Here is a 57,671-nt window from a genome sequence, read left to right as displayed (position 1 = left end):
GCGTTAGATTTACTCATAAAGAATTCGTAAAAAAAGCCCGTGTTAACGACGGGCGAAGTATCAAAGGTATCAACATTACTTAGTGCTGGAGGGTAGTCAGACCATCCTCTAAAAAGAGTAGCCGAAGCTCAAATATTCACCATGCATCAGGCGAAAAAAAACCCGCGACAGGCGGGCAATAACATCAGTTTAACATTTGAACTTGATTAGGTAGAACGAAGCTAAATATATCGTAATAGTTATCATTCAATCAATAGGATAACCCCCCATAAATGGCCGTGTTCGCTCAATGGGGTGTGTTCGCCGTAAAAAAGCCCTCGCGAACGAAGGCCAGTGCATCATCACTAAAATTTAGCATCGGAACAGGAGTTTTACTCCTTATTAAACAATGGCTCATAAAATATATTTGGCTTAAGTAATTTTTTTCCGTAATCAAATAAGCCCGTTGTATCGGCGAGGTTACGTAAGGTTAGGAATAACTCATCGTCTTGCCCACTCTTTTGTGTCATCTGTTCATAGTTATGATGAAAATCGGATGAAGTTTAGGTGTTGTATAAAATTCGAACAAAAACTCCTGTTAACATAACAATACTTTTTTTGGTTAGCCGGGGTTGCTATGCAAGGTGTTGATTTAGCCTTTAAAGAGGCATGCAGGATGATTGGCGAATGCTATCTTATGCTTGCAGAAGGGGATGAGGGCGTAAGTCGATGCCGAGTTACAGCATGGCTTGAGCGAGTCCAGGAAGAGGCCATAGATGAAACCGGCGAACCAAATGTTTCGCTTCAAACGGCTATAGAACGTCTAAAAGGCTGGTAAATTTCAGTTGAAAAAAAACCGGCTTGCGACCGGCCTGCATTTGCAAAGACATCATTACTGATTGGCGCCAGATTTTTAGTGTTGTCTTGAGACTATCCCTATCTGACGAGATAGCTACGAAAATTTAACTGATTTATGTCTTTGGATGCATCCTCTTTGAAGATGATCGTGGCATTACACAAAAAGCCGGCTCGCTGGCCGGGCTGCATTTGCAAAGTACATAGGAACACGTTAGTGCAAAATAACTTAACGCTAACATTAGGGTAGGCCACTAAGGTCAGATTGATACCTAAAACAGGATTAAGTTTGAGTTATGCGTGACTAAACGGTGAATTAAAAAAAAGAGCCCGCTGTCTAGGCGGGCTTTCGTAAGGGTAGAATGCTATTTGTCTTGGCAGACCTGCTAATCTCTTGTCAGCTGAAGTAATAATAGTTTGAAGAGTGCCGATTGCCAGATAACGAGCACAAAAAACCGTCTCGGTGGCCTGGTTATCGTAAATAGGCTTTATATAGCATGATGTCGGAAAGAAATTATTCTGTTAAAAAGTGAAATTATTTAACAATGAAAGTCCACATCTCTTTGACATCTACCGACTCAGACCATCTAATCAGCCCCCAACATATCCTACAGCTATGATAAGGGCTGCTATGCAAGAAACCCTACTGGCACGGATTATCTGATCACGGTCTTTCCTATAGATAGCAACAACGAGTGTAGGTAATGACCAAATGATTAGAACTAATCCAATTATTAAGTAAACAGACATTCACCCTCCATTTGTCGCTCACCCACCAGGCATCGCAGCCCCGCTAGCAAAAAACCACACCATGAATCCAACCGCACCGATTAGCACGATAATGGGGGGAATAAATTTCAGATTCATCAAGATATCTCAGTTAAGTTTTGCTGGTCATAGACTCGGATAGGTGCCATCCATAACCCATGCAAGAACGATAATAATGACAATTATGCACAGCAATGAAGGGATCATTAGGTACTTCATCATATGCACCTTGTATAGCATCGGAGCGAAGAACGTTCCGGTTTTAAAATAATTATGGAGTTCATCATAGACTGAATGGATAACAGCGCAAATACTGGGGATATATCGAGTAAAGCCAGGGGCGATAAAACTGATAACTGCTTTATTTAATGCAACAAAAGTGGGCTTTGATTACATTTCATGCACAAGATTTTTCAACAGGCGAAAAAAACCACAGCTGGGGGGATTTGAACCCCCAAATGGTCCCAGTTATGACACACGGATAAGCATTAACAGTTCTAAAAAACCTTTCCCCAAAACTAATTTTAAATATATGAAGTTTAAGGGATTTATTTAGTCTTCAAAACATTAGAATTACTCTTAAAAATCCCGATTATCTATATGATTTTAATAAGTTATATGGGTAATTCTCTGTGCTGCCGTACAGGCAGCTTAGAAATTCATTTGCTGCTTCAGTAATTTCAGATTCCTGTGCGCCGCCGCGCAGGCAGCTTAGAAACCGCATCATAACTGACTGAGACTAGTGATATTGTCCAATGCCCTCCAGCCATCGCTTGTTCACCCCACCAAATCCCTTTCACTAAATTCTTTCCGCCAGCGTGTCGGTGTGGTGTTAAGCCGTTGCCGGAAGTGGTGGCGCAGCGTTTCGGGGGAGCCGAAACCGGCTTGTTCTGCGACGCGGTCAACGCTCATCTTCCCGCTTTCAAGCAATGCGCAGGCTTTTTCCAGCCGGACGGTCAGCATCCATTCGCCCGGCGTGGTGCCGGTTGCATCATGAAAACGGCGCAAAAATGTCCGGCGGCTCATTCCGACCTGAACGGCAAGTTGCTCAATAACCATCGGCGTATTGAGATGGCTTCGTAAATCATCGAGCAGCGGCGCGAGCGTTTTTGCCTGCCGCAGCGGCACCGGTTGCTGAATTAGTTGCGCCTGATTTCCTTCACGCATCGGCGGTGTCACCATCCGGCGGGCGGTGCGGTTGGCGACTTCTATCCCGTAATCACGACGGATCAGATGCAGACATAAATCGACACCTGCCGCGCCGCCCGCTGACGTGATAATGCTGCCTTCATCGACGTAAATCATGCCGTGCTCGACCTGCACTTTGGGGAATTTCTGCGCCAGAATATCGGTGCTGTTCCAGTGCGCGGTGGCGCGTTTTCCGTCGAGCAAACCGGCAGCGCCAAGCACAAAACTGCCTGCGCAAATCGACACAATTCGCGTGCCGTTGCTGTGTGCTTTTTGCAATGCGGCGATAAGCCGGGCAGACGCCGGTTCATGGACGCTGCGCCAGCCGGGGATCACAATCGTGCCCGCGCCTTCGAGCAGTTCCAGCCCGCCATCCACCACTAAACGGACGCCGCCCTGCGCGCCAAATGTGCCTTCCTCAACTGAGGCCACGGACAACTCGTACAGCGGTTCGCCGGTCAGCTCATCGGCACGGCCAAACGCCTCGACCGCAATGCCAAATTCAAACGTACATAAACACTCGTAAGCCAGCAAAACCAGCCGCCGGTTTTGCGGTGCAGAAACGCGGGTTGCTTCGATTTTTTGCATAACAGGTCACCGTCAGTTTGGCATGATCTTGACGATACATGGCATCCCTGCTGATTTCCACTGCGCCGCCAATCTTCCATGCTGAACGCCTCTCAACGTTTGCAGGATTTACGCATGAAAAACACATTGGCACTGATGGCTGTGTGCCTCGCAGCCCTGATGTCAGGGCTGGAAATCTCCAGCGTACCGGTGATATCGCCGGTTCTTGAAGCACAACTGCACGCCAGTTTCCGCGAGCTTCAGTGGATCATGAACGCGTACACGCTGGCTTGTACAACCGTGCTGATGGCGACCGGCACGCTGGCCGACCGTTTTGGACGTAAACGCGTTTTCATCATCAGCATTGCCGCGTTCGGGCTGACGTCGCTGATGTGCGGATTATCCGGCAGCGCAGCGTGGCTGATTGCCGGACGTTTCCTTCAGGGGCTGAGCGGCGGTGCGATGCTGACGTGTCTCATCGCTATCCTTTCGACGCAATTTCCGCAGGGTAAAGCGCGCAGTCAGGCGTTCGCCGCGTGGGGAATTACCTTCGGTTTCGGGCTGGGTTTCGGGCCGATTATCGGCGCGCTTCTGGTGGCGTGGCTAAGCTGGCAGTGGGTATTTCTGGTGCACTGTTTTATCGCGGTGATCACGTTGATTCTGGCGCTGAATAATGTGGTGGAATCCCGCGACGGGCAGGTCAAAAAACTCGATCTCGTTGGTTTGCTGACGCTGTCGGTGACCGTCATGGGCGCAACGTACCTGATTACGCAGGGCAGCAGCCTGGGCTGGGGAAGCACGCTGGCGCGCAGCATTATTGCGGTAACGGCGCTGAGTGCGGCGCTGTTTGTCTGGACGGAGAAACGCCACCCGCACCCGATGTTTGATTTTTCGGTGTTCCGCATCCGGCCGTTTTCCGGCGCGCTGATGGGTTCAGTGGGCATGAACTTCAGCTTCTGGCCGCTGATGATTTATCTGCCGGTTTACTACCAGATCGGGCTGGGTTACAGCAGTGTGGCGACAGGACTGGCGCTTCTTGCGTACACATTACCGACTTTGCTGATGCCGCCGCTGGGCGAAAAACTGACCGCCCGGTTTGGCGCGGCGCGCCTGATCCCGCTGGGTTTATTCACTATCGGCGCTGGGTTTATGCTGATGAATCTCGCTGTCGTCACCCACACCAGCCTGCTGCCAGGCGCACTGATTGCCGGTGCCGCGCTGGGTCTGACCAATACGCCGGTGACCAACACGACAACCGGTTCCGTCCCCGGCGACCGCGCAGGAATGGCGTCGGGCATTGATATCAGCGCGCGGCTTATCACGCTGGCAATCAACATCGCACTGATGGGGAGCCTGCTTGTCGCGGGCATCGCCACCAGCCTGAAAGCATTGCTTCCCGCCACAGAGAATTTACCGGCAATCGCCGAACGCATCGCCGGTGGCACAGATGTTTCGCTTGCTGGCGGCATAGCAGCGCAGGCACTGACAGAAGGTTTTTCCGGCGTCCTGCTGTACGGCGCAACCGGCGTCTGGGTACTGGCGCTGGCAAGCTATTTACTGTTTAACGTGAGGAGGCGGCGTAAAACCGTATCTTGCGAGCCGTACTGACTTTTAAAATCAGCGCTGCATTTCTTGCAGCGCGCTTTGCGTAGTGCCTTCCATTTGCTTGAAAAATAATCATTTAACCGATGCATCTTTTAGTCAGATAGGGTGTTATCCGCCCGTAATTCGGGGCCTCACGGATATCAGCGTGGTGCAAAATGAGAGTTTGATTAAGTACGACAACTGGCGTACATTGAGGCCACATGAGTTTCAGAGAGATCAAAGGGAAAGTGATCGAGTGTTTAAAGAATGGAAATATTGAATTTGAGGCAAGGCGTGAAATTCATCTCAAGAATTTGTTAAGTACGGGTGATATCTCGCCCTTTGAGGTGGCGGCGTTAATCGGCAGGGCATCCGGGGATAACCATCAGGTTCGTCCCTATCATTTCGACAGCAGCATTGATGTCCACATTATCACCGTCATGAGTGCCGGAGTTCACTGGTACATCAAATGGTATTTCACAGACCCAACCAGCGTTTTTATCAGCGTTCATCATTAAGGAAAATTATGATTATTTATAAAGTCGGGGATGAGAAAAAGGCCGTGTGCGGCGTTTGTGAGGCGTTACGCATGGTGAGCTATCAGTTGCGTGATGTGCCGTTTGATGACGGCAGCGGGATCGTCAAAAATATCATCGCGGGCGTGTGTAAAACCTGCGGCAACGTTGCGGTGATCCCTTTTCAGTCCGTGCCTGCCATTAAAAAACAGCTTCAGGGGCAACGCAAAGCGGTGGAAAGCCGTGTGCCTGCGCACATGATTGACCTGTTAAATCTGGCGAGCGCAGAGTTAGGTGCAACGCCTGACTTTGTGCCTTTGCTGCTGAAATATTATATTCATCAGCTAGCCTCAAACCCTGAGGCTGCTGTGCGTCTGGTGACGTTGCTGACATCAGAACTGGCGACCGGTCTGGCCAATAAACGTCTTTCGCTGAAGGGGCGTGAAATTGGTAATGATATTGAAAAACTTAAAGGCCTTTCCCAAATCGACAACACCACCGAATTACTGAAAGGCGTGGTGCTGATGATTCACAACGATCTTCTGGTCGAGCCTGATGCGCAGCGTATTGCACTTTTAAAGAGTTTTGTCGCCACGGTTGCCTGATTCCATTACCCCCGCAAAAAATCTGACCCCGATCACATAAAGTTCCCTCCCTTTCTGCCGATAACCATTCCAGATATTTCCCATTTAAAAAGGAACAACATGTTCAACCGTATGAAAGTGGTCACGGGTATCGTGATCTTACTGGTGGTCTTCGGTGCTTTACAGTTGGTATCCGGCGGCCTGTTCTTTAAATCCTTAAAGGCAGACAAAGACAATTTCACCACTTCGCAGCAGATCCGTTTACAACAGGCAGAATTCAACGCCAGCTGGATTTACCTGCTGCAAACCCGCAACACGCTTAACCGTGCGGGTGTCCGTTTCATGCTTGACGCTAACCAGATGGGCAGCGGTGCGACGGTAAAAGAACTGATTGATACCGCGACGAAAGATCTGCAAATCGCCGATCAACATTTTGCCAACTATCAAAAAATTCCTGCGGATGCCAGCCAGAACCCGCAATACGCGGCAGACGCTAAAAAACAATATCAGATTCTGCATGATGCGCTTTCTGAACTGACCGAACTGATTGGTCTGGGCCGCATCAATGATTTCTTCGAACAACCGACGCAGCAGTATCAGGATAACTTCGAAAAAGCCTTCGTCACGTATATCGATCAGAACGATCGTCTGTACAACGACGCCGTACAAATCAGCGAAAACTCCTTCACCCACGCCATGTGGATGCTGGGCGGCGTGCTGGTCGTGCTGGTTATTTTCATGGTTCTGGCCTGGTTCGGCGTGCAGCGAATTCTGGTCCATCCGCTGAAAAATATCGTCATTACCATCCGCAAAATTGCAACCGGTGACCTGACGCACGAAATAGTCGTGAAAAGCCGTAATGAAATCGGCCAGCTTGCCGATAGTCTCAAGTACATGCAGGACGAACTGATTCGAACCGTATCCGGCGTGCGTCACGGTGCAGATGCTATTTACAGCGGGGCGAGTGAAATCTCTGCGGGTAACAGCGATTTGTCTTCGCGTACTGAGCAGCAGGCGTCCGCGCTGGAAGAAACCGCAGCCAGCATGGAACAGCTGACCGCGACGGTGAAACAGAACGCCGAAAACGCCCGTCAGGCCAGCCAGCTGGCACTGAGCGCGTCGGAAACCGCACAGAAGGGCGGGAAAGTGGTGGCAAACGTGGTCGATACCATGAATGACATCGCCAGCAGCTCGAAGAAAATCACCGACATTACCGGTGTGATCGACGGCATTGCGTTCCAGACCAACATTCTGGCACTGAACGCCGCAGTAGAAGCCGCCCGTGCAGGCGAACAGGGTCGCGGTTTTGCGGTGGTGGCGGGTGAAGTTCGTACGCTGGCACAGCGCAGCGCGCAGGCAGCAAAAGAAATTAAAGGGCTGATTGATGATTCTGTCAGCCGTATTAATACCGGTTCAGTACTGGCAGAAAGTGCCGGTGAAACCATGCACGACATGGTGAATGCCGTGACGCGTGTGACCGACATTATGGGCGAAATCACCTCGGCTTCTGATGAACAGAGCCGCGGGATTGAGCAGGTTGCACAAGCCATTACTGAAATGGATCGGGTGACGCAGCAGAACGCCTCACTGGTTGAAGAATCCGCGTCCGCTTCGGCGGCCCTGGAAGAGCAGGCGAGCCTGCTGACGCAATCTGTGGCGGTGTTTACGCTGAGTCAGACCGCAAATAACAGCGTGCGCCAGAAGCCGGGCACTTCGGCAAGACTGCCTTTGTTGACTCCGAACCTTTCAGGTTCTAAAGCCGGTTCAGGTGGAGCGCAAAGTACAGATTTAGCCGAAAACTGGGAAACTTTCTGAGTCACGTACATCGCATAATTATATAAGAAAGAGGGTGACGGTCAGGGCTGTCACCCAACGAGGTTATCCATGTTTAAGCACATCCGTGTGTCCACCTGCATGTTTTTGTTGTTGTTAGTGTTTTTCGTTATGCAACTGGTCAGTAGCGGCTTATCGCTGCAAGCTGCTCACACGGATAAATTGAATTTTGAGCAGATATCCAGCACCGCTGAACAGCGTGATGCGTTAAGCCAGACCTGGTCATATTTGCTGCAAACCCGTAACACCCTGAACCGCGCGGCGACGCGTCTGGCGCTGAAACAGCCTCAGGAAACCGTCACGCAACTGATGGGCGATGCGAAAACCAGCCTGAAAAGTGCTGAAGATGCCTATGCCGTTTTCCTGGCGCTGCCGCGCAGAACCGAAAAAGCCGTTGAACTGACCACCGTCAATAAGGCGGGTTATGAAGCGCTGCACGGAATGTTGCAGGTTCTGATTGAGTCGTTATCGCGCGGCGACATGGATGCCTTCCTCGCCAGCCCGACCCAGAAGTATCAGGATCTGTTCCAGAAAGAAGTGAGTAATTACAACGCTTACATCGGAGGCCGCTTCCAGCAAGCCAAAGAGCAAACCACCGACTCTTATCAGAGCGTGATGATCAATACGACTATCGTGACCGTGCTGCTGCTGGTTCTGACGGCGCTGGCGCTGGTCGTGACCCGTCGCATCCTGTTCACGCCGCTGACCATCATGCGCGGCCACTTTGACCGTATCGGTGCCGGTGATATCTCCGCGCCCATCACGGTAGAAGGGCGCTACGAAATTAAAGTGATGCTCGAGAGCCTGCAGCAGATGCAGCAATCTCTGGCAGAAACTGTCCGTACCGTGCGTCACGGCGCTGACACCATGTTCTCCGGCCTGAAAGGTATCTCTACAGGAAACACCGATTTGTCTTCACGCACTGAGCAACAGGCTTCGGCGCTGGAAGAAACTGCCGCCAGCATGGAAGAGCTGACCGCGACCGTCAAACAGAACGCCGAGAACGCCCGCCAGGCGACTCAGCTGGCGCGTGATGCGTCAAATACCGCAGAAAAAGGCGGCGAGCTGACCGGCAACGTGGTGAAAACCATGAATGATATCGCCGGGAGTTCGAAGAAAATCAGCGCAATCACCAGCGTGATTGACGGCATTGCCTTCCAGACCAACATTCTGGCGCTGAACGCTGCAGTAGAAGCGGCGCGTGCCGGTGAGCAAGGGCGCGGATTTGCGGTCGTGGCCGGTGAAGTGCGCAGCCTGGCGCAACGCAGTGCACAGGCGGCGAAAGAAATTAAGGCGCTGATTGATGAATCGGTCAGCCGCGTTAGTCAGGGTTCCGTACTGGTGGAATCCGCCGGTAACACGATGGATGACATCGTGCGCGCCGTGACCCGCGTCACCGACATCATGGGAGAAATCGCCTCCGCATCAGACGAACAAAGTCGTGGTATCGAACAGGTGTCGATTGCCGTGACCCAAATGGATCAGGTGACTCAGCAGAACGCCGCGCTGGTACAGCAGGCCGCTGCCTCAACGCATGCGCTGGAAATTGAATCTGAAAACCTGACCCGTGCAGTATCGGTGTTTCGCCTTGCGTCCACAGGGGGCGTCTCACAACGCCGAACTGGCCAGACGCAGGCCATAACACCACGCCAGGTGGCCCAACCCGCGTTACTTCCGGCAACCGCGCAAGCGGGGACGGCGGATAACTGGGAAACCTTCTGACAGGTCAATCTGAATGAAGCGTCAAATGGGTTTCCGTACAACCACCTGTCTATTAATGGAGCTGCACCATGAATCAACCAGGCTCGCCAATGAGTACTGATAACTCTTCGATCATGGCACAGATGATCCAGCGGTTACCGCTGTCAGATACACATTTTCGCCGGATCAGTGAGCTGATTTATCAGCGTGCGGGAATTGTACTGGCGGACCATAAACGCGAAATGGTCTACAACCGCCTGGTCCGGCGGTTGCGGATCCTCGGGCTTAACGATTTCAGCAGTTATATGGCCTTGCTGGAAAGTGACAGTAACAGCGCGGAGTGGCAGGCGTTTATCAATGCGCTGACCACCAACCTGACGGCGTTTTTTCGTGAGGCGCACCACTTCCCGATTCTGGCCGAGCATGCCCGTTCACGGCCTAATAATTACAGCGTGTGGAGTACGGCGGCATCGACCGGTGAAGAGCCGTACTCCATCGCCATGACGCTCAGCGAAGCGCTGGGGCCGAAGATGGCAAACTGCCGTATTCAGGCCAGCGATATCGACACGCAGGTGCTTGAGAAAGCCACGGCGGGCGTTTACCGGCTGGAAGAGTTGCGCACGCTCAGCCCGCAGCAGTTACAGAAGTTTTTCCTCAAAGGCACCGGCCCGCACAGTGGTCTGGTCCGGGCGCGCCCCGAGCTGGCGCAAATGGTCGCTTTTCAGCAACTTAATCTGCTGGCAAGCCAATGGCAGTTGAACGGGCCGTTTGATGCAATTTTCTGCCGTAATGTGATGATTTATTTCGATAAAGAAACACAGGAGAAAATTTTACGCCGATTTGTTCCGTTACTTAAACCGGGTGGCCTGATGTTTGCCGGACACTCCGAAAACTTCAGCCAAATCAGCCGGGAATTTTATTTGCGCGGCCAGACGGTTTACGGCCTCGCCAAGGAGAGGTAATGAATAAAATCAGAGTGTTGAGCGTCGATGACTCGGCGTTAATGCGTCAGCTGATGACAGAAATTATCAACAGCCATCCGGATATGGAAATGGTGGCGACCGCGCCGGACCCGCTGGTGGCGCGCGATCTCATCAAGAAATTTAATCCGGATGTTCTGACGCTGGATGTCGAAATGCCGCGCATGGACGGTCTGGATTTTCTGGAAAAGCTGATGCGACTGCGTCCGATGCCGGTGGTGATGGTGTCGTCGCTGACCGGTAAAGGATCAGAAATCACGCTGCGCGCGCTGGAACTGGGGGCGATTGATTTTGTCACCAAACCGCAACTGGGTATTCGCGAAGGGATGCTGGCGTACAGCGAAATGATTGCCGATAAAATCCGGACGGCGTCAAAAGCGCGTCTGAACAAAAACGTCAACATCGAGCAGCCGCGTATTCTCAGCCATACGCCGCTTCTGAGCAGTGAAAAGCTGATTGCCATCGGGTCATCTACCGGCGGCACCGAAGCGATTCGTCACGTGTTGCAACCGCTGCCGCCGACCTGTCCGGCGCTGATGATTACGCAACATATGCCGCCGGGGTTTACCCGCTCTTTTGCCGACCGTCTGAACAAACTGTGTCAGATCACCGTGAAAGAGGCCGAAGACGGCGAACGTGTTCTGCCAGGTCATGCGTACATCGCGCCGGGCGACAGACATATGGAACTGGCGCGCAGTGGCGCTAACTATCAGGTTAAGTTGAACGACGGCCCGGCGGTCAACCGCCATCGTCCGTCGGTCGACGTGTTATTCCGTTCGGTGGCGCAGTATGCCGGACGCAATGCCGTTGGGGTGATCCTGACGGGTATGGGCAATGACGGGGCCGCCGGCATGCTGGAGATGCACCGCGCAGGGGCTTACACCCTTGCACAAAACGAAGCCAGCTGTGTGGTTTTCGGTATGCCTCGTGAGGCTATCGCGACCGGTGGCGTAAACGAAGTGGTGGATCTTAGTCAAATCAGTCAGCGGATGCTGGCACAAATATCAGCCGGTCAGGCATTACGTATTTAATTTTTCAGCCTCACGGCTCAGTACCAAACCTTAGGAGTAGATAAAACATGGCCGATCCAAATCTGAGATTTCTGGTAGTTGACGATTTCTCTACCATGCGTCGTATCGTTCGCAACCTGCTGAAAGAGCTGGGCTTCAACAACGTTGAAGAAGCGGAAGACGGTGTCGATGCACTCAACAAACTGCGTGCCGGTGGTTTTGACTTCGTGGTATCCGACTGGAACATGCCAAACATGGACGGTCTGGATCTGCTGAAAACCATCCGCGCTGACGGCGCATTAGCCAAACTGCCGGTGCTGATGGTGACGGCAGAAGCGAAGAAAGAAAACATTGTGGCAGCCGCACAGGCCGGTGCCAGTGGTTATGTGGTGAAACCTTTCACTGCGGCCACGCTGGAAGAAAAACTGGGCAAAATTTTCGAAAAACTGGGCATGTAGGAGCTGATTTATGGCAGAGATACCAATGCCCGCAAATGATGCGGCAACCGCGGGCGAGATTATCGCCCGCATTGGGCAACTGACCCGTATGTTGCGTGACAGTATGCGTGAACTTGGCCTGGATCAGGCCATTGCTCAGGCCGCTGAAGCCATTCCGGATGCGCGCGATCGTCTGGATTACGTCGTCACCATGACCGCTCAGGCCGCTGAACGCGCCCTGAACAGCGTCGAGGCCGCACAGCCACGTCAGAACAAACTTGAGTCTGGCGCGAAAAAACTGGATAAGCGCTGGGATGAATGGTTTGAGAATCCGATTGAACTGTCGGATGCGCGTGAACTGGTCACGGATACCCGCAGTTACCTGAAAGAAGTCCCTGAGCACACCAGTTTTACCAATGCTCAGCTGATGGAAATCATGATGGCACAGGACTTCCAGGATCTGACCGGTCAGGTGATTAAGCGCATGATGATCGTGGTTCAGGAAATTGAAAATCAGCTGCTGATGGTGCTGATGGAAAACATTCCTGAGCAACAGGTTAAAGCCAAGCGTGAAAACGACAGTCTGCTTAACGGCCCGCAACTCGACGCTAATGGCGTCGGTGTTGTTGCTTCGCAAGAACAGGTCGATGACCTGCTGGATTCGTTAGGTTTCTGATGCGTGGGTATGTGCACTCCGAACACCTCTCCGTGGCGCACTGAGGGGTGTTTTCTTATGGTAAATTTATTCATCTGCTGAATAACCCCCTCTTTATATCGTTTTTCCATCCATCAGACCTGGCCGTCTTTGTCATGCTATCCCTGCGTCATTGAAGTTGCAGCGACGTTAGCGATACCCGGTCACACGAATCACTGGTTATGCCAGCACATCGGGATCCCCTCACTGACTGCTTTGCTGCAACGCCACTGCCTATGAGATTTTTGCAATAAATTGTGCTCGTTGCTTTTTGCGCCGGGTAAATGCAGACAGGAAACACCGGTGGCTGAAGACAGCGATCTCGAAAAAACAGAAGCCCCCACATCCCACAGGCTGGAAAAAGCCCGTGAAGAAGGGCAAATCCCGCGTTCGCGCGAACTGACCTCGATGCTGATGCTCGGGGGCGGTTTCACGCTGCTGTGGGTTTCCGGCGAATCCATAGCGCGCCAGTTGGGCGTGATGATTTCGCAGGGATTGAAATTTGACCACGGCATGGTCAGCGATGACCGCCAGATTTTGCAACAAATAGCCTCCCTGCTTAGCCGTGCGGTCTGGGCGTTAATGCCGGTGATCGGTGGTCTGATCCTGATTGCGCTGGCCGCGCCGTTGTTGCTGGGCGGGCTGATGTTCAGCGGAAAGTCTTTTGCACCGAAATTCAGCCGTATGGATCCGATTGCCGGATTTAAGCGTTTATTCTCCGGGCAGGTGCTGGCGGAACTGCTCAAGGCTATTTTGAAAGCGCTGCTGGTGGGCTCCGTGGCCGGGCTGTATATCTGGCACAAATGGCCGGACATGATGCGGCTGATGGCGCAGCCCACCATACCTGCGCTCGGTGAAGCGCTGAATATGGTGGCGTTCTGTGCGCTGATGGTTGTTCTCGGCTTAACGCCGATGGTGGCGTTTGACGTGTTCTGGCAAATCTGGAGCAACCTGAAAAAACTGCGCATGAGTAAGCAGGATATCCGTGACGAACATAAAAGCCAGGAAGGCGATCCGCATGTTAAAGGCCGTATCCGCCAGCAACAGCGCGCGATGGCCAGACGCCGCATGATGACCGACGTGCCCAAAGCCGACGTGATTGTGACCAACCCGACGCACTACGCCGTCGCGTTGCAGTACAGCGAAAACAAAATGAGTGCACCAAAAGTGCTGGCGAAAGGGGCAGGCGACGTGGCGCTGCGCATCAGAGCGCTGGGTGCCGAACACAAAATTCCGATGCTGGAAGCGCCGCCTCTGGCGCGTGCGCTCTACCGGCACAGTGAAATTGGTCAGCAAATCCCGACCGCGCTTTACGCTGCGGTTGCCGAAGTTCTGGCCTGGGTTTATCAGCTCAAACGCTGGAAGCGCGAAGGCGGACTGATCCCGAAAAAACCTCAACATTTACCAGTGCCTGACGGTCTGGATTTTGCAGGAGAAAGTGATACCCATGGCTAATCTGGCCGCGATGCTGCGTTTACCCGCCAACTTTAAGTCCGGACAATGGCAGGTTCTGGCAGGCCCAATCCTCATCCTGATGATCCTGTCGATGATGGTGCTGCCTCTGCCGCCGTTCCTTCTCGACTTGTTGTTCACGTTCAACATTGCGCTGTCTATCATGGTGTTGCTGGTGGCGATGTTCACCCAGCGGACGCTGGATTTTGCGGCTTTCCCGACCATTCTGTTGTTCTCAACCTTACTGCGCCTGTCGCTCAACGTAGCGTCCACCCGTGTGATCTTGTTAGAAGGTCACACCGGCGGCGCGGCGGCGGGGCGGGTTATCGAAGCATTCGGCCACTTCCTGGTGGGCGGCAACTTCGCCATCGGTATCGTGGTGTTTATCATCCTGGTGCTGATTAACTTCATGGTTATCACCAAAGGTGCCGGACGTATCGCCGAAGTGGGCGCGCGTTTTGTGCTCGACGGGATGCCAGGTAAACAGATGGCGATCGACGCCGACCTCAACGCCGGTCTGATTGGCGAAGATGAAGCGAAAAAACGCCGCAGCGACGTCACGCAGGAAGCCGACTTCTACGGTTCGATGGACGGTGCGAGTAAGTTCGTGCGCGGTGACGCCGTTGCGGGTCTGATGATCATGATCATTAACGTGGTTGGCGGCCTGCTGGTTGGCGTGTTGCAACACGGGATGGATCTCGGTCATGCCGCCGAAAGCTACACCTTGCTGACCATCGGTGACGGTCTGGTCGCGCAGATCCCGGCGCTGGTTATCTCGACCGCCGCCGGTGTGATCGTGACCCGCGTCGGCACCAATCAGGACGTCGGCGAGCAGATGGTCACCCAGCTGTTCCGCAATCCGCGCGTAATGATGCTGAGTGCCGGTGTCCTGGGGCTTCTCGGTATGGTGCCGGGCATGCCAAATCTGGTGTTCCTGCTGTTTACCAGTGCTTTACTGGCGCTGGCGTGGTGGACGCGCGGTCAGGAGCTGAAAGCGCCGCAGGCAAAAGAAGCGGTCCCGTCGGCAGCCGACAGCGGTAAACAGTTGGTGGAAGCCAGCTGGTCAGACGTTCAGCTTGAAGATCCGCTGGGGATGGAAGTGGGGTACCGCCTGATCCCGATGGTAGATTTTGCACAAAACGGCGAACTGCTGGGACGTATCCGCAGTATCCGTAAGAAATTCGCGCAGGAAATGGGGTATCTGCCGCCTGTGATCCACATCCGCGACAACCTCGAATTACCGCCTGCCGGTTACCGCATCCTGATGAAAGGGGTCGAAATCGGTACGGGTACCGCGCATCCGGGGCGCTGGATGGCGATCAATCCGGGCAACGCCATCGGCGAACTGCCGGGTGAAGCAACGGTCGATCCGGCGTTCGGGCTGGCGGCGGTGTGGATTGAACCGGCGATGCGCGAACAGGCGCAGATCCAGGGCTTCACCGTTGTGGAAGCCAGTACGGTAGTGGCGACGCACCTGAATCATCTGATCAGTCAACATGCGCAAGAACTGTTTGGCCGTCAGGAAACGCAGGAACTGATGGAACGCGTGACCAAGGAAATGCCGAAGCTGACCGAAGACTTCATTCCGGGCGTGATTTCACTGACCAACATGCACAAGGTGCTGCAAAATCTGTTATCCGAACGTGTGTCGATTCGCGACATGCGCACGATTGTCGAAACGCTGGCGGAATATGCACCGAACCAGTCCGACCCGAACGAACTGACGGCCGTGGTGCGCGTCGCACTGGGCAGGGCGATTACCCAGCAATGGTTCCCGGGTAACGGCGAAGTGCAGGTTATCGGGCTGGATACGGCGCTCGAACGCCTGCTGTTACAGGCACTGCAAAGCGGCGGCGGCTTAGAGCCGGGGCTGGCCGACCGTCTGTTAACGCAATCAGAAGCCGCGTTACAGCGCCAGGATATGCTCAGCGCGCCGCCGGTCCTGCTGGTGAATCACGCGCTGCGCCCGCTGCTGTCACGTTTCCTGCGTCGCTCGCTGCCGCAAATTGTGGTGATGTCGAACCTCGAAATGACCGACAGCCGCCAGATCCGCATGACCGCGACCATTGGCGGTGAATAAGATGCTTCGCGCCGCGCTGCTCGTCCTGAGTCTGATAAGTCTGCCTGCGGTTGCGGCATCAGGTTCCTGGTCGGACACCCAGCGCGGCGTGACGCTGCAAAACCGTGGCGTGATGATGTCGTCACCGCCGCTGGCTGCTGCGAATTCTTCGCCGGTCAGGCAGAAGGGTTCTGCGACGATCACCACGGTAAGCTGGAAATATGAATTGCTCGGCGCAAGACCGGCGGGGTTACAGGTTCAGTTATGTAATTCCGTCAATCACTGCGTGGGGCTGGATGCGGACAGCGGTGTAACGACATCTTTTTATGGCCAGGCGGCCATCTCGCCGATGCGGTTTGTGTATTTTGTTGCCGGAAATGGGGCGATGAACACGCCGTTACGGGTGATTGGGAATCAGGTCATTGTGAATTACCGGTGAGCCACCGGGGGCTTGACCGGGCTTTTAACGGAGGATCGAGAAAGTTTCGGTTTTTCAATAACTGTGATCACTTAACTTCCTGCGCCGAAACCGACCAAAAGAGGGAAGTGCTTTCCCTCTTTTGGATTTCTCCCCGCTTTTTCAACACGCGCTACCGCTCGCTGGCACTGTTTCAGCAACTTCTGCGAGTGCCGCAAAATCTCGCCGCTGCGCGGTTCCTTCCAGTCGGATTACAAACCGCGCGAAAAGATTCGCGGTTTTCCACCTCTTCTTTCAGCGTGATTTTTGAAAGCGGCCACTGACTATGTAATTCGGGAGATCAATGCTGGCAGATTTCGAAGGCGGTAAGTAAGGAAACAGAATGTTGTTGAATTTAGATAAGCCATTGGCCGCTTTCAGAAAGCTTGCCGAGCGAAGTGTTTCGAGACCAAAGGCTCGAGACCGAGTGAGGGAACCGCGCAGCGGCAGGTTTTCGCGGCAATAACGGTGGCATCTGAAACAGTGCCAGCCAGCGGCAGCGCGCAGTAAAAAGACGCGGAGATTCAAAAGAGGGCTCGTCTTAGCCCTCTTTTGTCGGTTTGTTCGCGGGGAGTTATGTGATCACAGTTATTGAAAAACCGAAACTTTCTCGATCATCTGCCCGCCCTTACGGCGAGTGAAAAACCGTGCCCGTTTCGGTCTAAACGGAAATCTTCCTGACGGTTTGCCCGGATACCGTTTCCTGCCCGTTCGGCCCGTAGAATTTCTGCGTCTGGCTGGCGTTGAGAATAGCCAAAGCCTCGGTGTTGTAGGCGATTTGTTTGCCGAGCAACAACCCGTTATGACGATTTATCTGACTCAACTTGGTGGTCAGTTGCACCACCTCTTTCCACATCGCGGCGATTTCCGGCTGACGGGAGTAGGGGGCAGATTGTTTCAGGCGTTCATCATGCTGACGACGCTGTTTATCAAGATAGTCTACCGTAGCGAGCAATGAGCTCTTTTGCTCGGTGATATGCTGCAGGGCCGCTCCGTTCACGCGGCCTGAGCACAGTATCGTTTGTTCGTGATTAATCACTTGATCCAGCGCCTGCAACGTTTCAACCAAGGTAGTCATGGACTTGATAAAATTCTTCATCGGGCCTTATTACCTTCCCACTTTTTTTGTCACTAAGCCGGGTCTGCGGCTTAAAGACCTTTGAGATAATCCTGCGTGTCCTTCAACAGAGCATCGGCAATTTTGCCGGTATCCATGGTCAGTTTGCCATCACGGATAGCCTGTTTCAGTTCGTCGACACGTGCCGTGTTGATGTCCTGCGCACTTGACTGAGTCAGAGACGATTGCGCTGAGCTCAGGGTCACCGCCGTACCGCTGGTGGTGGTGCCAGAAACAGTGTCTTCTTTGCGCGTATTCTGAACGGATGCTTCAGAAGGGTCGCGCTGCTGGATCGAAGTTAAAGGTGAAACACCTTGAGTACGATCGATAGCCATATAAATATTCTCCGGTAAGGGTATTCAGGGCCTTTAATGTGACGCAAACCCCAAAAATGCCGTCGTGGGACGACTCTGATACGTTTGTTATCGACATGTGGCGAAATAACTTTAGCCTTAATTGCAGTTTTTTCTACAAATACGGTTGCAATTCAACCTAAATAGTCACTGTCACAGACCCATCTGAGCCTACTGTCCCGTTCACAATCACACCTGACGGCATTCTTATCCGCACGGATTCATTTGCTGCGGCGTTATTCATCGCCTTACCGGCGCTGGAAACGTTAAAACCACTGCCTGTTGCCTGTACCTGCACGTCCTGCCCCGCATGTACCATCCACGGGCGGCGCAGCATCGATAACGTCAACGGCTGGCCGATGCTGATATTGCGCAACGTCACGCCGTTAATGGCCTGCGTACTGTCAAGAATCGCTCTCGGGGGCAGCAGATCCAGACGGCCTTTTTTGGCTTCCAGATCCGTTTGCGCCAGATGCGCGCCCGCAGCCACATTTTTCGCCGCAACCCAGTAAGTTCCGCTCACCTGGACCTTGGTCTGCACATAACTTTTCTGACCGTTACAGTTCACCGCCACCGAAACATTACCCCAGGTGCGGCTGTTGGACGAAAGCATAAATTGTGGCGACAAACACTGCGGCTGTCGCGCGGCGGGCGTTGTCACCACCACCTTCACCTGCATTCCGCTGCCGGCATATTGCTGACCGAAGAACTGCTGGAGCTGCGAGGTCAGTAGTGTATCGCTATTGGCCGACGCAGGCACGCTTTTGGCCGGTGCATTTTGCGCAAAGCTTGTCCCGCCGGATGTCATACCCAGGAGAATACAACACAGCGTAATGCGTAAATGTCGGAGTTCCAGCCTGTTCATACGCGATTTACCTTTGTGGCCGGTGTGTCGGCGAAAAGTCTACTGGAGAGAAGTTTACCCCCACTTTGCAATTCCTAAAGGGACAAATAGCGGACGATTTTGCGCTTATTCAGACGATAGGTTGTTGACACCCGCATTTATGCTGTCGACTCCAAAATCTCACTTTGCGGAGGGCGCATGCTCGACAAATTGAACGCCGCACTACAGTTCCAACAGGAAGCGCTCAACCTGCGCGCCCAGCGGCAAGAAATTCTTTCAGCCAATATCGCCAACGCCGACACCCCCGGGTATCAGGCGCGCGATATCGATTTCGCCAGTCAGTTGCAGAAAGTGATGGAGCAGGGCCGCGCCAGTGAAAGCGGCATGTCTTTGTCACTAACGTCGGATCGCCACATTGCGGCGTCGAACGTTTCACCCGCCGACATGGATTTGATGTACCGGATCCCGGATCAACCGTCGGCAGACGGTAACACCGTCGATATGGATCGTGAACGTACCAATTTTGCGGATAACAGCGTGCGCTATCAGACCGATTTGACCGTCCTCGGCGGCCAAATTAAAGGGATGATGTCGGTGCTGCAAGGATAAAACCTATGTCGATGCTCGGTATTTTTGATATCGCCGGTTCTGCGCTTGCCGCGCAGTCTCAGCGTCTGAACGTCAGCGCCAGTAACATGGCCAACGCCGACAGTGTGACCGGCCCCGATGGTCAGCCTTATAAAGCTAAACAGGTCGTGTTTCAGGTGAATGCAGCGCCGGGGCAGGAAACCGGCGGCGTGAAAGTGGCGCAGATCGTGGATGATCCCGCGCCGGTGCGCATGGTGTACGAGCCCGGTAATCCGATGGCGGATGCGAAAGGCTATGTGCAAATGCCAAACGTAGATGTGGTCAGCGAAATGGTGAACACCATCTCCGCTTCCCGCAGTTATCAGGCCAACGTCGAGGTGCTCAACACCACTAAGTCGTTGATGATGAAAACTCTCACTCTGGGGCAATAGCGGAGCGACTTATGTCAATTACAACGTCGATTAACGACACCACTGATAACACGACGATCACCAGCACCGGTTCCAGCACGTCGACGACCGGCACCAGTTCGGCCGATGATTTATCCAGTAGTTTCCTGACCCTGCTGGTGGCTCAGCTGAAAAACCAGGACCCAACCAATCCCATGGACAACAGCCAGCTCACCAGCCAGCTGGCACAAATCAGCACCGTCAGCGGGATTGAAAAACTCAATACCACACTCGGCGGCATCTCCGGGCAAATCTCCAGCGGCACTTCCGTCCAGGCCAGTTCTCTGATTGGTCACGGCGTGATGGTTTCCGGTAGCGCGATCCTGGTCGGGAAAGACACTGACGGCACCGTCAGCACGACGCCATTTGGTTTTGAGCTGGAAACAGCAGCCAGTAACGTCACCGCCTCCGTGAGTGATTCCACCGGTAAAGTGGTGAAAACCATCAGCCTGGGCGCCCAGACTGCCGGCGTTCACAGCTATACCTGGGACGGCACACAGGACGATGGCACCGCCGCCGCCGATGGCAGCTATACCTTCAGCATCAATGCCCTGAACAACAGTCAGCAAATGGTGGCAACACCGCTGAACTATGCGCTGGTCAATGGTGTCACCAAAGATTCATCCGGGAATACCGCGTTGGATCTGGGCGTGCGCGGAACCGCAACCGTCGATTCTGTCCGCCAGATTTTGTAAGAGAGTCACTCAGACCGCTCCCTCCCCTTTGCCGGGGGAGGAGCGAAAACACTACACACAGTAAAATGGAGCTAACATGAGCTTTTCCCAAGCAGTCAGCGGCCTGAGCGCGGCATCGACCAACCTCGACGTGATTGGTAACAACATCGCCAACTCCGCCACCGTGGGTTTTAAAACAGCGACCGCCTCTTTTGCCGATATGTTCGCCGGTTCTCAGACCGGTATGGGTGTCAAAGTTGCCGCCGTTACGCAAAACTTTAATGACGGTACGACTACCAGCACTTCCCGCGGGCTGGATGTTGCACTGAGCGGCAACGGCTTCTTCCGCCTGACCGACACCAGTGGTGCGGTTTTTTACTCACGTAATGGCCAGTTGTCTCTCGATGCTAACCGTAACCTGGTGAACATGCAGGGCCTGAGCGTCACCGGTTTCCCGGCAACGGGCACACCGCCAACCATCGCCGCAGGCGCTCAACCTGTTGCACTGAACATCCCGACAACCATGATGAGCGCGAAAGCCTCAACGGCCGGGACGATGGTGGCTAACCTGAACTCAACGGACAAAGTGCCGACCACTGCGACGTTCAGCAGCAGCGATGACACCAGCTACAACTACGTCAACAGCATCACGACTTATGACTCGCAGGGTAATGCGCACGACAACAACGTCTACTTTGTGAAAACGGCTGCCAACAACTGGGATGTTTACGCGCAGGACGGCAGCGTGGCCGGTTCCGCAGCGGCGAAAATTGGTTCGATGAAATTTGATACCAGCGGCGCACTGGTCAGCACCGCTAACGCAGCAGGCGTTGCCAACACTGGTCTGGCACTGACGTTGCCGATGAACACCTCCACCAACGGCACCGTCACGCCGCAAACCGTTTCGCTCGATTTCACCGGCAGTATCCAGCAGAGCACCGGCAGCGACAGCATCGGTTCCCAGACGCAGGATGGTTATGCAGCAGGTCAGATGACCGGTTACACCATCAATGACGACGGCACCATTTCCGGGACTTACTCCAACAACAAAACCCAGTTACTGGGACAAATTGTGCTGAGTAGCTTCTCTAACCCTGAAGGTTTGAAATCTGAAGGCGATAACGTGTGGTCAGCAACGTCTTCTTCGGGTCAGGCGGTAACCGGGATCGCGGGTCAGGGTGGCTTAGCGTCCATGACCAGTGGTGCGCTGGAATCGTCAAACGTCGATCTGAGTGCGGAGCTGGTCAACATGATCGTCGCTCAGCGTAACTATCAGTCGAATGCGCAGACCATCAAAACTCAGGACTCCATCCTGAACACGTTGGTTAACCTGCGCTAACGCGCTACCTAAAAACAGGGCAGCAATATGGATCGCGCTATCTACACCGCAAGCGGCGCAGCCAGCCAGACGCTGGTTCAGCAGTCGGTCACGTCAAGTAACCTGGCTAACGCCTCCACACCGGGCTTTCGTGCGCAGCTTTTAGCCATGCGCGCCGTGCCGGTGGATGGCGAAAGCCTGCAAACGCGTACGCTGGTCACGGCGTCCACTCCGGGCGCAGACATGACGCAGGGGAAACTGAACTACACCGGCCGTCCGCTGGATGTGGCTTTACAGCAGGACGGTTTCCTGGCGGTGCAGATGCCTGATGGCACTGAAGCGTATACCCGTAACGGCGACATGCAGGTATCACCTACCAACCAGCTGACCATTCAGGGTCATCCGGTGATGGGGGATAACGGGCCCATCGAAGTGCCGCCGCAGTCTCAGCTCACAATTTCTGCGGACGGGACGATTGCTGTTCTGGAAGCCGGCGCTGACCCCAATACCATGGGGCAGCTCGGCAAATTGAAACTGGTGAAAGCGGCTGGCAATGAAGTGACCCGCGGGGACGACGGCATGTTCCGTCCGACCGCCGCCACGGCGCAAGCACGGGGTGCCGCATTGCAGGCCGACCCGACCATTCACGTGATGCCCGGAACGCTCGAAGGCAGTAACGCGGATCCGGTTTCGACCATGGTTGACATGATAGCCAACGCCCGCCGCTTTGAGATGCAGATGAAAGTCATCCACAGCGTCGATGAAAATGAACAGAGTGCCAACAATCTGCTGTCAATGAGCTGATGATGGCAGAGGAGTAATGACATGATCCCATCGCTATATATTGCGAAGACCGGGCTGGATGCCCAGCAGACCAACATGGACGTGATCGCCAACAACCTGGCGAACGTCAGCACCAACGGCTTTAAGCGCCAGCGTGCGGTTTTTGAAGACCTGCTGTACCAGACAGTCCGCCAGCCGGGTGCGCAATCTTCTGAACAGACGAACCTACCTTCCGGTTTGCAAATCGGTACCGGTGTTCGTCCGGTATCGACCGAACGCCTGTTCTCGCAGGGCAACCTGTCGCAGACCAGCAACAGTAAAGACATCGCGATCAAAGGCGAAGGCTTCTTCCAGGTGCAATTGCCGGACGGCACCACCGCCTATACCCGTGACGGTTCTTTCCAGGTCGATCAGAACGGTCAGCTGGTGACCTCCAGCGGCTACCAGATCATTCCTGCGATCACCGTTCCTGCGAATGCCCTGAGCATGACCGTCGGTCGTGACGGTATCGTCAGCGTGACCGTGCAGGGCCAGACGGCCGCGCAGCAGGTCGGGCAACTGACCCTGAGCACCTTCATCAACAACAGCGGCCTGGAATCCATGGGTGAAAACCTGTACCAGGAAACCCAAAGCTCCGGCGCGCCAACTGACAGCACGCCGGGCCTGAACGGTGCGGGCCTGTTGTATCAGGGTTATGTCGAAACCTCTAACGTCAACGTGGCGGAAGAGCTGGTCAACATGATCCAGACGCAGCGTGCTTACGAAATCAACAGTAAAGCGGTGTCCACGTCGGACGAAATGTTGCAGAAACTTTCGCAGCTGTAAGTTTTTTGTGGTTTTAAGAAAAATAAGAGGGCAGAGGCACATTGGCTCCTGCCCTGAACCGGTTCAGATCCCTACCAGGTCGATTTTTTTAAGGCGATAACTGTGGTGACCAAAAAAATAACGTCGGTAATGACTTCTTCTACAGACCGACCAGGCAAACTGGTGCTGCCGCTGTTAGTCACGTTACTGGCGAATGGCTGCGCGTATATGCCGCATACTCCGCTGGTACCCGGCGCAACCTCAGCCGCGCCTGCACCCGCCGCGCCGCCGGTTCCCAACGGTTCGATTTTCCAGTCCGTTCAGCCGATGAACTATGGTTATCAGCCTCTGTTTGAAGACCGCCGTCCACGCAATATCGGCGATACGTTAACCATCGTCTTGCAGGAAAATGTGAGTGCGAGCAAAAGCTCCTCCGCGAATGCCACCCGCAACGGGTCAACGACATTTGGTGCCGCCACCGCGCCCCGCTATCTGGAAGGTCTGTTTGGCAATGCCCGCGCCGACGTCGATATGACCGGTGCCAACACCTTCGCCGGTAAAGGCGGGGCGGCGGCCAACAATACCTTCAGCGGCACGCTGACCGTGACCGTCGGCGAAGTGCTGGCCAACGGCAACCTGAAAGTTGTCGGTGAAAAACAAATCGAGATTAATCAGGGAACCGAATTCATCCGGTTCTCCGGTGTGGTCAACCCGCGCACCATCAGCGGTTCCAATGCCGTTATCTCCACACAAGTGGCAGATGCGCGCATCGAATACGTGGGGAATGGCTACATCAATGAAGCGCAGAACATGGGCTGGTTGCAGCGGTTCTTCCTAAACTTATCGCCGTTATAACGAGGCAATCATGCGAAAACTTCTCTCCGGTATCTTATGTCTGGCGGTTTCCGCCCTGGTGGTACTGCCCGCATCCGCTGATCGTATCCGCGACCTGACCACCGTACAGGGCGTGCGTGATAACGCCCTGATCGGCTACGGCTTAGTCGTCGGCCTCGACGGAACCGGTGACCAGACCACGCAGACACCGTTTACCACCCAGACGCTGACCAACATGCTCTCCCAGTTGGGGATCACCGTTCCGGCGGGCACCAACATGCAGCTGAAAAACGTGGCGGCCGTGATGGTTACTGCAAAAATGCCGCCGTTCTCCCGCGCTGGTCAGGCGATAGACGTCGTGGTTTCTTCGATGGGTAATGCCAAAAGTATTCGCGGCGGGACCTTGCTGATGACGCCCATGAAAGGGGTGGATAACCAGGTTTACGCGCTGGCACAGGGTAACGTGCTGGTCGGCGGTGCCGGGGCTTCAGCCGGTGGCAGCAGCGTCACGGTCAACCAGGTTTCCGGCGGACGTATTACCGGCGGGGCGACGATTGAACGCGAACTGCCGAGCACCTTCGGCACGGAAGGCGTGATCAGCCTGCAACTGAATGACGAAGATTTCAATCTGGCGCAGCAGGTCAGCGACGCCATCAACCGTCAGGGGCTGGGCACCGCCTCGGCGCTGGATTCCCGCAACATTCAGGTGATCGTGCCGCGCGGTAATACCTCGCAGGTGCGCATTCTGGCGCAGATTCAGAACATTGAAGTGAACGTCGGGCCGATGGACGCGAAAGTGATCATCAACTCCCGTACCGGCTCGGTGGTCATGAACCGCGACGTCACACTCGACAACTGCGCCGTGGCGCAGGGCAATCTGTCGGTGGTGGTCGATCGCCAGAACGACGTGAGCCAGCCGAATACGCCATTTGGCGGCGGGCAGACCGTGGTGACGCCGAATACCAATATTTCCGTTCGTCAGTCCGGCGGGTCTATTCAGCAGGTGCGCTCCAGCGCCAGCCTGAATAACGTCGTCCGCACACTCAACGCGTTAGGCGCGACGCCTATCGACCTGATGTCCATCCTGCAGGCGATGAAAACAGCCGGATGCCTGCGTGCTGATTTGGAAATTATCTGATGAGCGATCTGATGTCGATGTCAGGGGCGTTTGACGCGCAGGGTGCGGCGTATGACACGAATTCCCTGAATAAACTCAAGCGGGATGTTTCGCAGGATCCGCAGGCCCACATCAAAGAAGTCGCCAAGCAGTTCGAAGGCGTCTTCGTGCAGATGATGCTCAAAAGCATGCGTCAGGCATTGCCGCAGGGCGGGATCCTGGATAACCAGTCCACCAAACTTTATACATCGATGTACGATCAGCAAATTGCGCAGGACATGTCCGACAAAGGGTTGGGCATGGCCGACATGATGGTGGAACAGCTGACCGGCGGCACCAAACAGCCGTCGGAACTGGCGGGCACCACGCCGATGGCGCTGGACGGCGAAGTGCTGAAAACTATGCCGATTCAGGCAATGGAACAGTATCTGCGTAAAGTCATTCCGACCGCGCCTGACCGCACGACCGGCGGCGCGCCGTTACCGGTTGACAGCGGGCAGTTCGTCTCCAGCCTGAGCATTCCGGTGCAGGTGGCGAGCAAAGACAGCGGTATTTCCCATCAGCTGATTGTGGCGCAGGCCGCGCTGGAATCCGGTTGGGGACAGCGCGAAATCCCCACCGCCGACGGCAAACGCAGTTACAACCTGTTTGGCATCAAAGCGGGCAGCAGCTGGGACGGCCCGACCACCCAAATTACGACCACGGAATACGCCAACGGCGTGGCGAAAAAAGTCCAGGCCAGCTTCCGCGTTTACGGCTCCTACGTGGAAGCCATCAGCGATTACATCAAACTGCTTACCAACAACCCGCGTTATGCCCAGGTGGCGTCTGCCAATACGCCTGAACAGGCCGCACATGCGCTGCAACGTGCGGGCTACGCAACGGACCCGAATTACGCCGAAAAACTGGTCAGTGTGATCCAAAAAATAAAAGGCGCAGGCGAACAGGCTGTGAAAGCATACAGCCATGATTTAAAAGATATTTTTTAACCCTGCAAAACCGTGATTTTTTTCTCAAGTTTTAGCCGTAAAGGCCGATAACACGATCAGAATGGGAAAAGGGGAGAGCCCCGATTCGGTTCCCTTAATTACACGGTGGTAAAAAGTCACCGGCAGCCAAAAGGTCACTCATGTCCAGTAGCTTAATTAATACCGCAATGAGCGGACTGAACGCGGCGCAGGCAGCGCTCAGTACCACCGGGAACAACATCGCGAACGTCAGCGTGGCCGGTTATAACCGCCAGACTGCCATCATCACCCAGAGCAACGGGACATCCACGCCTGTCGGGTACATGGGTAATGGTGTGTCGGTGACGGGCGTGAACCGTGAATATAACTCTTTTGTCGTGAAGCAACTGCTGGGTGCCAGTGCATCAGGCAGCGCGCTGTCAACGCAGCTTGATCAGGCCAGTTCAATCGATGACCTGCTCGGTGACAGCTCAACCGGCATTGATGCCACTATGGCAACGTTCTTCAAAGGCCTGCAAACCCTGACCAGCAATGCCAGCGACAGTTCGGCACGTCAGGCCGTTTTGGGCGAAGCGCAGGGCTTAACCGCGCAGTTCAACAGCTCAGCGAAATACCTGAGCGACATGAATACCGCCGTTAACCAGCAGGTGACGCAGAACGTTGACCAGATCAATACCTTTGCCTCACAGATTGCCAAGTTAAACAATCAGATCACCGCTACGCGTGGCAGCACAGGGCAGGAACCGAATGCCTTGCTCGATCAGCGCGACCAACTGGTCAGCCAGCTCAATGACATTACCGGTGTGACCGTAATGCAGCAGGACGGTGACACGTATAACGTCTCCTTCGCCAACGGTACGCCGCTGGTGAGCGGCGGGACGGCCAAAACCGTTGTTGCGGTGGCGTCCAGTGCGGATCCATCCAAACTGACCGTTGGCATGACGCAGCCTGATGGCTCAGTCACACAACTTCAGGAAAGCCGGCTGACCACCGGGTCACTGGGTGGCACACTGGCGTTCCGTAAAGATAACCTGGAACCGGCCATCAACCAGTTGGGACAGCTTGCGCTGTCAATGGCTGATGCTTTCAACACCACCAATAAGGCCGGTTTTGATCTCAACGGTGACGCCGGGACAAACTTCTTCTCGTTCACCGGAGCCACCACGGTCGCGAATACCAAAAACACCGGGTCAGCGGAACTGAGTGTCGCCTACAAAGACACGACGGCCGTAAAAGCCAGCGACTACACCATGGCGTATAACGGCACCGCGTGGAATGTAACCCGCGTTTCTGACGGGGCATCCATCACCCCGACCGCAGGAACCGACAGCAGCGGTAATCCGACGATGGATTTTGACGGGTTATCCGTGTCCGTCACGGGCACGCCAGCGACCAACGACAGTATCACCATCAAAACGGTGAGCAACGTTGCCGGTAGCCTGAATGTCGCCATCAGTGATTCCTCCCTGATTGCCGCCGCAGGCGCTGCAGACAGCGGTGTCAGCGATAACACCAACGCCCAAAAATTGCTGAATCTGCAAACAGCAAAACTGGTGGAAGGTAAATCTACCCTGACGGGTGCATACGCCAGCCTGGTGAGTAACGTCGGTAACCAGGTTGCCACGCTGACCACCACCAGCACCGCGCAGGCCAATATTGTTACGCAGTTGACGACGCAACAGCAGTCTATCTCCGGGGTTAACCTCGATGAGGAATACGGCGATCTGCAACGTTTCCAGCAATATTACCTGGCGAACGCACAGGTTGTGCAGACTGCTTCGACCATATTCGACGCGATCATCAATATTCGTTAATACCGTCATACTTCACGTTGCAGGTGTGTTGGCTACGTTCACTTACCCGAATCACTGACTTAATGTCAGCTCATCGGGATTCGTTAACTTGCCGCCTTCCTGCATCGCGAATTATTTAGGTATTAAAAAGTAAAATGTGAACTGATAAGGAACTGATGCCATGCGCCTTAGTACCAATATGATTTACAACCAGAACATGAGTGCGGTGTTAGACGGGCAGAGCCGCTTTCAGGCGACCGGCTTACAGCTGTCCACTGGCTCGAAAGTCAGCAAGCCTTCGGATGATCCGCTGGCCGCTTCTCAGGCAGTATTAGTGCGTCAGGCACAGGCAGAAAACACGCAGTATTCTGTCGCGCGTACTTTTGCTAATCAGAGTATGAGTCAGGAAGAATCGACGTTAAGCAGTGTGACATCGACCATTCAGGATGCGCAGACGCTCATCGTTCAGGCCGGTGACGGTTCTCTGAGCGACGACGACCGTTCTTCTCTGGCGACCAAACTGGAAAGCCTGAAATCTCAGCTTCTGAACCTGGCGAACAGCACAGACGGTAATGGCCGTTACATTTTTGCCGGTTACAAAAGTGATACGCCGCCGTATACACAAGATGCGACAACAGGTGCCGTGACCTATTCCGGGGGACGACCGCGCTGACCCAGCAGGTGGATGCCAGCCGTACCATGACCATCAGCCACACCGGTAATCAGGTTTTCGATTCATTAACCGGTGATGCGAGAGTGGAACCCGACGGCTCAGCCAGCGAAACCGATATCTTCAAAACCATCGACGGTGCGCTGACTGCGCTGAAAACACCCTCAGCGGATTATACCTCTGATACCGAATATTCAGATGCGATTGATAAAGCCAACCGTGGCCTGAACAACTCACTCAACAACGTGCTGTCTGTGCGTTCAGAGTTGGGTACCCAGATGAGCGAACTGGATAATCTGGATACGCTCGGTGATAACCGCGAAGTGGCAAACTCGACCAAATTGAGTAACCTGGTGGATACTGACTGGACGTCCGCGATCTCGACGTATACGCTGCAACAGGTAGCGCTTCAGGCCTCTTACAAAACCTACAGCGCCATGCAGGGGATGTCCCTGTTCCAGATGAATTCATAATACTTCCGGCGCGTCGCCTGACGCGCCTGTTAACACTCTTCGTTATCGACTGCCCTCTGCGGCTAAAGCAGACACGCAGGCCTTTTTCTGACTGTACTTAAACCGGGTACGTTCAGCTTTGTATGTCACTTTTTCTAAGGTTGAAGTGACATACGCTTTTTCCTCTTCATATTCCGAACTGGCTCAGCGTTGGCGCCTTCGCTCACCCCGGTCACATACTTATTGTATGCTCCCGGGGATTCGTTCAGTTGCCGCCTTGATCCAATCCGGACTATTTCGAGGAACGTTCGGTTCGGCTTAGTGATTAATGACCAAATAAGGCGAGCAGGACGGGGAACAGGAACGGGGCGAGGAGGGAGGTGATAATCCCGCAAATCACCAGCGCCAGCGAGCTGAACGCGCCTTCCTGATAATCCATTTCTGCGCAGCGGGCGGTGCCGAGTGCGTGGGATGCGGTGCCCATCGCCAGACCGCGAGAGGCTTTGGTGGTGATCTTCAGCACGTTCAAAATACTGTGGCCGAAAACGGCGCCGAGGATCCCGACGAAGATCACGCACACCGCGCTGATGGCGGGAATACCGTGAATGGATTGCGCGGTCGCCATCGCAATCGGTGTGGTGACGGATTTAGGCAACACCGACGCGGCAATTTCCGGCGTCGCCCCCATCCACAACGCAATCGCTGTGCCGGTGGTCATTGCCACCATGCTGCCGATAAAACAGATACTGATGATGGATTTCCACCGCGCGCGGATCTGGTGCAACTGCTCGTAAAGCGGAAACGCCAGCGCGACGACGGCAGGTTGCAGCAAATCGTTGAGAATTTTACTGCCGGCAAAATAGCGCGTGTACGGAATATTCGTGACCAGCAGCAAAGGAATGATAATCACCATCGACATCAGCAGCGGGTTCAGCAATGGCATTTTGAGTTTAATCGCCAGCTTGCGGGCGGCGAAAAACACCAGCAGCGTCAGCGGCAGTGACCACAGAATATCAATCATTCTTTCTTCTCCGCTTTGTCAGTGACCGTGCCGCGATCCCCGTGGATATAGTGTGAGCAATAGGCAACCACCAGCAAAACGATGATCGTACTCACCAGACAGGACACCACCAGCGGGCCGAACTGTGTACGCAGTTGCTCATAGTAATTCATCACCCCGACACCGATAGGCACGAATAACAACGCCATATAGCGGATCAGGATATTGCAGCCCGGTTTTACCCATTTAAACGGCAGTATTTGTGTGGAAAGCAGCCCGAACAAAATCAGCATCCCGATGATGCTGCCGGGGATGGTGATCGGTAAAAGAGATGAAATCGCGTTCCCGGCGAACAGACAGAGGTATATCAGGATAAACGCCCGGATATAGTTGAATACCAGAGATAATGCGTTGTTCATGGTGATTTGCCCGCTTGGATGATGCATTCATCATACAATTAAGATGTGATCTGCGCCACATAAGCCAGTATGAAATTTAGGAATAAAGTGTATGTGATTGCGGAGATTGCCGCATTGCGATTTTCAAAAGCGGGCTGGTGTAAGTTTCGGTTTCTCAATTGCAGTGATCGCTCAGCGGCTGGCGCCGAAACCGACCAAAGAGGCCCAGGACGGGGCCTCTTTGGAATCTCCACGTCTTTTACAACACGCGCTGCCGCTCGCTGGCACTGTTTCAGCAACTCCTCCTGTTGCCGCGAAAACTTGCCGCTGCGCGGTACCTTCATTTCGGTCTTCGAGACTAAGGTCTCGAAACACTCATTCAGCAAGCTTTCTGAAAGCGGCCAGGGGCTTTTTCACCCTATTACAGTGGTTTGGTTTGCTCCTCCCCTGCGAAGGGGGAGGTTGGGAGGGGGTTTAGCAAACAACTCACCTTCAAAGTTGCCATTTCGAACCCCATCCCAACCTTCCCCTTGCCAAGGGGAAGGAGCATAAACACCAGCATTATTCTTCCGAATTACATAGCTTCTGGCCGCTTTCAAAACGACGTTGAGAGAGTGGTGAGAAACAGCGAGAGGTTTTTTTCGAGCTGGTTCGAACCCGAAGCGAAAGTACCGCGCCGCGGCGGCGTTTGCGGCAATAGCCGGATACGCTGAAACAGTGCCAGCGAGCGATAGCGCGCAGTGAAAAAGCGCGGGTGTCCAGAGGGCGCGCGCGTTAACGCGCCCTTTGGGCCAGTTTGGGCGGCGAGCCCAAGGTCTTGAATTTGGCTTTGTTTTTAAGCCAGTTTGGGCGGCAACCCACCCTCCGGCATCACAACCCTGGGGCTTTCCACATCGATGTCGTCAGTTGCCTGTCCACCAGCCTCAGTTGATCCGCGTACACTTCCTGCCAGTTGGCTTTCTGCACCAGATACTTCGCATGATTCGCCACGTCCGGCTGATATTCCCGTTCCCAGCGTACCAGCGCTTCTCCGGTCTCGGCCAGCGAGGCATAAACGCCCGCCGCGACACCTGCCGCAATTGCGCAGCCTAACGCGGTGGCTTCTTTCACGACCGGCACGTTGACCGGCACACCCGTGACGTCACTCAGGATCTGACACCACAATTTCCCCTTCGAACCGCCGCCGGAGAACACCAGCGATTTTGCGCGCACACCCGAAAAGCGGGCGATCATATCCAGATTACAGGCCGAAACGATGGCGGCGTTTTCTTCCAGTGCGCGGAACAGCGTCGGTTTGTTGCACTTTTCCGGGTCGATGGACAGATTGATAAACGACGGCGCGGCGTGATACCAGTTCTTGAAATGCATCGCGTCAGAGAAGACCGGCGTCACACCCCACGAACCCACCGGCACGCGCGCGGCCATGTCTTCCAGCAGGCTGTAAGTATCCACGCCCAGCCGTCCGGCGAGGGTTTTCTCTTCAGTGCAGAACGCGTCGCGGAACCAGCGCATCGTCAGGCCGGTGAAGAAACTGATGGATTCGGCCTGCGCCATGCCGGGAATGACGTGCGGATTGACGCGGATATTCATCTCCGGATCGGTGACCGGCTCCGGCAAATTCACAATCTGCTGCCAGAAAGTACCGCCTAACACGGCGGTCTGACCGGGACGCACCAGACCTAAACCGAGCGTGCCGAGCTGGGCATCGCCGCCGCCCATTCCGACGGGCGTTCCGGCTTTCAGACCGCTGAGTTCTGCCGCGGTGGCGGTGACATAACCCAGCCGTGTGCCGGTTTCGGCGACGGGAGAAAGCATATCGGCGCGCAGCCCGGCCATGTCTAACAGCTCAGGCCGCCAGTTACGGGTTGTCAGATCCAGCATGCCGGTGGTGCCGGCGTTTGACGGGTCAACCGCCAGCTCGCCGCTGAGCTTATACGCCAGCCAGTCGCTGATCATGGTGACGGTCGCAGCCTGACGGTAAATGTCCGGGCGATGGTGCGCAAGCCACAGCAGGCGCGGCATGGCGCTGAGCGCCAGCGTCTGGCCGGAGCACTCATACACTTCGCGTTCAAATTCGAAATCGTGGATTTCTTTCAGTTCGGAAACTTCACGGCTGGCGCGGGCATCGACGTTGGCGCAGGCCCAGATCGGTTCGCCGGATTTATCGTATAGCACGATCCCTTCGCGCATCGAACAGGCGGCGACGGCGCGGATGGCGGAGGCGGGGAGATGCGCTTCGTGCAGCGCCTGGCGGATACACTGGCAGGCGAGCTGCCAGTTTTTGTGCAGATCAAACTCCATAGAACCGGGTACATCCGGCAGCGCCAGATGGATCCATTCGGCCTGTCCGGCGGCAATCTGTTCGCCTTCGAGATTGAAAATCACCGCACGGATGCTGCCGGTACCGGCATCCAGCGCCATTAAATAGCTACGATCGTCGTCAGAGTTCAGGGTAGAGGTCATCGCTACGTTCTCTCGTGCCAGTTTATCGGGCACCGTTTACCTGACCGCCACACCCCTCACACCCTGCGGGTCAGCCGAGCAACGCCAGCATGGCTCTTGCTGTGCTCTCTTCAGTAACCAGTGCGTTAATTCGTTTGCCTTTCAGCGCCGCGACAATGGCTTCGGCTTTCTCGACGCCGCCGGCCACGCCTAACACGGTCGGAATACTGGCCAGATCGGCGGGGGTGACGGCGATCAGTTCATCGTGGATCGCCATGTTTTCCGCCAGCTCACCGTTGCGCTGCATAAAGAAGCCGAGGATGTCGCCGACCGCGCCTTTGCGGCCAAACAGGAGCTGCTCGCCTTCGCTGATGTAACCGGAGCGCAAAATCGTCGCTTCCTGTTTCTGGTTCAGCGAACCGATGCCGACCACCGCGATATCCGCCGCACAGGCTGCCAGCATCACGTCATGCACATTGCGTTCCTGCCGGAAAATCGCCGCCACGCTGGCCGATGAGGCCCGCAGCGGCGCGGGAATAATGCTGACGCCGCAGGCCGCGTCGAGCTGTCCGATGCCGGTCATATACGGCCCGACACCGCCGGAAAGCGTCACCATCCTGATCTGTTGCGAGGCGATAAAGCCGCTCAGATGTTGCAGCGTACTCATGGCCGTTTCGCCAAATCCAACCGCCAGCAGTTGTCCGGGTTTGAGCAGCGTCATCAGCATGTGCGCCGCGCCGACACCCAGACGGGTGCTCAGCGAACCGTCGGCCAGCTGTGGCAGAACGCGGATCTGCTGCAAATCAAAACGTTCGAGCAGGGTGTTTTCCAGCGCCAGACATCCCTCAAAACGCGAGTTGATCTGCACGCGGATCACCCCGGATTGCCGGCCTTTTTCCAGCAGCCGCGACACTTTCAGCCGCGTCAAGCCAAGTCGTTCACCGATCTCATTCTGGGTCAGACCGTCGTGGTAATAGAACCAGGCGGTGCGCGCCAGCAGTTCCTCTTCGCCCATGCTGAATTCCGGATGGTTAGTCAGATCAGAAAGCGTTGTCTTATCAGTCATAGTGAACACTTATCAAAATGTAGATCAATTGTTCGTTAACGGAATGTTGTTAACTGTGATGTGTTTGGCAAATTCCAAATGAATTCTGGTTGAATCATATCGCAGACTTTATGACTTGAACAAACTGTGATCCGCGCAAAAGTTTTCGTCGGCCTGTCAGACTAGTTTTATGAACAATGTTAAATGATAAATACATTTGTTCATTAATGGCGAAATACGATTTCTGACGATAACGGTTTGCAGCTAAGGAGATACCGAAATGGCAGATTTGGACGATATCAGAGACGGTAAAAACTTCGGCATCGGCACGCCGCAGGAAAACCATGCGTTTTTCCTCAAGGGCAGCGGCCAGCTTGACTGGGGAATGCAGTCGCGGCTGGCGCGGATTTTTAATCCGGATTCCGGCCGCACCGTCATGCTGGCGTTTGACCACGGGTATTTTCAGGGGCCGACCACCGGTCTTGAGCGTATCGATATCAGCATTGCGCCGTTGTTCCCGCACACCGATGTGCTGATGTGTACCCGAGGTGTGCTGCGCAGCGTGGTGCCCGCGGCCATCAATAAACCGATCGTGATGCGCGCTTCCGGCGGCAACTCGATTCTGACTGAGCTTTCTAACGAAACGGTGGCGGTCGCCATCGAAGACGCACTGCGCCTGAACGTCGCCGCGATGGCCGCGCAGGTTTATATCGGCAGCGAGCACGAACATCAGTCGATCAAAAACATCATTCAGCTGGTGGATCAGGGGATGCGTTACGGGATGCCGACGATGGCGGTCACCGGCGTCGGTAAAGACATGGCGCGTGACCAGCGTTATTTCTCACTGGCAACGCGCATTGCGGCGGAAATGGGCGCGAACATCATCAAAACCTACTACGTGGACAGCGGTTTCGAACGCATCGCTGCCGGTTGCCCGGTACCGATTGTGATTGCCGGAGGCAAAAAACTGCCGGAGCGCGAGGCGCTGGACATGTGTTATCAGGCCATCGATCAGGGCGCATCGGGCGTGGACATGGGGCGCAACATCTTCCAGTCCGAAGCGCCGGTCGCCATGCTGCACGCGGTCAAAGCGGTTGTGCATGAAAACGCCAGCGTGGCGGTTGCCTACGAACTGTTCCTGAGTGAAAAGGGGTAAATCATGGAAGTGACGCTGGTCGAAATTAATGTGAAGCCGGACAAAATTGACGAATTCCTCGAAGTGTTTCGCGCCAATCATCTGGGCGCGGTAAAAGAAGAGGGCAACCTGCGGTTTGACGTGTTGCAGGATGAACACGAACCGACGCGGTTCTTCATCTACGAAGCCTACCGGGATAACGACGCGGTGATGGCGCACAAGAAAACGCCGCATTATCTCAGGTGCGTTGAGGCGCTGGAGGGGATCATGACGGGAGCACGGAAGAAAACGGTGTTTAAGGGGATATATCCGTAAGGTTTTTGATTTCAAATTTTGGTTTTAAATTCAACTTCAAGGTCGTGGGCGTCGGCCCACACCGACCAGAGACCCGGTAACGCGCGGGCCTCTGGACTCCGCTCTTTTTCACTGCGCGCTGTCGCTCGCGGACACTGTTTCAGCAACTTCTGCTCGTGCCGCAAAATCCCGCCGCTGCGCGGTTCCTTCCAGTCGGATTACAAACCGCGCGAAAAGAGTCGCGGTTTTCCACCTCTCCTTTCAGCGTGATTTTTGAAAGCGGCCACAGCTTTCTAATTCGTAACCTCACCGTTTTGCTCTAAAGAGCGCAATGCGATTTTATCTTTTTTAAAGCCTCTGGCCGCTTTCAGAAAGCTTGCCGAGCGAAGTGTTTCGAGACCTAAGGCTCGAAACCGAGTAAGGGAACCGCGCAGCGGCGGGATTTCGCGGCAATAGCTGTGGTTTCTGAAACAGTGCCAGCGAGCGACAGCGCGTGTTGAAAAAAGCGAGGAGGAGTCCAGAGGAGGAAAAGCACTTTCATCCTCTGGTCGGTTTCGGCGCGAGCCGCTGAGCGATCACCGCAATTGAAAAACCGAAATATTCTCGGTCAGAGTCCCCGCTGGCAAGCGAGAAACCGCCCTCACGGCAAGTGAGAAAAACCAAAATTTGCCAATCTTAAAGCACCTTCTCCAGGAAGGCTTTTGTCCGCTTATGCACCGGCCTGTCCAGCACCTGCGTTGCACTCCCGCTCTCAACAACGGCGCCGTCCACCATAAACACCACCTGATCGGCGACCTGTCGCGCAAAACCGATTTCGTGCGTCACCACCACCAGCGTCACGCCGGACCGCGCCAGTTTTTTGATAACGTCCAGCACCTCGCCGACCAGCTCGGGGTCGAGCGCGGAGGTGGGTTCGTCGAACAACATCACTTTCGGGTTGAGCGCTAAGGCGCGGGCGATGGCGATGCGCTGCTGCTGACCACCGGAAAGATGGCGCGGCCAGGCGTGGGCTTTTTCGCGTAAACCGACGGTATCGAGCAGCTCATATGCGCGAGCGATGGCCTGTTTGCGGCTCAGCAGGCCGTGAACGACGGGCGCTTCGATAATGTTATCGAGCACCGTCATGTGCGGGAATAAATTGAAATTCTGGAAAACGTAGCCGACGTGGGTACGTTGTTTGAGGATCGCGCGTTCTTTCAGCTCGTACAGCGTGTCGCCTTTGCGGCGGTAACCGATGTAATCGCCATCAATCTGGATAAAGCCTTCATCGACGCGTTCCAGATGATTGATGGTGCGCAGCAGGGTGGATTTCCCTGAGCCGGACGGGCCGAGAATGACCGTCACCGTGCCCGGTTCAATATTCAGGCTGACGTTATCCAGCGCTTTGTGCGCGCCGTAGAATTTGCTCAGATTATTGATCTCGATGCGCCCGACGGTGGCGGCCTGCGGCTGGCGCGGATACAGCCGTTCTACGGAAGCGTCCTGAGGCTGTTTAACAAATAAATCAAAGGCTTCAGACATAAATTTCTCCAGAATTATGAACGGGCGACACGCCACTGGCGCAGACGCTGCAACGGCGAGGGCGCCACCTGGCGCACCGTGCCGCGTGAGAAATAACGCTCGACGTAATATTGCAGCACCGACAGCACGGTCGTGATCAGCAGATACCACACCGTCGCCACCATCAGCAGCGGGATCACCTGCTGCGTGCGGTTGTAAATCACCTGCACGGTGTAGAACAGCTCCGGCATGGAAAGCACGTAAACAATCGATGTGCCTTTTGCCAGACTGATCACTTCGTTAAAACCGGTCGGCAGAATCGAACGTAGCGCCTGAGGCAAAATGATGCGGAACGTCCGGCGGTAGGCCGGTAAACCGAGCGCGGCGGCGGCTTCGTGCTGGCCGTGTTCGACGCCTAAAATCCCGCCACGGATAATTTCTGCGGTATACGCCGACTGCACCAGCGAAAGCCCCAGAACGGCGACCGAAAACTGATCCAGCAAATTCACGGTTGGCGTGCTTAAAAAGGTGATGGACGTAAACGGAATACCGAGCGACAGGTTGTCGTAGAGATACGAAAAGTTGTAGAGGATGATCAACACCAGCAACAGCGGCAAGGATCGGAACAGCCAGATATATCCCCAGGCCAGCGCATTCATTAAATAGGATTTGGACAGGCGGGCGAGGGCCAGCGCCGTCCCTAAAATAATACCAAACAGCGTGCCCAGTAAGGTCAGCAGCAGCGTTTTCCCCAGCCCGGATAGAATGATCGGGTCAAAGAACCACTGGCGAAAAACGCCCCATTCCCAGCGGGCGTTGGTGGCGATCGACTCAACGATACCCAGCAGGATAAAGACTGAAAATATCGCACCGGCCACCCGCCACGGATAGCGTGCCGGGACCACTTTCAGCGGCGGATGATTCACGGAGGTAGGGGCGTTTTCGCTCATGGTGTTCTCTTTCTTGTGGCAATTTCAGGTAACAGGGACATCGGCGGTCAGCGCCTTGGTGAACGGCAAACGGCCGTCATACGGCGGGCGGGAATAGACGTCCGGGTCGAGACGTGTGTCAAACAACGGCTGATAACCGTGCGACAAATACAACCCGACTGCTTCCGGCTGGCGGAAACCGGTGGTCAGGAAAACCTGCTGATAACCGTATTCGGCAGCGCGGCGTTCCAGTTCGAGTAAAACCTTCTGTGCCAGCCCCTGACGGCGCAAAGAGCGGTGCGTCCAGATGCGTTTCAGTTCCGCAGTTTTCGCGTCGTAGCGTTTGTACGCGCCCATCGCAATGGGCGCTCCGTTTCTCAGCAAGACAATAAACGTGCCGTCCGGCGCGGAAAATACGCTGTCATCTTCCGGCGGCTGGCTGGAAAAATATTCGCCGTAGCGTTCGCGGTATTCACCGAACAAACCCTGGATAAACGGCGCAATCAGCGGGTCTTCCGGCACAGTCTGGATAAAAACGTCATCACTCATGATGGAGTCCTCTTTACTCAGTCGCCCAGTCCTGGCGGGTTAATTTCGGAGTGGTCGATTTTCTCAACGCTTTCGCCCCAGCGGTTAAGCACCTGCAAATAGGTGCCGTTGGCGATGGCGCTGTTAAGCGAGGCCTGAACCGCGTCCACTAAGCCATTGCCTTTTTTCAGCGTCACGGCAATGTTCGCGGTTTTCGGCCAGCCGCCCGGCACGGTGCCGACCAGTTTGGTTTTGCCGGTTAACAGCGCTTTGTAGGCACCGGTGACGTTCGGCCCGAATGTCGCATCGGCGCGGCCAGACTGAATTGCCAGCGTCGCGGCGGCGTCGTCAGTGACGTATTGCGGTTGCAGCGCCGGTAATCCTTTGGCCTGATTCTCTTTATCCCACGCCAGCAAAACGGCTTCCTGATTGGTGCCGGAGCCGACAATAATGCGTTTCCCGGCGATATCCGGCGCGGATTGAATCGAGGTGATTTTGCTGTCGGATTTCACGTAGAAGCCCAGCGTATCTTCGCGATAGGTGGCGAAATCGAATTTGGTTTTGCGGTCTTTGGTGACGGTAATGTTGTAGATGGCGGCGTCGTATTTCCCGGAGGTCACGCCCAGCGGCCAGTCTTCCCAGGAGGCCGGAACCACTTTCAGCTTCAGACCCAAACCATCGGCAACCAGACGGGCGATATCCGCTTCGCTGCCGATCACGGTTTTATTGTCGCGGGCATACAGGCCGAACGGCGGGGCGCTGCCCAGCACGGCGAGCGCCACGGTCAGCGTGCCGGGTTCAACAAATTTAAAGTTAGCCGGAATTTTTGCCACCGCTTCCGGGCTTTTCGCTGTGTTAATGGGTTTTTCATTCGCAATCAGGTCGATACCCGGTGCGGCCTGTGCCAGAGCAGAAAGACTTAATAAAGCGGCGATGGTGGTTAATTTAACGCTGTGTTTCATCATTATTGTGTTTACCCTGCATTCTTATTGTATGTGGTGATGACAGTGAGGTGACGTTTTCACTATTCCCGAGTGTTACAGGGATGTAAAACAACAAAATCAAATAATGAAAGAGATAAATTGGAAATAAAGAGATGCCAGATATAACCACGCAAAACGCCCGGATTACCGGGCGTTGCAATAGGAATGTCATTAATGAAGGTTATTTGCCGGTTAATTCCCGCAGCGCTTTCTCTGCCAGTTGCTGGAAATAAGCGGCTGCCGGATAAATCGCAGATTCGTCAGGATTAAATTGCGGATGATGCAAACCAAATTCACTGGCAGAACCAATGCTGACAAACGCGCCGGGGACGTGATGCAGATAAAAAGCAAAGTCTTCGCCGCCCATTTGCGCCGTCGCGACTTCGGTTTTATAGCCAAATTCAGCCGCCGCTTCCAGGCTGAAATCCGCCCAGCGCGGCGTATTTACCACCGCCGGTGGCCCGCCAAACCAGTGCAGTTCGGCCTTTGCACTCAGCGCCGTCGCCACGCCTGAAATCACCTGACGAATGCGTTCCGGGATTTGCTCGCGGATCACGTCGTTGTGCGTGCGCACCGTGCCTTCAAGTTCGACGGTTTGCGGCAGCACGTTCCAGGTATTGCCGCCTTCGATGCGCGTGACGCTGACCACCGCCGCTTCCTGTGCGCTGACGTTGCGGCTCACCACGGTTTGCAGCGCCGAAATGATGTGGCTGGCGGTGACAATACTGTCGACGCCTTCCTCAGGATGCGCGGCGTGCGCGCCTTTACCGGTGATTGTGATACTGAAACGGTCAACGTTGGCATAAAACGCGCCGCCTTTGGTGGAGAAAGTGCCGACCGGCAATTCCGGCGCATTGTGCAGGCCAAATATCGCATCAACATTTTCCAGTGCACCGGCTTTAATCAGCTGCGAAGCCCCGCCAAACCGCTCTTCCGCAGGCTGGAAAAACAGACGCACGCGGCCCGGAAGCTGGTCTTCGCGCGCTTTCAGTAAATACGCGGCACCCAGAATAACGGACGTGTGAAAATCGTGGCCGCAGGCGTGCATCACGCCGGGATGTAGCGAACTGAAAGGCACGCCGGACGCTTCTTCGATCGGCAGCGCGTCGATGTCACCGCGCAACGCCACGACCGGGCCATGCTGCGGGCCGATTTCCGCCACGACGCCGGTTTTCAGCCCGAGATCCAAAATCCGCACACCGGCCGCATTCAGCCAGCCGGTAATTCTTTGTGTGGTGGCAAATTCCTGATTCGACAATTCAGGGTTTTGGTGTAATTCACGACGATGGGCGATGAGTTTGCTTTCTAATTCTGATGAGCCGGACACCGTATCGGTGCGCGCGTCATTGGCAAGTGAAATGCTCATTATTCTTGGCCTTTTAAACGGTAGGTTTGCAGTCATTTCATCGTAAACAGGAAACTCCTTTTGCCTAAAGACTCTGTGGCTATATTTTATAAGCAGTTTTGTTCTCATCGCGCATAGCAAAATAATGGCTATCGATGCGCAATTTAATTATTTAGCTTTGCCCTCACTTCGTGGAACTCTTTTTCTCATGAACTGGTTTTTAACATGAACTGAACATGAACTGATTGTGCGGATAAAAGGAATACCCCGAGTGAATTACCGACTGAGCTTATTAGACCAAAGCCCGATAAATGAAGGACAACGTGCGGAACACGCACTGGAGGCGACGCTGACGTTTGCGAAAACGGCGGAAAAACTCGGTTATCACCGCCTGTGGGTTTCAGAACATCACGACACAGACAAGCTGGCGGGCAGCTCGCCGGAAGTGCTGATTGCCTGGCTGCTGGCGCAGACATCGACGCTGCGGATCGGCTCCGGCGGCGTGATGCTGCAACATTACAGCCCGTACAAAGTGGCGGAGAATTTCCATCTGCTTTCCGCGCTGGCGCCCGACCGCGTGGATATCGGCATCGGCAAAGCGCCCGGCGGTTTACCGCTCTCAACCAAAGCGCTGCGCGGCCATGCGCCGGCGGATTCAGCCCCCGGTTTCCCCGCGCAGTTACAGCAACTGACGCATTATCTGACTCATCTCGACGATAATCTGGCCGGTGTTGAAGCCCGCGCATTGCCGCAGCCGCCGGTTGCGCCGCAGCGTTTCCTGCTGGGTGCGAGCAAAGAAAGCGCCCGTCTGGCGGCGTCACTGGGCTGGAATTTCGTTTTCGCCGGTTTCATCAACACATCCGCAGAAGTGATGACCGAATCGGTGCTGGCATACCACGAATATTCCGCCGGACAAGGGCAGGCGCTGGTCAGCCTTGCGGTGCTGGCCGCTGAAACGCGAGAAGAAGCCGCCGCGCGTGTGGCGGAGCAGCATAATTTTCGCGTCACCGTCGGCGACAAACATGTGACCGTCGGCACCCGCGAACAGGCCGAAGCGTTTGTCCGGCAGGCCGGGGCGACGCAATTCCGCATTGAACAGCAGCAAATCAGCGTGCTGCACGGCACGCCCGCCGATATTCACGAACAGCTGCGCGATATTCAGCGCCGTCTGTGCGTTAACGAATTTGTTATTCATACCCCACTGACAGATGCCGCCGTGCGTCTGAAGTCCATCGAATTGCTGGCTGGCCAGCTGTAAGGAGATCTCATGAGCCATTCAAAAAGTATCAAGCTGGGTCTGATGTTGCACGGTGCAGGCGGGCATATGAATTCATGGCGTCACGAAAAAGCGCCTGCTGATGCCAGCGTGAATTTTCCGTATTTTCGCGATTTAGCGTTGCGCGCCGAAGCTGCCGGTTTTGATTTCCTGTTCGTGGCTGATGGCCTGCACATCAACGAAAAATCGCTGCCGCATTTCCTCAACCGTTTCGAACCGGTTGCGTTGTTGTCGGCGCTGGCGTCAGCCACCCACAGCATCGGGCTGGCGGGGACGATTTCGACGTCGTACAGCGACCCGTTTACCGTGGCGCGTCAGCTGGCGTCGATAGACAACATCAGTCAGGGGCGCGCGGGCTGGAACGTGGTGACCTCACCGCTGGCCGGTTCGGCGAAAAACTTTGGCAAAGATCACCCTGAACATGCGCTGCGTTACCAGATTGCGGAAGAATACATCAACGTGGTGCAGGGGTTATGGGATTCGTGGGAAGACGGCGCGTTCGTGCGCGACCGCGAAAGCGGCGTGTTTTTCGATGCGGCCAGACTGCATAAACTCAATCATCAGGGGCAGTTCTTCTCGGTCGAAGGCCCGCTGAATATCCAGCGTTCGCCGCAGGGGCAACCGGTGATTTTCCAGGCGGGCGCTTCTGATGCGGGTATCGCGCTGGCGGGTAAATCTGCCGATGCGGTCTTTACCAACGCCCGCACGCTGGAAGAAGCGCAGGAATACTCTGCCAAACTCCGGGCGCAGGTGGCAAAAAATGGCCGTCATCCGGTGGGGATTTTTCCCGGCATCAGCCCGATTGTTGGCAAAACCGAAGAAGAAGCTGAAACGAAATATCAGTACCTGCTTTCACTGCTGTCGCTCGACGACGCGCTGGCGTATCTCGGCCGCTTCTTTGAGCATCACGATTTCAGCCAGTATCCGCCGGATGGCCCGTTCCCTGAGCTGGGCGATTTAGGCCAGAACTCATTCCGTTCGACCACCGACAGCATCAAGAAACTGGCGAAAGAGGAAAACCTGACGCTGCGTGAAGTGGCGTATCAGACCACGTTGCCGCGCGGTGAGTTTTTCGGTACGCCTGAACAGGTCGCCGACCGGCTGATCCGCTGGGTGGAAGAGGGCGGTGCGAGCGGGTTTATCATCAGCGGACCGGTGCTGACCGAGGCGCTCGACGACATCACCCGTCTGGTGCTGCCGGTGCTGGCCGCACGCGGTTACTGGCATCCTTCCGAAGCCCACACGCTGCGTGAACGCCTGGACATTCCGTTCAAAACCAACCGCTACAGCGTGCAGGACACCGTGCGTGAGGCAGTGAGCGAGAAATAGTTACAACATCCTTATCTTTTGAAACAGCCCGCCCGGTTCAGCCGCGGCGGGCTGTTTGCTTTTCAGGGGATGACAGGGTTGCCTGCGCCTATAATTGGGCGTAAGCTTTTGGCAATTAAAAAACGATCGGTCTAAATCATGGGTGATGCACTGACAATCCTGCCTGAAGTCCCGCCACAGGCGGCTCAAAAGCCCCGTCGTGGCCGTCCTCCCAAGACTGAACGCGAATTTTCCGACACGCGTGTGGCGCTGATCCGCTCCGGTCTGGAAGTCATCACGGAAATGGGCTATCTCTCAGCGGGCATTGATGCGGTGATTAAAAATATCGCCGTACCCAAAGGATCGTTCTATCACTATTTTGCCAGTAAACAGGATTTCGGCATGGCGGTGCTGACGTCTTACGGCGCATTTTTCGCCCATAAGCTCGACAAGTTTTTGCTCAACGACGCGCTCCCGCCACTGCAACGCATCAGCGCGTTTGTCGAACACGCCGGTCAGGGCATGGCGAGATTCGAATTCCGGCGCGGCTGCCTGGTCGGCAATCTGTTGCAGGAATCGCCGCTGCTTCCTGAGAATTTCCCGGAAAAGCTGAAAGCGATTTTGCAGGAATGGGAAAGCCGCGTGGCGCGTTGTCTGGAAGAAGCGCAACGGGCGGGTGATATGGATTGCGTTACGCCACCGGCGCAGCTGGCGGAGATCTTCTGGTCGGGCTGGGAAGGGGCGGTGATGCGCGCCAAACTGTTCCGTTCAGCCGAACCTCTGAATCAGTTTTGGGCATATTTTCAGAAAAGCATTCAATAAGAAATTCCAAAATAGCACCTGCAATCATTACGTTAGTCATCGCATTTCTAACGACAACTCTTCGAACGCCTGAATAATTAAGGGAAAAAAATGAAAGCACTGGTTCTCGAACAGCCAGACAAAACCACACTGGCCGAAGTCAAAGAGATCGCACTGCCGGAAATGGCGGAAGGCGATGTGCGGGTGGATATCAGCTGGTCCGGTCTGAATTACAAAGACGCGCTGGCGATCACCGGCAAAGGCAAAATCATCCGTCAGTTTCCGATGGTGCCGGGGATCGATTTTGCGGGTCGCGTCAGCCGCAGTAATGACGCCCGTTTCACCGTCGGCCAGCCGGTCATTCTCACCGGCTGGGGCGTGGGCGAAACACACTGGGGCGGCCTGGCAGAACAGGCTTGCGTGAAAGGTGACTGGCTGGTGCCTTTGCCGGAAGGGCTGGCGGCGCGTAATGCGATGATCATCGGCACGGCGGGTTTCACCGCCATGTTGTGCGTGATGGCGCTGGAAGACGCGGGCGTTAAACCGGAAAGCGGAACCGTGGTCGTGACCGGTGCCAGCGGCGGTGTGGGCAGCACGGCTGTCGCCTTGCTGCATACGCTGGGTTATACCGTTGCCGCCGTTACTGGCCGTGAATCCACCCACGATTACCTGCGTAACCTGGGTGCCAGCGAAATTCTTTCCCGCGATGATTTCGCCGAAACCCGTCCGCTGGAAAAACAAATCTGGGCAGGGGCGGTGGATACCGTCGGTGACAAAGTGCTGGCGAAAGTGCTGGCGCAAACCAATTACGGCGGCTGCGTGGCGGCCTGCGGGCTGGCGGGCGGTTTTGGTCTGCCGACCACCGTGATGCCGTTTATTCTGCGCAACGTGCGTTTGCAGGGCGTCGATTCTGTTTCTGTGCCCGCTGACCGCCGTTCTGCCGTCTGGGAGCGTCTGCTGAAAACCCTGCCGCAGAGTTTCTACGAGCAGGCGGCGACTGAAATCACGCTGGAACAGGCTCCGGCCGTGGCAGCGGATTTCCTTGATAATAAAATTCAGGGCAGAACGCTGGTGAAAATCGCCGGTTAACCCCCATGCCCGGCATCCTCAGGGTGGCCGGGCGCTTTCCCCGCTCAATTTCTCTTCCTCTATAAAGAATTCCCCGCGTTTGGCCGATAAATACCTTGTTCGTCTGAGAAAATGATTCCTTATTTTCCAAATGACTCATATTGCAGCGCAAACACACTCAAATAAAAATACGCATGAGGAAAGTATGGATAATTTTCAGAAAGAAATTGATGAAAGAACAAATCTCACTTCGTCTAACCGGTTTGAATTGCTGTTGTTCCGTCTGGGCTCATCGCCTGGTGAAGATCAGTCAGAATTATTTGGCATCAACGTCTTCAAACTGCGTGAAATTGTCCCCATGCCGACACTGACCAAAGCGGCGGGAATGGCATCGCCGATGATGGGGATGACCAATATTCGCGGTGAAATTATTCCGGTGATCGACCTGCCTGCGGTCGTCGGCTGCGTGCCGAAAACCGGGCTGAATATTTTGCTGGTCACCGAATATGCCCGCAGTACGCAGGCGTTTGCGGTGGAATCGGTGGACGACATTGTTCGTCTGGAATGGAGCCAGGTGCTGGCGGCAGAATCCGGCGTGAAGAGCCGTAACATCACCAGTATCGCGCGTCTGGATAACGATAAATCCAGTAACCGTCTGGCGCTGGTGCTGGACGTCGAGCAAATCCTGCACGACATTATCCCGAACAACAATATCGACATGGATAAGAAGAAAACCAGCTCCTTCAAAATGAAACCGGGTACGGTGGCGATTGTTGCGGAAGACTCCAAAGTCGCGCGCCAGATGCTGGAAAAAGGCCTGAACATGATGGAAATCCCGGCGCAGATGCACGTCACCGGTCTGGAAGCCTGGAATAAAATCCGCAAAATGGCCGAAGAATGCAAAGCCGCCGGCGTGCCCATTTCAGACAAAATTTCCTTCGTACTGACGGATCTGGAAATGCCGGAAATGGACGGCTTCACGCTGACGCTCAATATCAAACGTGACGAATTCCTGAAGAATATCCCGGTGATTATCCACTCCTCGCTGTCGGGCAGCGCCAACGAAGATCACGTCCGCAAAGTGGGTGCCGACGGGTATGTGGCGAAATTCGAAATCAACGAACTCGAAGCCGCGATCCATAAAGCGCTGGACGCGAAGAACGTGGTTCACGCATAACATTGAGTTTCTCTGTGAAAAGCCCGCTTCAGAAAATCTGAGCGGGCTTTTTTCATTTTGCGACGCCGAAAGAGAAGCCTTTCACGTTAACTGGCTATTCTATAATCACAGTCTGGATTCAGAAATTGTGGAAACGCACAGAACGAACGCGCAAATCAGAAGGGAAGGTCTATCAAATACATAGGGTGTTCCAGATGTGACTGGGTTAAATCCGAGTATAGAGTAGCAATGAAACTATAAAAAAGGAGTGTGAGCATGAGCAGTTCTATTGATGAAGAAGCGAACGACGCAAAACCCATTGTAGAAGCAGACAGAGAAGCCTCTGCCGGAAAGTGTCCTTTTCATGCAGGAAAGTCCAATGAAACGTCTGGCGGCGGGACAAGCAATCGCGAGTGGTGGCCTAATCAGCTCAGAACCGATTTACTGAACCAGCATTCCGCCCGCTCAAACCCGTTGGGCGAAGCGTTTGACTACCGTAAAGAATTTGCCAAGTTAGATTATTCTGCACTCAAAGCCGATATCAAAGGCGTCCTGACCGAATCGCAACCCTGGTGGCCTGCCGACTGGGGCAGCTACATTGGTCTTTTCATCCGTTTAGCGTGGCACAGCGCCGGGACGTACCGTTCCGTCGACGGGCGCGGTGGTTCAGGTCGCGGTCAGCAACGCTTCGCACCGCTGAACTCCTGGCCGGATAACGTCAGCCTCGATAAAGCCCGCCGCCTGCTCTGGCCGGTAAAACAAAAATACGGTCAAAAAATTTCCTGGGCTGATCTCTATATTCTGGCGGGTAACGTCGCGCTGGAGAACTCCGGTTTCCGCACGTTTGGATTTGGTGCCGGTCGTGAAGATGTCTGGGAACCGGATCTGGATGTGAACTGGGGCGATGAGACCACCTGGCTGGAACATCGTCATCCTGAAGATCTGGCGAAGTCCCCGTTGGGTGCCACCGAAATGGGGCTGATTTACGTCAACCCTGAAGGCCCGAACCACAGCGGCGACCCTGCCTCAGCGGCACCGGCCATCCGCGCCACTTTCGGCAATATGGGCATGAACGACGAAGAGATTGTGGCGTTAATCGCCGGTGGTCATACGCTCGGTAAAACCCATGGCGCGGCAGAAGCCAGCCATGTGGACGTTGACCCGGAAACTGCACCGATTGAAGCGCAGGGGCTGGGCTGGGCAAACAGCTACGGCAGCGGTGCCGGTGCGGATGCCATTACGTCCGGGCTGGAAGTCATCTGGTCGCAGACGCCAACGCAGTGGAGCAACTACTTCTTCGAAAACCTGTTCAAATATGACTGGGTACAGACGCGCAGCCCGGCGGGCGCTATTCAGTTTGAAGCCGCTGATGCGCCGGACATCATCCCTGATCCGTTCGATACCGAGAAAAAACGCAAACCGACCATGCTGGTGACTGACCTGACGCTGCGTTTCGACCCGGAATTTGAGAAAATCTCGCGCCGTTTCCACAGTGATCCGCAGGCGTTTAACGAAGCCTTTGCCAGAGCCTGGTACAAACTGACGCACCGCGATATGGGGCCAAAAGCGCGTTATATCGGGCCGGAAGTGCCTAAAGAAGACTTAATCTGGCAGGATCCGTTGCCGGTGCCGGTTTACCATCCGACTGTTGCCGATATTGCCGTGCTGAAAGAAAAGATTGCGGCATCTGGCCTGACGGTCGGTGAACTGACATCGGTGGCATGGGCATCCGCCTCGACGTTCCGTGGCGGTGATAAACGCGGCGGGGCTAACGGTGCGCGGCTGGCATTACTGCCGCAAAGACAATGGGAGGTTAACGCCGTGGCCGCGCGCGTGCTGCCGACGCTGGAATCTCTTCAGCAGTCACATCCGAAAGCGTCACTGGCAGATGTGATTGTTCTGGCGGGCGTCGTCGGTATCGAAAAAGCGGCGAAAGCGGTCAACGTCGAAATCGAGGTGCCGTTCACGCCGGGGCGTGTGGATGCGCGTCAGGATCAGACCGATATTGAGTCGTTCGATTTGCTTAAACCGAAAGCCGATGGTTTCCGTAACTATCGCGGTGACACCGGCAGAACCTCGACTGAAAATCTCCTGATCGACAAAGCTCAGCAACTCACGCTGACCGTACCCGAATTAACGGTACTGATTGGCGGATTACGTGCGCTGGGAACTAACTTCGACGGCAGCCATCACGGCGTATTCACGGGTAAAACCGGTGAACTGAACACGGACTTCTTCATCAACCTGCTCGATATGCGTACCGAATGGAAAGCCACCGATTCCACCGGTGAACGTTTCGAAGGCCGTGACCGTGTCAGCGGAGAATCCCGATTCACCGCCACCCGCGCCGATCTGGTGTTTGGCTCTAATGCCGTTTTACGCGCCAGCGCCGAGGTTTACGCCAGCAGCGATGCGAAGGAAAAATTCGTGAAAGACTTCGTCGCCGCCTGGACAAAAGTGATGAATCTGGACCGTTTTGATATTTGAGATGTGTTGAGTTGACGCAGTAGATATAAAGCCTGCCTGGGTGACTGGGTGGGCTTTTTTGGTTTTGTGCATACGTTTAGTAGTATTTGAAAATGCAGATGATACCATTTGCGAAATGGTTAAAGAGTTTATTTAGTAGGGTGAACATTTTGGTGGAAGTTAGGTCCAACTGAACACTTACATTCATGGTTATCTGTTACAATTTTGTGTTCCCCTTCCTTGGGTATGTAGTTATTGATTGTCAGTTTCTAACTAATCTCTCGAAAATAAATCATCTACAGCATCGAAACTTGTAGAAAATGCTCTACTACTATCAGGATTATAATAACTATCAAGCTCTGATGCAGATTCTCTATTTCTACTTATCACTTCTTCTGAATAGAAATTTTCTAGTATTTCTTCTACTTCTTCTTCTGTGAAATTAAAAGGGGACTTATCAAGAGTTTCATATAAAAACTCAAAAGCTTTTTGGTCAATATCACTTTTTGATTCTTCCTCAAAATACACCTCAAAACTTGAGTTATTGTTTATTTCATCTTGAATATAATTTCCCCAATACTTTTTTAATTCAGTGCGAAGTTGCAATATACGGTGGTCATTAATACCAAGATGGTTCAAAGTGATGCCAAGTTCACATATTTCATTATGGCCTAACGAAGTGATTAACATTAAATCAATTAATTTTAATGTGGCATCTTTATCCACGCCATTCTTTTTAAGTCTTAATAAAAAGTTGATTCCTTTCAGAAGTTTGAGTGAAAAATGATCGATGGTGCTATCATAAGAAATTACGCCACTGTTAATCAAATTTGCGACAGAATATTTTTGATTTTTAGAAAACCTATCGCAATTAACTACTAATTCCATGAAGAATAGTTTATATTCTCTTGGTTTCTTGCTTAAGTTATTTTTAATGGCCTCAAATATTGAAGAGATTGTCTTTTCTTGAAGGTGTTTTGACGATAGTGTTTCGAAGTTTTTAAGTGAAGCTATAGTGCTTAAAGAAGACAGCGCATATGTTGAATTCTTAATGTCAATATTTAACTTGGGGATTAAATAATCTGAAATCGAAGGGTTACCTACATCATAGTAACTAGCCCCACTATTTAATATTTTTTTAAGTGTTGAGTTGAGGCTTAGTTTAATAGAGTCTTCAAAAGACATGAAATTGGCAGATGCGGTATTTATGTTCATTGATTCCAAGTAATTATGATAAGCAGTTCGCAGGTCTTCCTCTAAAATATTCCCGTTATTCATGGAGGTTATTAGTGTCAACATGTAGACAAAGTGATTAAGTTGACGTGTAAACATATGCTCCCAAATTTCAGAAGGGTTATTGAGACTTTTTATTATGTGGCTAACATATTGGCTTGGTGTCAGTCCACAAATTTTATCATTATCTGTAATAAATGAAATTAACCGTGGGTTGAAGTTTTTGTGAGTTATTATGTTTCTATATCGTTTGTTTTCCCAAAAAATGTCCTTATGTTCTTGCGGTAATTCACTCTGCCAAATATGATTATAAAGAATTTTGGCTTTTTCTAAATTATCAAGAGACGAAAGGTTTACCTCGTACTCATGTTTATGCGAATTGTCTATCTTGAATAACTCACTAGCACTTTTTCCTTGATTAAGAATGGTCGTTCTTGATGTTAAAACAAATCTTTTGTTTTCTAATTTTCTGATTCTTTTTATAAATTGTAAAATCCTTGAATCTGTTTTGTTTAAGATAGCATCTAAATAGTTTCTTCCTAAAAAATCATCGAAAAAGAATAACTGCTTTAATTCATCATCAATAATACGTTCTGCTTCAGAAATATCATTCTCTATGTAAATAAGTTGATAGTTGAGTGTTATATAGTAGAGGCATAACTGTTCTGCTAAAGTGGTTTTACCAACGCCAGGATCTCCAGTTATTATAATTGATTTTGTTTCTTCTATTTTTTTTATAGCATTTTCAAAATCAGCAGTTTGTACATAAAGATCTGATTTTTCTTTTATCTGTGACAAAATAAACTTGCTATTGCCAATAACTTCGTTATGAAGAATTGAAGTTAGTAACTCAGTGCTATGCAGCCATAATTTATAGTATTTTAGCTCTATATCTTTGTTTTCTGAAATGTATCCAGCAATCTCTTCAATATTGAAAATGTCCTCTTCTTTTAAATACTGCCTTCCTATGATATCTATTATATCCTGTTTGTTTTTTGCAGATAATTTTTGAGAAACCATTAATATATATCTTGCAGGATCTAATTTTGATACTTTTGTTGCTTCTTTTCTTAATGTGGTGAGGAGTGACGAATAAGAAGATTTAATATAATGCTTGCACTGAATTATTACCGTGCCATTCGTTGTAAAGAATCGACCATCAATTCCACCATCTGGGCCAACTCTGAAACGTTCTATAACATCTAGTCGCAGGATTTTTTTTAACAAATCAATTGATAAATCTTCAAACTCTTTATCATTTAGACGACTCAAATCGTAGTACACCATAAGATAGCCTTTGTATTGAATTAGACATTAATATTTTACTGATAATTTTGAAATTTTAAAAGTGAAATGATAGATGTATAGCGCACTGATTTATCTATAAAGGTCCCTGCATTTATGATTGTTGAGGTACTAAGTGTACGACCTTTGCAGAATCTATAGATAGACTTTTTCTAGTTATAAGTAAGAAGCAGTGTTAATACTACTTTCTGTCAAGAGCAATTGTAAGCACACCCGTTTTAGTTCCACGCACTTTTTGAGATTTCCGTATTTTCGGCCATCAGCCTGTACTCTTCCGGCGTCAGGTTATTCAGAGATTCATGAGGTCGCTCGCTGTTATATTCCATCAGCCAGCGCTCTGTGATTTCCCGTACTTCGTTCAGAGTTCTGAACAGGTAAAAATCCAGTATTTCTGTCCGGTACGTCCGGTTAAACCGTTCGATAAAGGCATTCTGCGTCGGCTTACCCGGCTTGATAAATTCCAGCATCACACCATGCTCTTCTGCCCAATTCGCCAGAGCCAGTGAGATTAATTCCGGTCCATTGTCCATCCGCATCTTCAGCGGGTATCCGCGGTTTGCCACAATCCTGTCCAGTACCCGGACGACACGCTGGGCCGGAATATTCAGGTCTATTTCTATCGCCAGCGCCTCACGGTTAAAATCATCCACCACGTTAAAGGTTCGAAAGCGTCTGCCGCAGACGAGCGCATCGTGCATAAAATCGATCGACCAGCTCTGGTTTAATGCTTCCGGTGTTGCCAATGGTACCGGGTCGCGCACCGGCAGGCGTTGTTTACCCTTACGACGAAAATTCAGTTTCAGCAGGCAGTAAATCCGGTGTACACGCTTATGATTCCAGGCATTACCGTGCCTGCGAAGCACCTGAAAGAGCTTCTTAAAACCGTATCGCGGATAGCGTTCCGCCATTTCAGTCAGCGCCTGGATCACCGGCTCATCGCGACGGGTATCGGGCTGATAAAAATACACCGTCCTGCTCAGCGATAATGTCCTGCATGCCTGACGTAAGCTCATGGCAAATTGCGCCGTCAGATAGCTGACGAGCTCACGCTTTATCGCTGGTTTTAAAGCTTTTTTTCGATGACGTCTTTCAACGCGCGGCATTCCAGACTGAGGTCGGCAAACATCTGTTTGAGCCGCCGGTTCTCGTCTTCCAGATCTTTGATCTTTTTGATATCGGCGGCTTCCATCCCGCCATATTTCGCTTTCCAGTTGTAATAGCTGGCTTCTGAAATTGCGGCCTCGCGGCAGACATCTTTGACGGTCCTGCCAGCTTCGACGGATTTCAGGACGGCGATGATCTGGTGCTCGGTGAATCGGATCTTGCGCATAGCGATCTCCTCAGGGGACATAATCAGTATGTCGGAAGATCTCTAAAAGTGAATGGTTCGTTTTACCGGGATACTTACACAATGGCATGGTTCTTACGCATTTAGTTAATGTTATGTATCGAATTTTGTGATTGTTACATTTTATCTGGTGTAAATTGGGTTCTCATACTTGTACATCTGTATGACATATCTGCTGCTAACGTAACGATTGCTTTTGGTCATAAATGCTAATTGTATTAATGGCAGCTTAGTTACATAAGCGGGCATCTCTAAATGGTTTTTTCTGCGTTAAACTTGCTGCTCTCACATTGGTTTTATAAGTGATTTTTCATAAGGATGAAAACAATGCCACTGCCGGAACGTATGAAACCTACCAAAGTCAGCAGCAAAAAGATTAAAGAACTCGCAAAAAAAGCTGAGGAAATACTTTCGAAAATTGATGAAGGCGCGGATGAGGAAGACACTGCGTTGAAGACGATGATGGAGGAATGGAACAGCCAGGTAGCCAACACTTATACGTTTTCAGACTTCAGAGATTTTTCCTCGTGGACCAGTGCAAAAGAATTCACCCGTATGGCTTTTAATCTGGAAAGATTCTATGAAGATTTGACCTGGGATGAACTGGTTCAAACGATCAACTGCGTGCGTAGCCCGAAGAGCAAAGAGTCTGAACAAAGCTTTGCGCTTTCATTACTCAAAGAGAATTTTAGCGGCAATCCCTCCGACCTGATCTTTTGGCCAAATCATTGGTTCGAGGATCCGGATATGCTTCATGTGAGGTTGACGACTGAAGAGATCGCAGGGTATCTGATGGCCCGGTCAGACAGGCAGTTAGCAGATGCGCCGGAAATGGAGATAAAGTATCCGATTCCTGAAAGCGACCCGCAATAGACGTCATGCCGTTCTCCGCGCCAGCGCCGAGGTTTACGCCAGCAGCGACGCCAAAGAGAAATTCGTGAAAGACTTCGTCGCCGCCTGGACCAAAGTGATGAATCTGGACCGTTTTGATATTTGAGATGTGTTGAGTTGACGCAGTAGATATAAAGCCTGCCTGGGTGACCGGGTGGGCTTTTTTGATTCAGGGGGGTGAGTTAAGTTTTTTCCTTCTGCTCAGGCACTCCCTTGCATCTCAAATCACTGCTCAGACGGCGATATTAATATTCCGCCCAATCGCCGGATTAGCAGGCAACTGCGGGATTGATTCGATGAGGCTAGCAGCCGCTGACTGCTGATTATCCAGCGTCTTTTTCAGCATCAGGGTGTCAACCTTGTTGCCAAGATCCAGATTATCAAGACCGGTCGCCAGTGAAGCAATTTGCGATACATCCATTTTGTTCTCCTGTTCAGTGCAATCAAAAAAATGAACTCTTGCAATGTTATCGGCACTTTCGCGAGAAGCTTTAGAGGGGGAGGGGTATTTTTACGCTTTCTGGTATGAGTAAAAATTGGGTGTCTGGTGCTTCTTTCACGACGTTAAAACGCAGATACAATAAAAGCCCTGACCATTGCAGTCAGGGCTTTTAAGGTACTACAGACTTAAGGTTTAACATTAATGGTCTTAATATGGGTACTGCTCATGATACTGCTTAAAAATGTACACGTTTATCACAGATAATATTGGGTACTGCTACTGAATAAACCTCCCGCTATTTTATGTAATCTATTTCGCCATCTTACTAACATGAACTGATGGCACATTAAACAGGTACATCTCCCCTCGCGACATAAACTATTTGATGCATGGCCTTACTTTCGTTGCGATAATTTAACACTACTGATTTACATTACCCAATCGCAAGCAATTACTCTTAAAACATGGCCTTACATCGTCGCGCTATCCAAACTCATTTGCGATTAACTCTTTGTACTGCATTACCTTAAAAAATCTCCGACACAGAAATGTTCATCTTATTGTCGGTTATCACATACAACAAACTACGTGGCCTTTATCGCAAAATTACTTTTTCGTACCTTACTCATACTAATTACTTAACAGCAGGCTTTCGTTTAACCGCCGTTGAAAGCTAATTTACGGATTTTGAAAAAAGTGTCAATACTGTTTTTAATAACATGTTTTTATTTACAGCAATAATATAACCCACCCGTCAGGCTACGGATGAGAACTTTCTTATTTAATCACCAGGCATGAACATCACTGACGTATTTCAGATGACGAGTGTCACTGTGGAAAAGCTTACCAATCCTGAACGGGCGTCCGCATACTGTACAAATTTTTGTCGGAAGTTCGCTTTGGTTCAACGTGATTCTCCGCTTTCAACTTTCGCCAGCAGCATTTGGATGCTCTGCCTGAGCGCCTGCCGCGCAGATTCTGACAGACCTCCAAGGTTTTTATCCGGCAGCAAAACTGCCGGTGATTGTTTTCATGAAGGTAATCGTTACGTTTATTTGTCAGTCAATGAGAGCGGGTCGTTATCTAATACCAGCGTTTCACGGACTTCCCAGCCACGCAGCTTGCCGGGGTTCAGTAATCCGTCGGGATCAAGGCATTTTTTAACGGAAACGACGTCAGGTTTAATTTCCCCTTGTTTGCCATCTTCAATTTTAAAGACATGAGGGTTGTTTATTTTTACGTCATTATCACGGAAGGTGGTCATTATTTCGTTCAGTCTTTCTTCTGTGGAATAACGGACTAGCTGTAAACCGCTGGCGGTGATGTTTCCGTCATTGTCGCGGAGGAATTCAATATGCGAAATAACTTCGTCGCCGAATAAAATTGCCATGTCGATAATCTGCTGACGATAATTCGTATAATTAAACGCCGTCTGTAAATAGGTCAGGGAACTGTCGATTTTCAGCGCATGCAGCGTGGTGTGATTCCAGCAATATTCCATCAGTGAAGCATTGGCCTCGCGGGCTTCGTCAGCCGGTTGACGCAGTGCGCTGTGCCCGCGATATTTCTCCAGCAAATGGGCACAAAACCCTTCGCTCTCCTGCGCTATCACGCTTATCACCGCGTGCTGGCTGGCCTGATAATGCCCGTTCAGGTGGCTGAACCAGGACGGGATCGGCGCTGCGAACAGCGCAAGCTGGCGTTTTACCAGCCCCGGCGAGCGGGCAAAGGCGTTGGCGTAATCCAGCGCGTCGGTGAAATCATCGAAGACGTCCAGCCGTTCAATCCACTGATGAACCGGTGCCAGCGCCAGCTCAACTTCGAGCACAATCCCGTTGCTGCCGTAGGCGTGATGCAGTAGTAACGCCTGCGGGGCAGGAACCTGCAAAATGCGCGGTTCGGCCTCCATGGTCATGACTTTGACGCTGAGCACATTGCCCGGCGCGCCCAGCGGCCCGTAGTTAATGGAGCCAATACCGCCGAAGCCGCCGCCGTAAAGACCGCCCAGACTGGCGAGCCGGTAGGTGGAAGGCATGCAGCGCAGTTCCCATCCTCCGGGACGGGTCAGCGTTTCAATTTCGGCCAGACGGATCCCCGCCTGCGCCCGTACCACGCCATTACCCCATTCACAGACCTGATTGAATCCGGTCATATCGACCAGAATTCCGCCTTCCAGCGGCACCAGCTGGCCGTAGTTGCCGGTCGCACCGCCGCGCAGGATCAGCGGTAACTGGTGCTGAACGCAGGCTTTAACGACCCGACTCAGCTCTTCTTCGTTGCGCGGCCTGACCACGGCATCCGCCTGTTTATTTTCCAGCTGCTGTTTGAGCACCGGACTGAACCAGTGAAAATCGCGTGAAAGGCGTTTGACCTTGTTTGGCTGCAAGGTCCAGTCGAGGTCGGGAAGCGCCTGCTGTATCAGGGCAAGCGCATGCTGACGTTGTTCACTGTCCATATTCTTCCTGCCTAAAGATGAATGAAGTTAATGAGATTGCACGGCTTCGCTTTCATGCCAGGCGCTGAGGACGCGTCTCGAAATCCACGACATCACGCCAAACAGCGCAATACCGGTGAGTGAAATGAGCAGCAGCGCGGCAAACATCAGGGGGATATCCAGCTGGTATCCCGCCTGCAATATCTGGTAGGCCAGACCGGTATTATTGCCGCCGGTACCGGCAACAAATTCAGCGACCACAGCACCGATCAATGACAGACCGCTGGAAATGCGCAGCGCGCCGAAAAAATACGGCAGGGCAGAAGGAATACGAAGACGGATGAGAATCTGCAAGCGGCTGGCGTGATTCAGCTGAAAATAGCTCAGCAGGCCCGGTGACACACTGCGAAGCCCCTGCGTGGTATTGGAAATAATCGGGAACACCGCCATCAGCGTCGAACACACCACCAGCGACAGCGTGGTGTCTTTGACCCAGATGATGATCAGCGGTGCGATGGCGACAATCGGCGTCACTTGTAAAAACACGATGTACGGGAACAGCGCGGTTTCAACAAAACGGTTTTGCACCAGTACGAAAGCCACCAGCGAACCGATCAAAATCGACAGTAAAAACGAGATCAGGGTAATTTTCAGCGTGAACAGCAGCGACATCATCAGGGAACCGAAATTGGTCCACAGACTTTGCAGCATCACCACCGGCGACGGCACCAGAAACGCGGGGATTTTGAAATAGCTTACCCATCCCTGCCACAGCAGGATCACCACCACCGCAACCACGGCCGGATAAAGCACTTTGCGAAACGTGGGGTTGTTGATCCACGGAGAAGCTTTTTGAGTTTGCATACCGTTACTCCATACCCGATTGGCTGGCTTGCAGCAGGCTGTCTTGCAACTGC

Annotated in this window: 53 protein-coding genes and 1 pseudogene (1 of these 54 running past the window's edge); 33 read left to right on the top strand and 21 right to left on the bottom strand. The window is 53.2% G+C overall.

What is annotated here, in order from left to right; genetic code table 11:
• Nucleotides 1–616 precede the first annotated feature (616 nt).
• On the top strand, nt 617–817 hold the full coding sequence (locus tag ACM5QY_RS17675) for a hypothetical protein (RefSeq protein ID WP_416122006.1): 201 nt from the start codon (nt 617–619) through the stop codon (nt 815–817).
• Nucleotides 818–1,602: 785 nt separating this feature from the next.
• On the opposite strand, the gene ACM5QY_RS17670 is transcribed toward ACM5QY_RS17675, so the two are convergent.
• Entirely contained in the window at nt 1,603–1,701 is a 99-nt protein-coding gene (locus ACM5QY_RS17670; protein ID WP_148267121.1) for a YoaK family small membrane protein, read from the bottom strand.
• A gap of 678 nt (nt 1,702–2,379) precedes the next feature.
• Complete coding sequence (locus ACM5QY_RS17665) at nt 2,380–3,378, bottom strand: helix-turn-helix domain-containing protein (protein ID WP_416122005.1); 999 nt, start codon at nt 3,376–3,378, stop codon at nt 2,380–2,382.
• A 114-nt stretch (nt 3,379–3,492) separates the two neighbouring features.
• Here ACM5QY_RS17665 and ACM5QY_RS17660 point away from each other — a divergent pair, with 114 nt between their 5' ends.
• The 12 genes from ACM5QY_RS17660 to ACM5QY_RS17605 all read left to right on the top strand — a co-directional run bounded on the left by ACM5QY_RS17660 (nt 3,493) and on the right by ACM5QY_RS17605 (nt 16,645).
• A complete protein-coding gene (locus ACM5QY_RS17660; RefSeq protein WP_416122004.1) occupies nt 3,493–4,965 on the top strand; it encodes an MFS transporter in 1,473 nt (490 codons plus the stop codon).
• Between the two features lie 197 nt (nt 4,966–5,162).
• Complete coding sequence (locus ACM5QY_RS17655; protein ID WP_416122003.1) at nt 5,163–5,459, top strand: hypothetical protein; 297 nt, start codon at nt 5,163–5,165, stop codon at nt 5,457–5,459.
• An 8-nt stretch (nt 5,460–5,467) separates the two neighbouring features.
• Nucleotides 5,468–6,061, top strand: a complete 594-nt coding sequence (locus tag ACM5QY_RS17650; RefSeq protein ID WP_416122002.1) for a hypothetical protein — start codon at nt 5,468–5,470, stop codon at nt 6,059–6,061.
• A 99-nt stretch (nt 6,062–6,160) separates the two neighbouring features.
• Nucleotides 6,161–7,855, top strand: coding sequence for a methyl-accepting chemotaxis protein (locus tag ACM5QY_RS17645; protein ID WP_416122001.1), 1,695 nt, complete (start codon nt 6,161–6,163; stop codon nt 7,853–7,855).
• A 69-nt stretch (nt 7,856–7,924) separates the two neighbouring features.
• Nucleotides 7,925–9,595, top strand: coding sequence for a methyl-accepting chemotaxis protein (locus tag ACM5QY_RS17640; protein ID WP_416122000.1), 1,671 nt, complete (start codon nt 7,925–7,927; stop codon nt 9,593–9,595).
• A 68-nt stretch (nt 9,596–9,663) separates the two neighbouring features.
• Nucleotides 9,664–10,536 (top strand): protein-glutamate O-methyltransferase CheR, encoded by an 873-nt coding sequence (gene cheR, locus ACM5QY_RS17635; protein ID WP_416121999.1) that lies wholly within the window; start codon nt 9,664–9,666, stop codon nt 10,534–10,536.
• Nucleotides 10,536–11,585, top strand: coding sequence for a protein-glutamate methylesterase/protein-glutamine glutaminase (locus ACM5QY_RS17630; protein WP_104922339.1), 1,050 nt, complete (start codon nt 10,536–10,538; stop codon nt 11,583–11,585). Before cheR ends, ACM5QY_RS17630 begins: the two co-directional genes overlap by 1 nt.
• Nucleotides 11,586–11,632: 47 nt before the next feature.
• Entirely contained in the window at nt 11,633–12,022 is a 390-nt protein-coding gene (gene cheY / locus ACM5QY_RS17625; protein WP_104922338.1) for a chemotaxis response regulator CheY, read from the top strand.
• 10 nt (nt 12,023–12,032) lie between these two features.
• Nucleotides 12,033–12,677, top strand: a complete 645-nt coding sequence (gene cheZ / locus ACM5QY_RS17620) for a protein phosphatase CheZ (RefSeq protein WP_104922337.1) — start codon at nt 12,033–12,035, stop codon at nt 12,675–12,677.
• A gap of 321 nt (nt 12,678–12,998) precedes the next feature.
• Nucleotides 12,999–14,150 (top strand): flagellar biosynthesis protein FlhB, encoded by a 1,152-nt coding sequence (gene flhB, locus ACM5QY_RS17615; RefSeq protein WP_416121998.1) that lies wholly within the window; start codon nt 12,999–13,001, stop codon nt 14,148–14,150.
• Nucleotides 14,143–16,227 (top strand): flagellar biosynthesis protein FlhA, encoded by a 2,085-nt coding sequence (flhA, locus tag ACM5QY_RS17610; protein WP_416121997.1) that lies wholly within the window; start codon nt 14,143–14,145, stop codon nt 16,225–16,227. The genes flhB and flhA overlap by 8 nt, the downstream gene beginning before the upstream one ends.
• Nucleotide 16,228: 1 nt before the next feature.
• The gene (locus ACM5QY_RS17605; RefSeq protein WP_416121996.1) at nt 16,229–16,645 is read left to right on the top strand and encodes a flagellar protein FlhE; all 417 of its coding nucleotides are present in this window, start codon (nt 16,229–16,231) and stop codon (nt 16,643–16,645) included.
• Between the two features lie 679 nt (nt 16,646–17,324).
• Here ACM5QY_RS17605 and ACM5QY_RS17600 read toward each other — a convergent pair.
• The 3 genes from ACM5QY_RS17600 to flgA all read right to left on the bottom strand — a co-directional run bounded on the left by ACM5QY_RS17600 (nt 17,325) and on the right by flgA (nt 18,998).
• Entirely contained in the window at nt 17,325–17,762 is a 438-nt protein-coding gene (locus tag ACM5QY_RS17600; RefSeq protein WP_416121995.1) for a flagella synthesis protein FlgN, read from the bottom strand.
• Nucleotides 17,763–17,812: 50 nt separating this feature from the next.
• Nucleotides 17,813–18,115: a flagellar biosynthesis anti-sigma factor FlgM gene (gene flgM / locus ACM5QY_RS17595; protein WP_104922290.1), complete on the bottom strand. Its 303-nt coding sequence runs from the start codon at nt 18,113–18,115 to the stop codon at nt 17,813–17,815.
• Nucleotides 18,116–18,272: 157 nt separating this feature from the next.
• A complete protein-coding gene (gene flgA / locus ACM5QY_RS17590) occupies nt 18,273–18,998 on the bottom strand; it encodes a flagellar basal body P-ring formation chaperone FlgA (RefSeq protein WP_416121994.1) in 726 nt (241 codons plus the stop codon).
• 177 nt (nt 18,999–19,175) lie between these two features.
• On the opposite strand from flgA, the gene flgB reads away from it, so the two are divergent.
• The 11 genes and pseudogenes from flgB (at nt 19,176) to flgL (ending at nt 29,448) form a co-directional block, all read left to right on the top strand.
• Nucleotides 19,176–19,586: a flagellar basal body rod protein FlgB gene (gene flgB, locus ACM5QY_RS17585; RefSeq protein WP_104922288.1), complete on the top strand. Its 411-nt coding sequence runs from the start codon at nt 19,176–19,178 to the stop codon at nt 19,584–19,586.
• A gap of 5 nt (nt 19,587–19,591) precedes the next feature.
• A complete protein-coding gene (gene flgC, locus ACM5QY_RS17580; protein WP_152326913.1) occupies nt 19,592–19,996 on the top strand; it encodes a flagellar basal body rod protein FlgC in 405 nt (134 codons plus the stop codon).
• 11 nt (nt 19,997–20,007) lie between these two features.
• On the top strand, nt 20,008–20,709 hold the full coding sequence (gene flgD, locus ACM5QY_RS17575; protein ID WP_416121993.1) for a flagellar hook assembly protein FlgD: 702 nt from the start codon (nt 20,008–20,010) through the stop codon (nt 20,707–20,709).
• Between the two features lie 76 nt (nt 20,710–20,785).
• On the top strand, nt 20,786–22,027 hold the full coding sequence (gene flgE, locus ACM5QY_RS17570; protein WP_416121992.1) for a flagellar hook protein FlgE: 1,242 nt from the start codon (nt 20,786–20,788) through the stop codon (nt 22,025–22,027).
• Nucleotides 22,028–22,054: 27 nt separating this feature from the next.
• Nucleotides 22,055–22,810 carry a flagellar basal body rod protein FlgF gene (locus tag ACM5QY_RS17565; RefSeq protein WP_104922284.1) on the top strand — a complete coding sequence of 252 codons (756 nt, stop codon included), beginning with the start codon at nt 22,055–22,057 and terminating at the stop codon, nt 22,808–22,810.
• A 21-nt stretch (nt 22,811–22,831) separates the two neighbouring features.
• Nucleotides 22,832–23,614, top strand: coding sequence for a flagellar basal-body rod protein FlgG (flgG, locus tag ACM5QY_RS17560; protein WP_104922283.1), 783 nt, complete (start codon nt 22,832–22,834; stop codon nt 23,612–23,614).
• A 129-nt stretch (nt 23,615–23,743) separates the two neighbouring features.
• Nucleotides 23,744–24,448: a flagellar basal body L-ring protein FlgH gene (locus ACM5QY_RS17555; protein WP_416122918.1), complete on the top strand. Its 705-nt coding sequence runs from the start codon at nt 23,744–23,746 to the stop codon at nt 24,446–24,448.
• A 10-nt stretch (nt 24,449–24,458) separates the two neighbouring features.
• A complete protein-coding gene (locus ACM5QY_RS17550) occupies nt 24,459–25,565 on the top strand; it encodes a flagellar basal body P-ring protein FlgI (protein ID WP_416121991.1) in 1,107 nt (368 codons plus the stop codon).
• Nucleotides 25,565–26,533, top strand: coding sequence for a flagellar assembly peptidoglycan hydrolase FlgJ (gene flgJ / locus ACM5QY_RS17545; protein ID WP_416121990.1), 969 nt, complete (start codon nt 25,565–25,567; stop codon nt 26,531–26,533). The genes ACM5QY_RS17550 and flgJ overlap by 1 nt, the downstream gene beginning before the upstream one ends.
• 140 nt (nt 26,534–26,673) lie before the next feature.
• Nucleotides 26,674–28,326: a flagellar hook-associated protein FlgK gene (flgK, locus tag ACM5QY_RS17540; RefSeq protein ID WP_416121989.1), complete on the top strand. Its 1,653-nt coding sequence runs from the start codon at nt 26,674–26,676 to the stop codon at nt 28,324–28,326.
• A 160-nt stretch (nt 28,327–28,486) separates the two neighbouring features.
• A pseudogene (gene flgL / locus ACM5QY_RS17535) lies at nt 28,487–29,448 on the top strand (flagellar hook-associated protein FlgL).
• Nucleotides 29,449–29,752: 304 nt separating this feature from the next.
• Here flgL and ACM5QY_RS17530 read toward each other — a convergent pair.
• The 4 genes from ACM5QY_RS17530 to lsrR all read right to left on the bottom strand — a co-directional run bounded on the left by ACM5QY_RS17530 (nt 29,753) and on the right by lsrR (nt 34,333).
• Nucleotides 29,753–30,448, bottom strand: coding sequence for a CidB/LrgB family autolysis modulator (locus ACM5QY_RS17530; RefSeq protein ID WP_416121988.1), 696 nt, complete (start codon nt 30,446–30,448; stop codon nt 29,753–29,755).
• Nucleotides 30,445–30,846, bottom strand: a complete 402-nt coding sequence (locus ACM5QY_RS17525; protein ID WP_416121987.1) for a CidA/LrgA family protein — start codon at nt 30,844–30,846, stop codon at nt 30,445–30,447. Before ACM5QY_RS17525 ends, ACM5QY_RS17530 begins: the two co-directional genes overlap by 4 nt.
• An 849-nt stretch (nt 30,847–31,695) precedes the next feature.
• Nucleotides 31,696–33,288, bottom strand: a complete 1,593-nt coding sequence (gene lsrK / locus ACM5QY_RS17520; protein ID WP_416122917.1) for an autoinducer-2 kinase — start codon at nt 33,286–33,288, stop codon at nt 31,696–31,698.
• A gap of 70 nt (nt 33,289–33,358) precedes the next feature.
• Nucleotides 33,359–34,333: a transcriptional regulator LsrR gene (lsrR, locus tag ACM5QY_RS17515; RefSeq protein ID WP_416121986.1), complete on the bottom strand. Its 975-nt coding sequence runs from the start codon at nt 34,331–34,333 to the stop codon at nt 33,359–33,361.
• Between the two features lie 259 nt (nt 34,334–34,592).
• Between lsrR and lsrF the strand changes: the two genes are divergently transcribed.
• Nucleotides 34,593–35,468, top strand: coding sequence for a 3-hydroxy-5-phosphonooxypentane-2,4-dione thiolase (lsrF, locus tag ACM5QY_RS17510; RefSeq protein ID WP_416121985.1), 876 nt, complete (start codon nt 34,593–34,595; stop codon nt 35,466–35,468).
• Nucleotides 35,469–35,471: 3 nt separating this feature from the next.
• Entirely contained in the window at nt 35,472–35,762 is a 291-nt protein-coding gene (lsrG, locus tag ACM5QY_RS17505; RefSeq protein WP_416121984.1) for a (4S)-4-hydroxy-5-phosphonooxypentane-2,3-dione isomerase, read from the top strand.
• A 654-nt stretch (nt 35,763–36,416) separates the two neighbouring features.
• Here lsrG and ACM5QY_RS17500 read toward each other — a convergent pair.
• The 5 genes from ACM5QY_RS17500 to ACM5QY_RS17480 form a co-directional block, all read right to left on the bottom strand.
• Nucleotides 36,417–37,262: an amino acid ABC transporter ATP-binding protein gene (locus tag ACM5QY_RS17500; RefSeq protein WP_416121983.1), complete on the bottom strand. Its 846-nt coding sequence runs from the start codon at nt 37,260–37,262 to the stop codon at nt 36,417–36,419.
• A gap of 14 nt (nt 37,263–37,276) precedes the next feature.
• Complete coding sequence (locus ACM5QY_RS17495) at nt 37,277–38,191, bottom strand: amino acid ABC transporter permease (protein WP_416121982.1); 915 nt, start codon at nt 38,189–38,191, stop codon at nt 37,277–37,279.
• 24 nt (nt 38,192–38,215) lie between these two features.
• The gene (locus ACM5QY_RS17490; protein WP_416121981.1) at nt 38,216–38,719 is read right to left on the bottom strand and encodes a GNAT family N-acetyltransferase; all 504 of its coding nucleotides are present in this window, start codon (nt 38,717–38,719) and stop codon (nt 38,216–38,218) included.
• A 17-nt stretch (nt 38,720–38,736) separates the two neighbouring features.
• Nucleotides 38,737–39,660 carry an ABC transporter substrate-binding protein gene (locus ACM5QY_RS17485; RefSeq protein ID WP_416122916.1) on the bottom strand — a complete coding sequence of 308 codons (924 nt, stop codon included), beginning with the start codon at nt 39,658–39,660 and terminating at the stop codon, nt 38,737–38,739.
• Nucleotides 39,661–39,862: 202 nt separating this feature from the next.
• A complete protein-coding gene (locus tag ACM5QY_RS17480; protein WP_416121980.1) occupies nt 39,863–41,047 on the bottom strand; it encodes a M20 peptidase aminoacylase family protein in 1,185 nt (394 codons plus the stop codon).
• A 250-nt stretch (nt 41,048–41,297) separates the two neighbouring features.
• Between ACM5QY_RS17480 and ACM5QY_RS17475 the strand changes: the two genes are divergently transcribed.
• The 6 genes from ACM5QY_RS17475 to katG all read left to right on the top strand — a co-directional run bounded on the left by ACM5QY_RS17475 (nt 41,298) and on the right by katG (nt 49,122).
• Nucleotides 41,298–42,284 (top strand): MsnO8 family LLM class oxidoreductase, encoded by a 987-nt coding sequence (locus tag ACM5QY_RS17475; RefSeq protein ID WP_416121979.1) that lies wholly within the window; start codon nt 41,298–41,300, stop codon nt 42,282–42,284.
• 9 nt (nt 42,285–42,293) lie between these two features.
• Complete coding sequence (locus ACM5QY_RS17470; RefSeq protein ID WP_416121978.1) at nt 42,294–43,631, top strand: LLM class flavin-dependent oxidoreductase; 1,338 nt, start codon at nt 42,294–42,296, stop codon at nt 43,629–43,631.
• 138 nt (nt 43,632–43,769) lie between these two features.
• Nucleotides 43,770–44,432: an acrylate utilization transcriptional regulator AcuR gene (gene acuR, locus ACM5QY_RS17465; RefSeq protein ID WP_416121977.1), complete on the top strand. Its 663-nt coding sequence runs from the start codon at nt 43,770–43,772 to the stop codon at nt 44,430–44,432.
• 90 nt (nt 44,433–44,522) lie between these two features.
• Nucleotides 44,523–45,500, top strand: a complete 978-nt coding sequence (gene acuI / locus ACM5QY_RS17460) for an acrylyl-CoA reductase (NADPH) (RefSeq protein ID WP_416121976.1) — start codon at nt 44,523–44,525, stop codon at nt 45,498–45,500.
• 184 nt (nt 45,501–45,684) lie between these two features.
• On the top strand, nt 45,685–46,656 hold the full coding sequence (locus ACM5QY_RS17455) for a chemotaxis protein (RefSeq protein WP_416121975.1): 972 nt from the start codon (nt 45,685–45,687) through the stop codon (nt 46,654–46,656).
• 255 nt (nt 46,657–46,911) lie between these two features.
• A complete protein-coding gene (katG, locus tag ACM5QY_RS17450; RefSeq protein ID WP_416121974.1) occupies nt 46,912–49,122 on the top strand; it encodes a catalase/peroxidase HPI in 2,211 nt (736 codons plus the stop codon).
• A 252-nt stretch (nt 49,123–49,374) separates the two neighbouring features.
• On the opposite strand, the gene ACM5QY_RS17445 is transcribed toward katG, so the two are convergent.
• Nucleotides 49,375–51,621 carry an nSTAND3 domain-containing NTPase gene (locus ACM5QY_RS17445; RefSeq protein ID WP_416121973.1) on the bottom strand — a complete coding sequence of 749 codons (2,247 nt, stop codon included), beginning with the start codon at nt 51,619–51,621 and terminating at the stop codon, nt 49,375–49,377.
• Between the two features lie 236 nt (nt 51,622–51,857).
• A protein-coding gene (locus ACM5QY_RS17440) for an IS3 family transposase (protein WP_416118689.1) occupies nt 51,858–52,969 on the bottom strand; the annotation gives its coding sequence in 2 pieces (ribosomal slippage) (nt 51,858–52,708 and nt 52,708–52,969; 1,113 coding nt in all).
• A 345-nt stretch (nt 52,970–53,314) separates the two neighbouring features.
• On the opposite strand from ACM5QY_RS17440, the gene ACM5QY_RS17435 reads away from it, so the two are divergent.
• Complete coding sequence (locus ACM5QY_RS17435) at nt 53,315–53,860, top strand: hypothetical protein (protein ID WP_416121972.1); 546 nt, start codon at nt 53,315–53,317, stop codon at nt 53,858–53,860.
• Between the two features lie 250 nt (nt 53,861–54,110).
• Here ACM5QY_RS17435 and ACM5QY_RS17430 read toward each other — a convergent pair whose 3' ends face one another.
• The 5 genes from ACM5QY_RS17430 to ACM5QY_RS17410 form a co-directional block, all read right to left on the bottom strand.
• Nucleotides 54,111–54,299: a YjfB family protein gene (locus tag ACM5QY_RS17430; RefSeq protein ID WP_416121971.1), complete on the bottom strand. Its 189-nt coding sequence runs from the start codon at nt 54,297–54,299 to the stop codon at nt 54,111–54,113.
• 806 nt (nt 54,300–55,105) lie between these two features.
• Nucleotides 55,106–55,228 (bottom strand): DUF2256 domain-containing protein, encoded by a 123-nt coding sequence (locus ACM5QY_RS17425; RefSeq protein WP_416121970.1) that lies wholly within the window; start codon nt 55,226–55,228, stop codon nt 55,106–55,108.
• A gap of 143 nt (nt 55,229–55,371) precedes the next feature.
• Nucleotides 55,372–56,775 (bottom strand): FAD-binding oxidoreductase, encoded by a 1,404-nt coding sequence (locus ACM5QY_RS17420; protein WP_416121969.1) that lies wholly within the window; start codon nt 56,773–56,775, stop codon nt 55,372–55,374.
• Between the two features lie 27 nt (nt 56,776–56,802).
• Nucleotides 56,803–57,618, bottom strand: a complete 816-nt coding sequence (locus ACM5QY_RS17415; protein WP_416121968.1) for an ABC transporter permease — start codon at nt 57,616–57,618, stop codon at nt 56,803–56,805.
• Between the two features lie 4 nt (nt 57,619–57,622).
• Nucleotides 57,623–57,671 carry the 3' portion of an ABC transporter ATP-binding protein gene (locus ACM5QY_RS17410; RefSeq protein ID WP_416121967.1) on the bottom strand. The gene runs 779 nt beyond the window's last position, so the window shows 49 of its 828 coding nt (coding positions 780–828); the start codon falls outside the window, past its right edge; the stop codon is at nt 57,623–57,625.

This window comes from Rahnella sp. PCH160, assembly GCF_047784855.1.
Classification (GTDB): Bacteria; Pseudomonadota; Gammaproteobacteria; order Enterobacterales; family Enterobacteriaceae; genus Rahnella.
Note: the sequence above shows the minus strand (reverse complement) of the source record. Positions and strands in the feature narration are given on the sequence as shown.

Excerpts from the sequence above, each read along its gene's own strand:
- flgB (WP_104922288.1), top strand. The coding sequence starts at position 19,176 with ATGCTCGACAAATTGAACGCCGCACTACAGTTCCAACAGGAAGCGCTC.
- ACM5QY_RS17600 (WP_416121995.1), bottom strand. The coding sequence starts at position 17,762 with ATGAAGAATTTTATCAAGTCCATGACTACCTTGGTTGAAACGTTGCAG.
- acuR (WP_416121977.1), top strand. The coding sequence starts at position 43,770 with ATGGGTGATGCACTGACAATCCTGCCTGAAGTCCCGCCACAGGCGGCT.
- lsrG (WP_416121984.1), top strand. The coding sequence starts at position 35,472 with ATGGAAGTGACGCTGGTCGAAATTAATGTGAAGCCGGACAAAATTGAC.
- ACM5QY_RS17495 (WP_416121982.1), bottom strand. The coding sequence starts at position 38,191 with ATGAGCGAAAACGCCCCTACCTCCGTGAATCATCCGCCGCTGAAAGTG.
- cheZ (WP_104922337.1), top strand. The coding sequence starts at position 12,033 with ATGGCAGAGATACCAATGCCCGCAAATGATGCGGCAACCGCGGGCGAG.
- flgA (WP_416121994.1), bottom strand. The coding sequence starts at position 18,998 with ATGAACAGGCTGGAACTCCGACATTTACGCATTACGCTGTGTTGTATT.
- flgM (WP_104922290.1), bottom strand. The coding sequence starts at position 18,115 with ATGGCTATCGATCGTACTCAAGGTGTTTCACCTTTAACTTCGATCCAG.
- flgG (WP_104922283.1), top strand. The coding sequence starts at position 22,832 with ATGATCCCATCGCTATATATTGCGAAGACCGGGCTGGATGCCCAGCAG.
- lsrR (WP_416121986.1), bottom strand. The coding sequence starts at position 34,333 with ATGACTGATAAGACAACGCTTTCTGATCTGACTAACCATCCGGAATTC.
- ACM5QY_RS17675 (WP_416122006.1), top strand. The coding sequence starts at position 617 with ATGCAAGGTGTTGATTTAGCCTTTAAAGAGGCATGCAGGATGATTGGC.
- ACM5QY_RS17455 (WP_416121975.1), top strand. The coding sequence starts at position 45,685 with ATGGATAATTTTCAGAAAGAAATTGATGAAAGAACAAATCTCACTTCG.
- flhA (WP_416121997.1), top strand. The coding sequence starts at position 14,143 with ATGGCTAATCTGGCCGCGATGCTGCGTTTACCCGCCAACTTTAAGTCC.
- ACM5QY_RS17530 (WP_416121988.1), bottom strand. The coding sequence starts at position 30,448 with ATGATTGATATTCTGTGGTCACTGCCGCTGACGCTGCTGGTGTTTTTC.
- ACM5QY_RS17470 (WP_416121978.1), top strand. The coding sequence starts at position 42,294 with ATGAGCCATTCAAAAAGTATCAAGCTGGGTCTGATGTTGCACGGTGCA.
- katG (WP_416121974.1), top strand. The coding sequence starts at position 46,912 with ATGAGCAGTTCTATTGATGAAGAAGCGAACGACGCAAAACCCATTGTA.
- cheY (WP_104922338.1), top strand. The coding sequence starts at position 11,633 with ATGGCCGATCCAAATCTGAGATTTCTGGTAGTTGACGATTTCTCTACC.
- flgE (WP_416121992.1), top strand. The coding sequence starts at position 20,786 with ATGAGCTTTTCCCAAGCAGTCAGCGGCCTGAGCGCGGCATCGACCAAC.
- ACM5QY_RS17430 (WP_416121971.1), bottom strand. The coding sequence starts at position 54,299 with ATGGATGTATCGCAAATTGCTTCACTGGCGACCGGTCTTGATAATCTG.
- lsrK (WP_416122917.1), bottom strand. The coding sequence starts at position 33,288 with ATGACCTCTACCCTGAACTCTGACGACGATCGTAGCTATTTAATGGCG.
- acuI (WP_416121976.1), top strand. The coding sequence starts at position 44,523 with ATGAAAGCACTGGTTCTCGAACAGCCAGACAAAACCACACTGGCCGAA.
- ACM5QY_RS17640 (WP_416122000.1), top strand. The coding sequence starts at position 7,925 with ATGTTTAAGCACATCCGTGTGTCCACCTGCATGTTTTTGTTGTTGTTA.
- ACM5QY_RS17435 (WP_416121972.1), top strand. The coding sequence starts at position 53,315 with ATGCCACTGCCGGAACGTATGAAACCTACCAAAGTCAGCAGCAAAAAG.
- cheR (WP_416121999.1), top strand. The coding sequence starts at position 9,664 with ATGAATCAACCAGGCTCGCCAATGAGTACTGATAACTCTTCGATCATG.
- ACM5QY_RS17660 (WP_416122004.1), top strand. The coding sequence starts at position 3,493 with ATGAAAAACACATTGGCACTGATGGCTGTGTGCCTCGCAGCCCTGATG.
- ACM5QY_RS17480 (WP_416121980.1), bottom strand. The coding sequence starts at position 41,047 with ATGAGCATTTCACTTGCCAATGACGCGCGCACCGATACGGTGTCCGGC.
- ACM5QY_RS17420 (WP_416121969.1), bottom strand. The coding sequence starts at position 56,775 with ATGGACAGTGAACAACGTCAGCATGCGCTTGCCCTGATACAGCAGGCG.
- flgC (WP_152326913.1), top strand. The coding sequence starts at position 19,592 with ATGTCGATGCTCGGTATTTTTGATATCGCCGGTTCTGCGCTTGCCGCG.
- lsrF (WP_416121985.1), top strand. The coding sequence starts at position 34,593 with ATGGCAGATTTGGACGATATCAGAGACGGTAAAAACTTCGGCATCGGC.
- ACM5QY_RS17490 (WP_416121981.1), bottom strand. The coding sequence starts at position 38,719 with ATGAGTGATGACGTTTTTATCCAGACTGTGCCGGAAGACCCGCTGATT.
- ACM5QY_RS17415 (WP_416121968.1), bottom strand. The coding sequence starts at position 57,618 with ATGCAAACTCAAAAAGCTTCTCCGTGGATCAACAACCCCACGTTTCGC.
- ACM5QY_RS17445 (WP_416121973.1), bottom strand. The coding sequence starts at position 51,621 with ATGGTGTACTACGATTTGAGTCGTCTAAATGATAAAGAGTTTGAAGAT.
- ACM5QY_RS17665 (WP_416122005.1), bottom strand. The coding sequence starts at position 3,378 with ATGCAAAAAATCGAAGCAACCCGCGTTTCTGCACCGCAAAACCGGCGG.
- flgJ (WP_416121990.1), top strand. The coding sequence starts at position 25,565 with ATGAGCGATCTGATGTCGATGTCAGGGGCGTTTGACGCGCAGGGTGCG.
- ACM5QY_RS17485 (WP_416122916.1), bottom strand. The coding sequence starts at position 39,660 with ATGAAACACAGCGTTAAATTAACCACCATCGCCGCTTTATTAAGTCTT.
- ACM5QY_RS17630 (WP_104922339.1), top strand. The coding sequence starts at position 10,536 with ATGAATAAAATCAGAGTGTTGAGCGTCGATGACTCGGCGTTAATGCGT.
- flgD (WP_416121993.1), top strand. The coding sequence starts at position 20,008 with ATGTCAATTACAACGTCGATTAACGACACCACTGATAACACGACGATC.
- ACM5QY_RS17645 (WP_416122001.1), top strand. The coding sequence starts at position 6,161 with ATGTTCAACCGTATGAAAGTGGTCACGGGTATCGTGATCTTACTGGTG.
- ACM5QY_RS17565 (WP_104922284.1), top strand. The coding sequence starts at position 22,055 with ATGGATCGCGCTATCTACACCGCAAGCGGCGCAGCCAGCCAGACGCTG.
- ACM5QY_RS17670 (WP_148267121.1), bottom strand. The coding sequence starts at position 1,701 with ATGAATCTGAAATTTATTCCCCCCATTATCGTGCTAATCGGTGCGGTT.
- ACM5QY_RS17550 (WP_416121991.1), top strand. The coding sequence starts at position 24,459 with ATGCGAAAACTTCTCTCCGGTATCTTATGTCTGGCGGTTTCCGCCCTG.
- ACM5QY_RS17555 (WP_416122918.1), top strand. The coding sequence starts at position 23,744 with ATGACTTCTTCTACAGACCGACCAGGCAAACTGGTGCTGCCGCTGTTA.
- ACM5QY_RS17525 (WP_416121987.1), bottom strand. The coding sequence starts at position 30,846 with ATGAACAACGCATTATCTCTGGTATTCAACTATATCCGGGCGTTTATC.
- ACM5QY_RS17500 (WP_416121983.1), bottom strand. The coding sequence starts at position 37,262 with ATGTCTGAAGCCTTTGATTTATTTGTTAAACAGCCTCAGGACGCTTCC.
- ACM5QY_RS17650 (WP_416122002.1), top strand. The coding sequence starts at position 5,468 with ATGATTATTTATAAAGTCGGGGATGAGAAAAAGGCCGTGTGCGGCGTT.
- flgK (WP_416121989.1), top strand. The coding sequence starts at position 26,674 with ATGTCCAGTAGCTTAATTAATACCGCAATGAGCGGACTGAACGCGGCG.
- ACM5QY_RS17655 (WP_416122003.1), top strand. The coding sequence starts at position 5,163 with ATGAGTTTCAGAGAGATCAAAGGGAAAGTGATCGAGTGTTTAAAGAAT.
- ACM5QY_RS17605 (WP_416121996.1), top strand. The coding sequence starts at position 16,229 with ATGCTTCGCGCCGCGCTGCTCGTCCTGAGTCTGATAAGTCTGCCTGCG.